Genomic DNA, 57,671 nt, shown 5'->3' with positions numbered 1-57,671 from the left:
GATGGCTCACTGAAAGCAAACATTACGCCTGATTTACTGCGTGCCTTGAATATTCGCGTGGATGCTTTCCCTGCTTTAGCCAACCATAAACCGGATGCCCCTCTTAACTCACTGGCGTCATATATTCCTGCCGCCGAAGCAAAGTTCGATTTTAACCGTATGCGTCTGGATTTGAGCATTCCTCAGGCTGCATTGAATCAGCAAGCTCACGGGTATGTTGACCCAAAAAGATGGGATGACGGAGTGTCGGTTTTGTTTTCCAATTATTCTTTTTCAGGCTCCCAGCGTCATAATAAAAATGGCAGTGATGACGCGAGCCAGTACCTTAATATGCAAAACGGTTTGAACCTGGGTCCATGGCGTTTACGTAATTACAGTACTTACAGCAGCGGGGACAATGAACAAAGCTGGGATGCCATATCTACCTACGCAGAACGTGATATTAAGAGCCTAAAATCCCAGTTTTTATTGGGGGAAAGCTCAACGTCTGGTGACTTATTTCCCAGCCTGCCATTTACAGGTGTTCAGTTAGCGTCTGATGACAACATGCTGCCCGACAGTCAACGCGGTTTTGCACCCACCATTCGAGGCATTGCCAATTCCAATGCTGAGGTCACTGTCCGTCAAGATGGTTACATTATCTATCAAAGTTACGTTGCGCCGGGTGCATTCGAGATCAATGACCTTTATCCCTCCTCTTTTAGCGGGGAGTTACAAGTCACTGTTAAAGAAGCAGATGGAACGGAACGCAGGTTTAATCAGCCTTTCTCCGCTGTACCCGTTATGCAACGCCCTGGAAGATTTAAATACAGCGGCACACTCGGAAGATATCGTTCGAATGAGAATGGAGATAAAGAACCTAACTTTGCCCAAGGCACAGCGATTTACGGTATCTCTAATGAAATAACTGCCTATGCCGGCACTCTGCTTTCCTCTGACTATGTATCAGGCCTTGCCGGAATAGGTTTTAGTCTGCTTAATTTAGGCTCAGTGTCTGTCGATATTACCCAGGCTCAGACCACACTGGACAACAATGAAAATAGTAGTGGTCAGTCTTATCGAGCCCAATATTCAAAAAATATCGAAACAACAAATACCAATTTCTCCGTTGCCAGTTACCGCTATTCGACGAGCGGATTCTACGATTTTGATGAAGCCAATCAATCGCTGGATGATGCAGTGCAAAATGGTCACAAACGCAGTAAATATCAACTCAGTGTCAACCAGTCACTTTGGGAGGGTGCCAGCTTTTACGCCTCAGCCTATCAGCAGGATTACTGGCGAGACACTAATAAAGAGAAAAATATCACGGTTGGAATGAGTTCAAGTTTTTATAGCATCAGCTATAACCTCTCGTATTCATATAGCCGGGTAAAAGATGAAGAAGATGACCAGCAGATTGCACTTAACATTCGTGTGCCCTTAAGTCGCTGGTTGCCACAAAGTTGGGCGACCTATAATGCTACCCATCAAAAGGGCGACAGTACTCGTCAGCAATTAGGTATGAGCGGCAGAGCTTTAGATGATTATCGCCTCAGCTATTCTGTTTTACAGAGCCATACCAATCAGGGCGGTACAGACAACACAAACCTGAACGCGACTTATCGTTCACCGTACGGCATTTTAAATACTGGGTATTATTATGATAATACTTCTCAACAAATAAGTTATGGGATCTCGGGTGGAATAGTTGGGCACAACCATGGCGTTACGCTTTCCCAACCATTAAGCGAGACTTTTGCTCTGATCGACACCAACGGTGCGAGTGGGGCCAGAGTTCAAAATATTCCTGGCCTGGAAACGGATTGGCGCGGTTATGCCGTTGTTCCCTATCTCACCGCATACTCAGAAAACCGGATCGATCTTGATACCACAACACTTCCCAAAGACGTCGATGTCACGAAATCTTCCGAAATGGTTATTCCCAATAAAGGGGCGATGGTAGTTGCACACTTCGATGCACGAATTGGTGTCCGTGTACTTATTAAGTTGCTCCGTTTAGATGGTGTGCCTGTACCTTTCGGGGCTGTCGCGGTGAATGAGGATCAAACGTTAGAGAATATCGTCGATGAAGGTGGGATCCTTTATTTATCCGGAGTTAAAACTAACGTACCTGTAGATTTTACGGTGAAATGGGGCATGGCTAAAAATCAGCAATGTAAAGCGACGGTGAATCTAAAACCTTCGCCTGTTTCAGTTCAGACCATTACTGCCTCATGTATTTAGGAAAAAAAATGAATAATAAATCTCATTTCAAAACACACATATTGGCAGTATTGGGCTTTACTCTGTCATGGATGTATCCCGCACATGTATTTGCCGGAGATGCCGTTATCTGCGAGCCCCTTAATGGTGGGGCAAATAGTTACGAAAATAACTTACTGCATGATTTACAAAGTGTTGAAAATAAAAAGACATTTACGTTCGAAGAAACGCTGAACGGGGGGCAACAAAGCTATCAGATAGCTTGTAACTGTACTGATAGTGATGCAGCAAGTTCAAGCGGAGTACAGATTATATACAGCTTAAGAACATCATTACCAGCCGGACACGCCATAAATTATTATAAAATAAATGATCATGTGGACCTCATGACTCAAATTTCTATTCCTAATAATAATTACATTACTGTCCCCACGACCAATGCAGTCATTGATAAAACACTGCATCGGGATAAAACTAACACAGGTGTATGCAGGCAACATAACACGCACGATACATTCACAACCGGATCTCAGGGAAAATTAAACTTCTACATTACTATGCCTTTTGTGGGTGAAATAAATATCCCACACACTGAAATTGCCCGCGTGTATGCGTCCGCTGCAACATCAGCTAACCCGAACCCTATTTTAGGTACGCCGGTGGCTATTCTGTATATTAGCGGTACACTGACGGTACCGCAAAGTTGCGAAATAAATGAAGGTGAAATTATTTCCGTCAATTTCGGCGCCATTCAGGCCAGTAAGTTCGTCACTAAAAATGGCCGACCAGATAATTATCGCCCGGTTAACTTTGACATCAGATATAACTGCACAAAGAACGGATTACCCGTGATACCCGTGGGCAATAAATTAACCATGATCCTTGAAGGTCAGGATGTTCAAGATCAGTATTATCTGGTTGCACGGCGTCGCCCTTCCGATAACAAAGCAGATATAGGCATTATGATCGAAAATACGGGGACATATATCCCTTTTACTATGGGCGTTCTTGCGATCAATCAGACCGGGCAGGGGAAACTGTCGCTCGAAGCCATTCCCATAAATCTGGTCGGCGGCGAACTCGACACTGGTCCCTTCCAGGCGACGGCCACGCTTAAAATCGATATCAGATAATGTTCAGGCAGCCATTGCGCTGCCCGAATTTCACCGCTAATTCACAATCTCAATACTCACCAACCGGCTGTCCGCGCGTCCGCGATCGTCTACCGCGCGGATGCGGTATTGCCCATTATTGATAGGCTGCCAGTTAATGGCGGATTTGCTTGCGGAGCTGCCGAGATAGATATCATCGACAAACCAGTAGACGGTTTTACTGTCCGCGTCAGTGACCGCGTTGAACGAAATCCGGTCGCGCCCCTGCTGGGATTGCCGCAAGGTATACGTCGTGTTTTTAAGCGGCGAGGTAATACGCGGCGGGTTACCACTGACGTCCACACCGTTATCTTTGCAGTGACTCACCGGCGGTTTGCGCTTAGGTAAACCGGCTTGTGCAAACACGTTAGCCAGGTCCGATGGCCAGAACTCAAACACTTCAGTACGGGTTTCGTCCTCATCAAAGGGCGGACACGCCACGTCACCAGTCAGTTTATCAAGACGCACCGGGCGATAGACGGTATCGACTTTAATCGGTGATTTACCGGGAATAAACCAGGTTTTGCCCTTTTGCTGGCACCAGGGTGTCGGTAAATCACCGCTGGCCAGGCAGATATCCACCCGTTTCAGGTGTTTAGGGAATGCACGCTTCGGCTCCTGCAATGCCGGATAGCCGGCGTTGATGCTGTCGATAATATTGAAGAACAGCGGCGCTGCGGCCTCTGCGCCGACAAACACGTTATTGCCTTTACTGTCGAAATTCCCCTCCCATACCACCAGCACGTAAGGACCGAAAATCCCGACGCTCCAGGCGTCACGAAATCCCCACGAGGTGCCGGTTTTCCAGTACACGGGCAGCGCGGAAGGCTGCTGGGCCAGCGTATCGCCAGGGCGGCGGTGCTGACGCAACATGTCCAGCGTCATAAAACTGGCTTCTTCACTCAGTAACCGTACCGGTGTGGCTGTTTGTGGATCGCTCTTTTGCATCCTCAGCGGTTGCAGCACGCCGCGGTTCGCCAGCAGGGCATACAATTTTGCCAGTTCCTGCATCGTCACCTCCCCGCCGCCCAGCACCAGCGACAGGCCATAGTGGTTTTCGCTGGACATATTGGCAACGCCGGAAAGACGCAAAAACTGATAAAACGACGGCTGGCGAAGCTGCGACGCAACATACACGGCAGGAATATTGCGGCTGAAGTTCAGCGCATCCGTGGCCGTCACTGGCCCGAGAAAGCGGCGGTCGAAGTTTTCCGGCGCATAAGCACCGAAGGCTGACGGCACATCTTTCAGGATTGTCATCGGATGCAACACGCCCTGCTCCATGCCCAGCGCGTAAATAAAGGGTTTGAGCGCCGATCCCGGCGAGCGTTTGGCGTTAGTGCCGTTCACTTGCCCCTGAATACTGCGGTTGTAGTAATCCGCCGATCCCATCAGCGCCCGTACCCCCATATCGCGGCTATCGACCAGCAGCACGGCGGCATTCTGAATACCGCGACTTTGGTTACGGGTGATAAACGCGTTTACCTGACGCTCAACCAGCCGCTGCAGGCCCGCGTCCAGCGTCGTGTCGATGCGGGTATTGGTCTGAATCAGTTGCCGGTTTTGCAGCCTGAGCTGTTCGATAAAATGTGGCGCGATGTAGGGCATCCGCTCCGGCTGGCGCAGCGCCAGCGGCAATCTGAACAGTGAAATCTGGCTGGAGTCTGTGACGTAATGTGCCTGCCAGCGCTCAAACAGCCGGTTGCGTGCCTGCGTCAGCGCCGCCCCCAGTACGCCGGTATTGGCATCAATACGAAAACTCGGTGATTGCGGTAAAACAGCCAGCGTCAGCGCTTCAGGTAATGTCAGATCTTTGGGGGCCTTATTGAAATAAATCAGACTGGCGGCGCCGATGCTCTCAATGTTGCGCCCGTAGGGCGCGTAGTTCAGATAGGCTTCGAGGATGTCGTGTTTGGAATAACTCAGCTCCAGCTGAACCGCACGTAAAACCTGCATGATTTTGCCGGACGGCGTGCGGGTATTGAGATGCCAGTGCATGCGCGCCAGTTGCATGGTGATGGTCGAGCCGCCCTGCATTTTGCCGCCCGCCACATAGCTGCGCCAGAACCCACGCAGCAGGCTGACCGGGTTGAAACCGGGGTTAACGTAAAACCAGCGGTCTTCGTGCAACAGCAAACCGTTAATGGCCAGCGGAGAAACCTGTCCAAGCGGCGTCCACAAACGATAGCGGTCATCATTGGCAAGCGTGATGCGCATCAGCGTGCCCTGGCGATCGTAATAGACGGTTGAGAAAGGTTGCCCCTGCGAAAGCGGCGGATGCGGCCACAGACGGCAGACCAGCACGATCAGCGCCAGTAAAAAGACGCCCATCAGAATATTTTGCAGCAGACGTTTTGCTGTGCGGATGAATGTGGGAATGGTGATCATCTTGCTACCTGGGAAAGGTTACGCCCCGCCGTGAATGGCGGGGCGTAGTCTTCAGACAGTGCCTGGCACCCTCTGTTATTTGTTGTCAGCAGCAGGCACAACCACCAGTTTTTTATCACTGACGGAGAGCGCCTGAACTTCGCGGTCGTACATCGCCTCACCATAGGCTGGCGGGATCACAAAGCTGCCGGTATTGGTGGCTTTGATCTGATACACAAACTCCTGTACGTCGGTGCTTGCGCTGCCGTAAATCACCACGCGATCTTCACGAATATCGCTGTAGTCCGGCGCCCACGTTGAACCCGATGCCGCCAGCGGTGACTGCCAGGAAGCCGACGCTTCCGCGTCGCTGTTCTCGTCGCTGCTGTCAGACTCCGGTTCCGGTGGCGTTTGCTGAACCACTTCGAAGCCGCCCGGCAGCAAATCGACAATCGCCAGATTGCTCTGCCCTTCTTCTGAATTGGCACGGACTTTCAGATGCACGTTGATTTTCTGCCCCAGCGTGACCTGCGTGACCGCATTGCCTTTTTCATCCGTGTAATCGCGGGTGATTTCCAGACCGCGCGAAATCGCTTTCTTCGGGGCAGCCAGATCGTAACCGGCCTGCGTCACCACATACCAGGCTGGCGCATCGTTACCGTTTTCCACACGTAATGCTTTCGCATCAGCAGTGAAATTCGCTTTCGCAAACAGCCCCTGAACGCTGGAAATCAGCTGCGGTTCAACATTATTTCTTTTGCTGATCTGCGTGATTTTCAGCGCATCAGGTGCCGTTGCCTGGGCTGCCACCTGTGAGGAATAGCTCTCCAGCGCCAGAATGCTCATCGCCGAGGAATAGGTGGTGTAACGTTCCTCTTTCAGCGATTTGACCATGTTTTCCAGCACCTGCGGCGGAATGGCTGAGACTTTTTCCGGGAAGTGACGGGTGATCAGATACAGCCGCGTTGCGTCCTGCACCAGTGGGTCAAAGTAACTCTGCGTCCACCAGGCTTTGTCATACGCCTTGCTCAGTTGCTTCCACGTCGGCTGCAACAGCGTATTGGCTTCATCATCCATCTTCAGCATGCGATAAGACGACGCCAGATACAGCGCGCTGAGATCGGTTTTCCAGGTGTCCGGATAACGCTGTTGCAGTGTGTCCTGCACCGAGGCCAGTGAACTGGTGGTGATTTCACCCTGACGCGTCAGCAGATACACCGCCCATGCGCGCAGACGTAAGTTGTACAAATCATCATTCTGATTCGCCGCCAATACACGCAATGCGCCGTTGGCTTCTTCCAGCATGCCGGCTGGCAGCGCCACGCCTGCGGCTTTGGCTTCCAGCAAATACTGCACCACATAAGGCGTGACGAACGGATCGGTTTCCGGCGACGAACGCCACAGACCTATCGCGCCGCTGTCGTTCTGACGTGAACGCAGGATTGCCAGCATGTCTTTCAATTTCTTACTGGTTTCAGCCTGACTCAGACTGCCTTTCATTTCCGGATGCAGCCCTTCGAGGATCATCGGAACCGAACGGCTGACAATCTGCTCCGAACAGTAGTACGGATAATCCGCCAGATACTGCGACAACCCGTTGGTCAGCACCAGTGGCGAGTTGGAAACTGCCGCTTTGCGCACCGAATATGCATCAAACATCTGACGCAGGTTATCGACGTTCTGGCTGCTGCCGCTCATACGTCCCATCACCGACTGCGTGCGGAACGGCATCGCAGGTCGCACCGACGTGCTGATGGTACGGCGGCTGGTTTTATCAGCATACGTAGCGTCAAACACCAGCGGCGCATCGCCCGGCAGGGCTTTGGCGCGCAGACGGAAGTTGATTACGCCTTCGCGTTTTTCGGCCAGCGACAGGTTCTGATCGGCTTTACCGACCACTTCCAGTTGTGGCGGCACGGTCAGGTGGATCGCCACCGGAATGCTTTTTCCGTTCAAACCTTCGAGGTTATTGCTGACCCCGACACTGACGTCAAACTCATCGCCCGGCGCCACCATCGACGGCACATTCGGCGTCATGATGAAGTTGTCGCGCACCGTTGCGGACGTTTGCGCTTTACCGATTTTGTCCGGCGTGACGGAAATTGCCATCACGCGGATTTTACCGTTGAAGTAATCCGGCACCTGGTAATCGAACTGCTTCTCGCCATTTACTTCGGTAATGCCAGACCAGTACGCCACCGGCTTATCGCGTTTACGTTTGAACGGATTGACGTTCAGATCCAGCCCTTCACCGGCGTCCCCGCCCGGCGCGGCGGCCAGCTGCATCAGCTTGCTGAACTCCGGCAGGATAAGGTCGAGGATTTGCGAGCTTTCCACGCCAAGCTCGCGTTTACGGAAGAAATACTCCAGCGGATCTTTCAGGCGATAACGCGCCACCTGCAAAATCCCCTCATCGACGGCAAACAGCGCAACCTGCTGCGGGCCGTCTGTCATCACGGTCATCGCCAGGTTTTCGCCCGGTTTAATCACTTCAGGCGCATCAACTTCGAGGTAGTTCTGCCGCGCTTTGGTACTGATTTTGAATGGCATTACGCCGTAGCTGAGCGGGCTCATGAAGATTTCGTCGGAATTCACATCGCGTACGAACTGCACGTTGATATAGCCGTTGCCTTCCATGCCCGCAGGGACGCGGATTTTCTGCACCGAACTGGTGGTATCGGTGTGGAACCACTGCCAGCTGTAGACTTTATCTTTCTCGATGGTGATAAGGCCACTGCCGGTATACGGCGCGTTAACCGACACCTCGATTTCCTCGCCCGGCAGATATTCGCCCTGATTCAGTTTCAGCTTCAGTTCGGCATTTCTGTCCAGCGAACGGCTGAGGTTGGCATTACCGGCGACGGTATAGCCAATGCGGTTCAGCACGTTGCCCTGTGCGTCTTCAACCACCAGCACGAAATCACCCGGTTTGTCCGTCGCCAGCGTCAGGTCATTGCCCTGCGCGGTGAGTGACAGCGGCTGTTCCGACAGCTGCACTTCCTTCATTTTGGACTGATATTTATAAACGCCGGAATCCTGTTTGGTCAGCACCGAAATGTATTTCTGTTCGATCAGTGCAACTTTCAGCGCAGGCAGCGCAATCTGTTTCAGCGTCGGATCAACCGCAATCACATTGAGATGACGCACCGCACTGCGGTTGATGTACCCCAGATCGCCGTCCGGTTTAACGCCGACCAGATAATCATACGGCGACACTAAAACCCGCGCGGTAGCGGAAACTGAACGCCCGCCACCGGCCACAAACGCCTCGGACAGCAACTGCAACTGGTAGGTCGCGTCAGCATAGGATTTCAGGTCCAGCGGAATGTTCGCCGCGCCTTTTTCATCGGTGGTGCGGTCTTCCAGTTCTGTTTCGAAGCCGTCGCTGTTCTGGCGGTTCTCATAGAAGGCATATTCCGGAAACTGATCAAAGCTCGGATACATCGGGCGCAGCGTCAGTTTCGACGTCACGCGGCGATCTTGTGCCGGTGTGCCAAACAAATTTTGCACGTCGATATTGGCCTGCAATTCCGACGGTTTCACCCAGCCCTGCTTGCGCTCAGGCGTCAGCTGGAGTTTTACCTTCAGCTGGTCCGGCTCGAACTCTTTCACATTGACGGAGGTATGCCCCAGCAGCGTAGAAGATTCATTGTCTTTGCCGATCAGATACAGATAGACGTTCCATTCGCCGGTAGGCGAATTATCATCAGTCGTGTAACTGAGTTCGTTAAAACCACTGGCACCGAGCGTCAGCGGTACAGTGCTCATCAGCTTATCGCGCGGATCGTGGATCTCAGCGCGAACCGGCACACCGGCCAGCCCGTTACTCCAGTCAGCGGCGCGGGTGATCAGGCCGATATTAAACGTATCGCCCGGACGATAAACACCGCGATCCGAGAACAGATAGCTGCTCAGCGTGCGCGGATCGTTCGGCGTGATTTCGCCATCAATGTCAAAACGCGAGAAGTCCAGGCCACGATCGTTATCGCGATCGGCAGGCAGGAAGGAGACATCGCCCTCTTTCTCTGCCAGGAACATCACCGGCTGGCGCTCGCTGGTATAAACGTCCAGCGCCGGGAAACGCACATGGCCGTCGGCACCGGTGGTTTGCGTCAGCAGCGTGACGCCATTTTTCGCAATCACCGAGACTTTCGCATTCGCCACCGGCGTACCGCTGTGAATTGACTGCACAAACACATCACGGGTTTTATCCTGCGAACGCTTGGCAATAATCCCCAGATCGGTCACAACGACAAAGCGGGAATCGCCCACAGAGGGTTCGTCACTGCTCTCTTCTTCCTGATAGACGTTGCCGTCATCATCTGCGGCCGGTTTTTCTTCTTTCTTCTTCGGATCCCATTCCGACAGCGTCAGCAGGAATACGCCACGGTGCGAGTTGGGATCGGTCGAAAGATAGCGTGAGAGATCAACGCCCTGATAATTCACCTCACCCGGTTTATCGTTATTTACCGCCGTCTGATACTTGAAGTGCTCAGTAAAATACTCGTCATTCAGGCGGTTAAATTCTGCGGAGGAATACTGACGGCTTTTGAAGGAAACGATGTGCTGCAACTGGCCTGGGATCACCCGTTTGATGTCCAGACGCATTCCCGGCACGTTACGCGCCGCAACGCTGATTTGCTTGTCACCGTTGACCGACAGCAGCGAGCCCTGCGACATAAATTGCAGAGACTTCGGATAATCCGGAACCTGCACGATACGGTAGAGTTTTTCCGGCATTTTGTAGCCGCCGGAGGAGGTCAGCACGTTATCAATTTCCACCAGCATTGAGCGGTGCGCAGGGGCATCAAAGCGGAAGCTGAACTGCGGCTGAAAATCACTTTCGGCGTCATTGAGCTGAATATTCAGCGGCGTGGACAGCGCCAGCACGTTATTTTCGATGCTTTGCACTTCCCAGCTGGCGTAGTCGTCCGGGCCGGTACCGGCTTCGGGTTCATTCGGATCGTGCTGCGGCAACAGCCAGACTTTCACCGCGCGGCGAATGTCTTTGTCTTTGACCGCATCGCTGAAACCGACAATCAGTGCACGCTGGCCTTTCGCCCCGTCAGCATCCACGACCTGCGCGCTGGCTTCATTTACCGTCAGGCTGTAAAGCGTCGGCACGGAAACCACACCATTTCTGGCTTGTGTCGTGGCGTTCGATGCCACCGAGGCTTTCACGCCCTCACCGATCGAGACGCGCACGGAGCCGCCGTGATCAAGCGATTTCAGCGGTTCGGAATGCACCCACGCATTGAGTTTTTTCTGGTCGTAGACCACGGAGTAATTGAGCTTCGACTCGGTTTTGGCTTTCCCTTCGGTCAGGCCAAGCGCGATTTGCTTTTCAAAGCTGGCCACATCCACCGGTGCATTAAATCTGACGTTGAAAATGGCACTGCGTTTTTGCGGATCCTGCGGGTCCTGGTAATACTCCGTTTCCCCAAGCTGATAATCAAACGCTGGCGCAGTGAATTCATAGCGCGTCACGGGCAGTTTGATTTGCGGGGCGAGTAACACGTCAGGCGTGAAATTCACTTCATATCGGGTGCCCATTGGCAGCGGTTTTTTCGGCGTGAATGCCAGCGTGTAGCCACTCAGCCATTTCCACTCGCCTTCCACGGCAGGTTTCAGGGAAATCCCTTTCTCGACCACTTTGCCAACATCGGTCAGCGGTGCAGCGGAGTTTTTGAAGTAAAACGACACCTGCTGCGGCGCCAGTTTCTGTGCGGCGTAGTTCACCGCTTCCGGGCCACTGACCCGCACGCTGGTTTCCTGATAGACCATCGGTGCCGGTTCAATCGGCTGCGGACGGTTTAACCACCAGTGCCAGCCATAAACGCCCGCGCCTGCCGCGCACAGCAACACCAGAATCGTCAGGCTGATGGCTTTCGGGTGTTTATCCACCCCGCCTTCCAGGCGTGCAAAACCACGCTTCAGCCCGCCGGATATTGCCGTCCACCAGACCGGCGCACGCCAGTCGATATTGCCGACAACAGGTTTAAAGACGCGCCCAAGCAGACCCAAAATGAAGGCCAGCGCGCGGAGAACACCTTTTATCAATGTAAAAGGCAGACGAAGTAAGAATTTGAGTAAATCCATTTGTAGCTGTACCCCTAATCCCTGTGACCCATAACCAGAAGTTATTTTTTATGAAACTATTATAAAATTCAGAATATTGCGTAAACGGTGAACAGAATATAAACCCACGCTATCGCGGCGAAGGATAATAATTATTCGACTAAAAAGCCATCACATAAAGCGTAGCAGTCCGGCAGATTTTTCGGCCAATTTCTGCACTGTCAGCGATGCAAATGTGTGAAACAATGGTCGCAGAAATTTTTGAAAAATTAACCGCGTGGAAGGCAACAGCCAGCATGAAGACCAAACTGATTACCCGCGAAGGCTACGACAAGCTCAAAACGGAGCTGGATTTCCTGTGGCGGGAAGAGCGTCCTGAGGTGACTAAAAAAGTCACCTGGGCCGCAAGCCTCGGCGATCGCAGCGAAAATGCTGATTACCAGTACAACAAAAAGCGCCTGCGCGAGATCGACCGCCGCATCCGCTATCTGACCAAATGCATGGAACAGCTGCGCATTGTCGATTACTCGCCGCAGCAGGACGGCAAAGTGTTCTTTGGCGCATGGGTAGAAGTGGAAAACGACGACGGCGACATCAAGCGTTTTCGCATCGTTGGCTATGACGAAATCTTTGGCCGCAAAGACTATATTTCTATCGACTCCCCGATGGCGCGTGCGCTGCTGAAAAAGGAAGTCGGTGACAGCCTGGTGGTCACCACACCGGTTGGCGATGCGACCTGGTACGTCAATGACATTGACTACGTGAAATGATCAGCTAACTCTCAAAACGCACAGCGCAATGGCCTGATGGCTGGCATTTTCAGCCTTCAAACCGTATAACTGTGCCCCTGCTTTTACGTCACTCACTAACGAAAAAACTGATACCAGACCTATGAATGATCAACTGAGCCGCATTATCGCAAGTGAATTGCAGGTTCGCCCGGAGCAGGTTGCTTCCGTGGTGCGTCTGCTGGATGAAGGTAATACCGTGCCGTTTATTGCGCGGTATCGTAAGGAAGTCACCGGTGGGTTGGATGATACCCAACTGCGTCAGTTGGACTCCCGTCTGGGCTATCTGCGTGAGCTGGAAGACCGTCGTCAGACCATCCTCAAATCCATCGAAGAACAGGGCAAGCTGAGCGACGATTTGGCGAAAGCCATCCGTACCACGCTGAGCAAAACCGAGCTGGAAGATCTCTACCTGCCGTTCAAACCCAAGCGCCGCACGCGCGGGCAAATCGCGATCGAAGCCGGTCTGGAACCGCTGGCAGAATTGCTGTGGAACGAGCCGCAAAACGAGCCGGATGCCGCCGCCGCCAAATTTATCGATGCCGATAAAGGCGTGGCCGACACCAAAGCGGCGCTCGATGGCGCGCGTTACATTCTGATGGAGCGCTTCGCCGAAGATGCGGGGCTGCTGGCGAAAGTCCGCGATTATTTGTGGAAAAACGCTCACCTGACCTCCCGCATGGTCGAAGGCAAAGAGCAGGAAGGCGCGAAATTCCGCGACTATTTCGATCACCACGAACCTATTTCTCAGGTACCTTCGCACCGCGCACTGGCGATGTTCCGTGGCCGTAACGAAGGTATCCTGCAACTGGCGCTGAATGCCGATCCGCAGCACGACGAGCCGCCGAAAGAGAGCTACGCGGAACAGCTGATCATCGATCACCTGGGTCTTCGCCTGAACAACGCGCCTGCCGACGTCTGGCGCCGTGCAGTGGTCAACTGGACCTGGCGCATCAAAGTGCTGCTGCACCTTGAAACTGAACTGATGGGCACCGTGCGTGAACGCGCCGAAGATGAAGCCATTAACGTCTTTGCCCGCAACATGCACGATTTGCTGATGGCGGCACCCGCCGGGATGCGCGCCACCATGGGCCTCGATCCGGGCTTGCGTACCGGTGTCAAAGTGGCCGTTGTGGATAACACCGGCAAACTGGTGGATATCGACACGGTTTATCCCCATACCGGACAGGCGGCCAAAGCCGCGCAGCAGGTTGCCGCGCTGTGCATCAAACATAATGTTGAGCTGGTGGCGATCGGTAACGGTACCGCGTCCCGCGAAACAGAACGTTTCTTCCTCGAGCTGCAAAAACAGTTCCCGGCGGTAAAAGCGCAGAAAGTGATTGTCAGTGAAGCCGGTGCGTCGGTGTATTCCGCCTCCGAACTGGCCGCGCTGGAATTCCCGGATCTGGACGTTTCCATTCGCGGCGCGGTGTCTATCGCCCGGCGCTTACAGGATCCACTTGCAGAACTGGTGAAAATCGACCCGAAATCTATCGGTGTCGGCCAGTATCAGCACGACGTCAGCCAGTCACAGCTGGCGAAAAAACTCGATACCGTGGTCGAAGACTGCGTGAACGCCGTGGGTGTGGATCTCAACACCGCGTCCGTACCGCTGCTGACCCGCGTGGCTGGCCTGACCCGCATGATGGCGCAGAATATTGTTAACTGGCGCGATGAAAACGGTCAGTTCCGTAACCGTGAACAACTGCTGAAAGTCAGCCGTCTGGGGCCGAAAGCCTTCGAACAGTGCGCGGGCTTCCTGCGTATCAATCACGGCGACAACCCGCTCGATGCCTCAACGGTTCACCCGGAAACCTATCCGGTGGTCGAACGTATTCTGGCCGCGACGCAGCTGGCACTGAAAGATCTGATGGGCGATTCCAATGCGCTGCGCGGTCTGAAAGCCAGCGAATTCACCGATGAGCAATTTGGTGTGCCGACCGTCACCGACATCATCAAAGAGCTGGAAAAACCGGGGCACGATCCGCGTCCTGAGTTCAAGACAGCGACCTTTGCCGATGGCGTGGAAACCATGAATGACCTGATGCCGGGCATGATCCTCGAAGGCTCCGTCACCAACGTCACCAACTTCGGCGCATTCGTGGACATCGGCGTTCATCAGGACGGTCTGGTGCACATTTCATCTCTGGCAAACAAATTCGTCGAAGATCCGCACACCGTGGTGAAAGCCGGCGATATCGTGAAAGTCAAAGTGATGGAAGTCGATCTGCAACGTAAGCGTATTGCGCTGACCATGCGTCTGGACGAGCAACCGGGCGAAGCACCGGCGCGCCGTTCATCGGCACCGGCTGCGGCCAGCCCGCGCGATGGGCAGAAACGTCCCGCACAAAACAAACCGGCAGGCCGCAATGCGGCACCGGCGGGCAATAACGCGATGGCCGATGCGCTGGCCGCCGCACTGGGCAAAAAACGCTAATTTTTTCGTTTTCTCCTGCCAACCGAAAGCCGCTGAATTTTAGCGGCTTTTTTTATGTACTTTATTTCGACACTTTTTAAAGTCTCTCCTATTGAATCAATCACTGCGGTAAATCAATAAATCGGCCTTTGCACAGGCATAGGATAGCGACGCGGTAGGGACATCCGTGAAGAGGCACGCCTCTTTTCTTTTTGTCTCTTCATGCGTACTAATTATGATAACTATTTTCGTTTGTACTACTTTGCGTATTCAGTACGCCGTCGGTTTCAGACTGACATTTTGCACCAGGGACAATTTCTGAGCAGTATTTCGCAACTAAGTGGGATCACCGGGCACGGAAGCGCGGCGTAGCATTTGTCACGCTGCCCCCAACATGCCTGAACGCTTCGCGAGGAACTATGCAACTTCAATCAAAACGTGCTTACAAAATCACCGGCTTTTCTCATGAGATCAGCCCGGCCTACCGCCAAAAACTGCTGTCGCTCGGCATGCTGCCAGGGTCATTCTTCAACATCATCCGCGTGGCACCGATGGGCGACCCGGTACAAATCGAAACCCGCCGCACCAGCCTGGTGGTTCGCAGAAAAGATCTCGATCTGCTCAAACTCGAAATGCTGGCCTGACTTTTTTGCGCAGGTCGCTCTGATCCCCTGCGCGTTTCTCCTTTCTCACACGTAGATCTGAACGTATGAAAGCACTGACCATTGGCCTGATTGGTAATCCCAATTCAGGTAAAACGACCCTTTTCAATCAGCTGACCGGTTCACGCCAACGCGTGGGCAACTGGGCTGGCGTGACCGTCGAGCGCAAAGAAGGCCAGTTCGCCACCGGAGAACACAAAGTCACGCTGGTGGATTTACCGGGCACCTACTCCCTGACCACCATTTCCGAGCAAACCTCGCTCGACGAACAAATTGCCTGCCACTACATTCTTAGCGGCGACGCCGATCTGATGATCAACGTGGTGGATGCCTCGAACCTTGAGCGCAATCTCTACCTGACGCTGCAACTGCTCGAACTCGGCATTCCCTGCATCGTCGCACTGAACATGCTCGACATCGCCAACATCCAGAACATCCATATTGATATCCCGGCGCTCTCCGCGCGTCTGGGTTGCCCGGTGATCGCGCTGGTATCAACACGCGCGTCAGGCATCAAAGAGCTGAAAGCGGCTATCGACCAGCTGCCGCCCGCCACCGCTATGGAGCGCGTGGTTTACCACCCCATTCTGCAACAGGAAGTGGACGCGCTTGCCAGCGATATGCCGGCAGAAATGGCGCTGCAACAGCGTCGCTGGCTGGCGCTGCAAATTCTCGAAGGCGATATTTACAGCCAGAGTCACGCGGGTAACGCGCAACAGCGGCTGCCAGAAGTGAAAGCCCGGCTCGCCGCGCAGCAACTGGATGACCCCGCGCTGCTGATCGCCGATGCGCGCTACCAGTGCATTGCCGCCCTGAGTGCCGACATCAGTAACTCGCATCTCACCGCGCCGAATAAACTGACGCAGGTGCTGGATCGCGTGATCCTCAACCGTTTCCTCGGCGTGCCGATTTTCCTGCTGGTGATGTACCTGATGTTCGTTCTGGCAATCAACATCGGCGGCGCACTGCAACCGATTTTCGATATCGGCTCAGCGGCGATTTTCATTCAGGGCATGCAGTGGATCGGATTTACCCTGCACTTCCCGCAGTGGCTGACCATTTTCCTGGCACAGGGGATTGGTGGCGGTATCAACACCGTGCTGCCGCTGGTGCCGCAAATCGGCATGATGTATCTGTTCCTCTCCTTCCTTGAAGACTCCGGTTATATGGCCCGCGCGGCCTTCGTGATGGACAGACTGATGCAGGCGCTCGGTCTTCCTGGCAAATCTTTCGTGCCGCTGATTGTCGGTTTCGGCTGTAACGTGCCGTCGATTATGGGTGCCCGTACGCTGGATGCGCCGCGTGAACGCCTTATCACCGTCATGATGGCGCCGTTTATGTCCTGCGGCGCGCGTCTGGCGATTTTCGCCGTGTTTTCCGCCGCATTCTTCGGCCAGGACGGCGCGTCGATTGTCTTCTCGCTGTATCTGCTGGGAATTGTGGTCGCCATCCTGACCGGTCTGCTGCTGAAATACACCATCATGCGCGGTGAAGCCTCGCCGTTTGTGATGGAGCTGCCGGTGTATCACGTTCCGCATCTGAAAAGTCTGCTGCTGCAAACCTGGCAGCGTCTGAAAGGTTTCGTGCTGCGCGCCGGTAAAGTGATTGTGATTGCGAGTATTTTCATCGGCGCGCTGAACAGCTTCTCTTTCAGCGGTAAGGCGGTGAATAACATCAATGACTCCGCGCTGGCATCGGTCAGTAAAGTGCTGACGCCGGTGCTCTCACCGATGGGCGTGCACCCTGACAACTGGCAGGCCACCGTCGGCCTGGTGACCGGTGCGATGGCGAAAGAAGTGGTAGTCGGTACGCTGAACACGCTCTACACCGCCGAACACATCACCAATGAAGAATTCGACGCCGCCAGTTTCAACCTGCCCGACGAACTGCGCGGTGCCGTAAACGAAACCTGGCAGGGCCTGAAAGACACCTTCAGCATCAGCGTGCTCTCCAACCCGATCGAAGCCAGTAAAGGCGACGGCGAGATGGGCGTCAGTTCAATGGGCGTGATGAGCAGCAAATTTGGCTCAGCGATTTCGGCCTACAGCTATCTGATCTTCGTGCTGCTGTACGTGCCTTGCGTATCGGTGATGGGCGCTATCGCCCGTGAAACCAGCCGCAGCTGGATGACGTTCTCCATCTTCTGGGGGCTGAACGTGGCTTATTCTCTGGCGACACTGTTCTATCAGGCGGCCACGTTCAGCAGCCATCCGACGCACAGTGCGACCATCATCCTTATCGTACTTATCTTTAACGCGCTGGTGCTCACCGCCCTGCGCAAAGCCCGCAGCCGCGTCAGCGTTCACCTGCAACCGCGTCATGCTGCGGCCTGCTGTGCACCGGCGACCGGCAGTGATTGCCATTAGGAGGCGCGATGGCCAGTCTGATTCAGGTACGTGACAGCCTCGCACTGGCTGGCCGGGCAGATGCCCGCCAGCTCAGCCGGCAACTCAACACACCGCAACCGCTGGTGCAGGCGATGCTGGAAAAGCTGGTCGCCATGCAAAAAGCCGAGGCGATAGACGCCGACGACAGCTGCCTTTCCGGCGGCTGTAAAAGCTGCGCCGAAGGCAAAAAGTGCCTGACGGTCAGCTACCGGTTAATCCCGCAGTAATTCGATTTTTTCCTAAATAGCCGCGTTGCGGCTATCATCACAGGTCGCAACGGCCGCCAACGTGCCGCAGGAGCCTGCATGATCGACAGTGAAATCACTTTTCGCAAACTCGAAATTTTCCTCGCCTATATGGAAAAACAGAACATCAGCCGCGCCGCCGAACAGCTCGGGCTGAGCAGCGTCAGCGTGCATCGCGCCCTGCATTCGCTCGAAGAGGGGTTACGCTGCCCGCTGTTTATCCATAAAGGCCGTAACCTGCTGCCGCTGCCCGCCGCTGAAGCATTGCTGGAACACGCCACGCAGGTCATCGAACAGATGGAACACGGCATTCAGGCCACGCAACGCGCCGCCGGATTTGGGGATAAACGTCTCAAACTGGGCACGCTGTATTCCCTGACATTGGAAACGATCCCCCGCCTGATCATGGGGCTGAAGCTGCGCCGTCCGGAGCTTGAGCTGGAACTGGTGATGGGTTCGAACAATGATTTACTGCACAAACTGGAAGACGGTCAGCTGGATGCCATCCTGATTTCGACCAGCGATTCCAACGTTGATGCCCAGCGCTACGATCAGCTGCCGTTGTTCCAGGATGATATTTTTCTCGCCGCCCCGGCCAGTGCAGAACTGGCAAGCGAAGGCACGGCGGATTTACGCGATTATAAGCAGGAAAAATTCGTCTCACTGGCGGAAGGGTTCGCCACTTATCACGGCTTTCAGGAAGCGTTTCAGGTTGCCGGATTCGAGCCGGACATCGTCACACGGGTGAATGATATTTTTTCGATGCTGAGTCTGGTGCAGGCGGGCGTCGGGTACACGCTCATTCCTGGCAGAATGAAAGGTGTGTATGAAAATACGGTGAAACTCCTGCCGCTGGCCGAAGCCTACCAGATGCGTCAGACCATCTCACTGGTCTTCCCGCACAGCCGCGAGCACGATCCGAACCTGCTCGCCCTCGCAGCCGAAAGCCGGATGTATGCGTTAGCGAGCAGAAAGCGCTGACAAACTGGTGAGTGTTGCCGGTTTAGCGATCGGCTTTCCCACGATTAAACCCTCAATAGAAATATCTTCATCCAGTGCATCCCAATGCAAACCATAAGCACTGGTTTCATAAGCCTGACGCTGCGCGGGTGTTGCATTCAGCAGGATCGGGAACTGCGTCAGCGATACCGCCAGGACTTGTCCATCTTCAAGAGTGACCCACATCGTACTATCATCGAACCGAACACTTTTAGGCGAAATATTCATTCCATGCTCCTTGAAAGACCGTCTGATAAATATTTGTTATCGTTATGATTTCCCTGACTTCTCTGGAAGAAAAACCTGTCTGACGACACATGGCAACGGGCGCCAGCCAAAGTTTGGCCTCTTTATGGCCGGATCTTACATGAATATGATGAGGTTCAGGTGGGTTTCCCTCATTGGAGTAAAAGAAAAAACGATAATTTTTTAAGCGCAGAATAACTGGCATGTTGGTGACTTCCCTGTGTTAACGGTTCGGTAAAAACAAAAAACCTTTCATTCAGGAAAGATTTTTATTCCGCAGTATCACCAACCTATCATGCCTTTAATCAGCGTTCGTTTTCCCGTAACCGCGTTGCGAGACGTCCCGCAACCTGCAGGCCGGACTGGCATAAAGAGAGCGCTTCGCCCTGCTCCATTGCGCGGCGGGTCAGGCCAGTCAGCACCGCGCCCGGTGGCATTTCAATTGCCAGCCGCACATCGCGCTGATACGCCGCCACCATGGCGTCACGCCAGTTCACAGTGCGCGCCATGTTCATCGCCAGATCGTCGGCGATTTTCTCCGGCTGCCAGTAAACGCGGCCAGTGGTGCCGCTGAGATAACCGCAGGTCGGGCGGGAAATCGAAATTTCTTTAAACGCTTCCACCAGCTTCGCCGCTGGCTCATCCAGCAACGCACAATGCGACGGCACACTGACCGCAAGCTGATGCGTTTTCTGCGCGCCCAGCCCTTTGGCAAGCTGCATCACCTGCACCATGGCGGCGTCGCTGCCCGCAATCACCAGTTGGTCTTCCGCGTTGATATTGGCAAGAAACACCGGCGACGTGGCGCTGTTTACCTGCGCCACCAGCCCCTCAACCTGCATCTGACGCAGACCGGTGATGGCCGAAAGGCCAAAGCCCTGCGGATAAGCCTGCTGCATCAGTTCACCGCGCAGCGCAACCAGCCGGACGGCTTCGGAGAAATCGAGTGCACCTGCCACCACGGCGGCGGGAAATGCACCAATCGACAGCCCGCTGCAAAAATCTGCCTCAATGCCTTCGGCCTGACATTGCTTCGCCCACACCACACCGGCAATCAGTAAACACAGTTGTACCGCGCGGGTAGAACGCAACGCATCGGCGGTATCGAGCAGCAGAACATCTTCGCCCAGCGCGAGGCTGGCTTGTGCGATCAGGGAATGGGTGAGCGGATTATCCGGCAGACGATGCAGCATGTGCGGCACCTGCGGCCCTTGTCCGGGAAAGGTAAATAGGATTTTCATCGTGCTCCTTGCTTCTTTTGGCCGGTATCATTCTGCTGGCGGTTGCCACGGGTCACGCACCAGCAACGGGCCGGACGCCGTTTTCAGCATGATGTCCCCGCCACGCAGCCATTCGCTGAGGGCAAATCCCCCTTGCGGCGTAGTGATCTGAACATCGGCGCGGCAGGGAAGCCGCTGAAGCTGGTCGTAAAAATCGGAAAAATGAGAAGCGTCCACCGGTGTGTCGCAGCGCACCAGTAAATCGAGATCGCTGTCGGCATGCATGACCGGGAGGTCACTGGCCAGCGCGTAAGCACAACTGCCGGTCACCCCCCACCGGAAAGGCAGTTGCAGATTGCACAACGTAATCAGCGCCTGCACCGGTTGTCGTGACACAAACGGCGAATGCAGTAACAGGTTGATGTCGCTGACCAGTGATTCCGGTGTAACTGCCCGCACCACCGCCGCCGGGTCAATCCAGGCAGCGGCACGCTGAATGCGGGTCAGCCCGCGAATACCCACCGGGATTGCGCCGTCAGCACGTTTATCGCGACGCACCACCAGCGGCAGCGCCGTGCGCCAGCCGGTGTTTACCCACGCGGGTAAAACGTCGTCGCTTTGCATCGCAGAACGGTCGCTGATCCAGACAAAATCATGGGCTCGCGGGTCACACATATTTCCCCCTTTCTGTTAGTGAAGTGCGGCTGTCAGTGAGATAAACAGCGGCAAGGTCACGATACATAATACGGAACTGATCAGCAGTGACGCTTCGGCATCCGGAGACTGCACCCCGAAACGGTTACCGAACACGATACCGAAGAAACCGGCAGACAATGCAATCATCAAAATAGCGGTGACCGCCACCTGACCGCTCAGGCCGAATGCCAGTACCAGACCCCAGGCGATGAACGGCTGGATCAGGTTTTTGGCGACACAAGACAACAGCACCGGCGCGTTAATTTTCAGTTTACGGGCTGACAGGATCACACCGGTCAGGAACAGCGCAGAGGCGGTGGCTGACAGACCCAGCGGCTTAATCGATGCCAGGAAAATTTCCGGCATTTTAATGCCAATCGCTGACAGGATCACGCCCAGAAGCGGTGCCCAGACGATCGGTTTTTTCACTGAACGCCACATCAGCACCGGCAGCAGTGCCAGAGAAGACCCCTGATTTTCACCACTCAGACGGGCTTTTTCACGTTCGAGAATCAGCAGACAGAACGGCGTCATCAGCACAGAACCGCAGGCGATAGATACCGCAACGGACAGTGAAGTCGACGGCGCATCGCCCATCACGCTGCTCAGAATAGGCAAACCGAGCGCTGCATAGTTAGGCAGTGCGACGGTCAGCGTCAGAACGGCAGCGTCCTGCGGAGACTTGTTGAAGACTTTGGTGCAAATAAAATAAATCGCCGCGTAGGTGATCCACATCGCCAGAACCAGCACCAGAATCAGCGGTGACTGCTCGACAATGCCTGACCACGGCGTTTGTACGGTCGCTGCAAACAGCGCAGCGGGTAAAGCGAAATCCATCACGAAAATATTCAGTAAAGAGACATTCTGGTTATCCACCATTTTCGCTTTCCCGGCGTAAAAACCGAGGATCATGATGACGAAAATAGGGGCAAGCGCGTGCAATATTACGTAAGTCATAGCGATATTCCTGAGACAAAAATGAATGCTCAGTCAGCGCCGGTGCGATGGTTTTTTTAGTATGACAGTCCAGTTGCAGACAACAGCAGGTCCCAGCCCGGACGGTATGTCTGGGCGGGAACCCGCAATGCGGCTGCGTCACGCTGTTTGCAGGTGCGTTACCGGTTAAGACTGAAAGTTATTAATGAATTACCATTCCTGGCGCATCTGCTGGCGAACGCGCTGCGAACTTGCGCGATTTTCTGCACCCAGACGGTTGCTGAGGCTAACGCCTTCTTTGCGTGCGTCCTGGATGTTTTGCCAGACCGTGTTTTCGACACGGGCGATATCGTCAGGGGTGGCATTGTCCGGGTCTGCGATGTCGAGTAATTGCGACAGCAGGCCCAGCGTGGCGTAGTTTTCGATGTCGTAAGCCATCGGTGGAATGGTGGCGGCCAGTTTTTCCAGCGCCTCCACGGAGCGTAAAGTGATACGTGCGGCGGATTCTTTCCCCATCGCATGGATCATCACGCCGTTGTTTTTAAAGGCGATCAGTTTGTTGGCCTGATAACCGTGCGCCAGAAACGCACCGGACATGGCTTTGCCGACAATCAGCCCGATGACAGGATGCCCGGCCAGTCGTGCTTTGGCGTAAGCGCCTGCGGCACCGGCCAGCGCCTGATGAATGCCGAACGCCTCTTCGCGGCGGCCATACGCCTGACTTGGCACATCGATCACCGCCACGATGGCGCGTTTGGTGCTGGCGTTAGCGTCAGCGTCAATCACGTCGTTGACCACTTTTGCCAGATTCCAGCCTTCGAGCAGGCCGACTTCGCCGCCCGCGGCACGCGGATACTGGTTATTTTTGTCCGGCACCACGGCGATGAAACGCACGGTCTGGTCATTCATTTTGCCGTCAGCCGCTTTCACCGAAGGGCAAAGACCGCTAACCGGTGTGGCGTCTTTGGTCAGTTGTGCGAACCAGTAATCACCCCGGCTGGCTGCGTTGCTATTGATAGTGCTCATGCGCGATCCTCCCGGTTAAACAGGGCTTCCGTCACATCACGGCTGGCCTGCTGCGCGGTGTCAAAACCGGTCAGTTTTGGCAGGTAATAATCATAATTATCAGAACGGTGTGTGGCCGGAACGCCTTTTTTAATGAAGTCCAGCACGGTTGATTTCACCTGTGCGAGGGAATCTTTCACCAGCGCATCCACAAAGCCGCTGTGATAACGCACTTCGCCACCGGTCATGCTCCAGATAAACGGACGGTCGCGGGAATCGTATTCATCGATACCGGCTTCCTGTTCGATAACCTGCGGGCCATTCAGACCCAGACGGGCTTCACGGGTGACAATCAGATAACTGCACAGCGCAGCGGCAATCGACATCCCGCCAAAGCAACCGACGGTACCGGCCACCACGCCAATCACCGGCGTGTAGCGGCGTAAATCAACGATAGCGGCATGAATATCCGCGATCGCCGCCAGCCCCAGATTGGCTTCCTGCAAACGCACACCGCCGGTTTCGAGCAGCAGAACCGCCTGCGTCGGGATGCCGTTGCGGTTATCTTCTGCGGCCATTTCCAGCGCAGCGGCCATTTTGGCCCCGGACACTTCGCCCATGCTGCCGCCCTGGAAGCTGCCTTCAATCGCCACAACCACGGCGGGCTGGCCGTTAATCTGGCCTTTGGCGACCACCATGCCGTCGTCGGCCTGCGGAACGATGCCCTGCGGTTCCAGCCACGGAGACATAATGCGTTCAAACGGGCCAAGCAGTTCACGGAAAGTCCCGGCGTCCAGCAGTTTGCGGGCGCGCTGACGGGCACTCAGCTCGATAAAGCTCTGATCAGCATCAGTTTGCATGTTCAGCCTCCTCAAAGACCTGTTCGATACGCAGACGGGCAACCCCTGGTGTGGCGCCAAAATCATTGATGTCGAGACGCCCGGCCGGTAATTCACGCAGGGTGCTCAGACGGTCAAAAAAGTTCTGCCATAAGGTATGGCTGCCGTCGACCGAGGTGGTGACGATAATGTTCAGCTCATTGACTGTTTTTGGTTCATACAGCGCTTCTAAATCGCCGGAACCTACCACGCCTGCTTCGGCGCGGCCTGCCAGCGGTTTTGCCGCCGGGTAATTAAATTCAAAACGTTCCATAACACCTCTTTGTACTGATGTTAGTTAATGCGTATCCGGTTCAGGCCACGCTGACGCGGTCAAGAAACAGCGTCGCGGCCAGTAAATCGGCGGCACCACCGGGTGATGTGTTGTCGGCCAGCATGCGGTGCTCGAGATGGCGTAATAACTGTTTGCCCGCCATCGTTCTCATCCCGCCGGCATCGAGCACGGCCTGCGCGCCCTGATGCATGGCGTGCAGCGCCGGTAATCCGCCGCGTGACAACACGCAGGTATCGGAAAGCCGGGCCATGACCGCCAGTAAGGCATCGACCTGTGCTTCGCTTTCGCTGGCACCGCGAGCCCGGCTGTGATGGAGCTGCGGCAGCGCACAATGGAGAATGTGCGGGAATGCACCCTGAGCCTCTTCACGCGCACCGGGCACCTGATAACGCTGCACGGCGTGCGCACCTTTACTGAATTTTTTCGGGCTGAATGCGTCGGGCAACGCCGCAATTTTCGCGGCGCGCTGCGCAATATGCAGCGGCTGGAGATCTTCCGGCTGCATGGCGATCGCGCTGACCAGCAGCCCCATCGCCCAGATAGCGCCCCGGTGCGTGTTCACGCCGCCGGTTTCCGCCATCATCAGCGCTTCTCCCGCACGGCCCAGACGGCCCACTTCCTGACGCAGGGCGATATCCGCCGGGCGTTGCCAGCTGTGTAAAGCCAGCAAATAGAACGTGGACGTCAGACTGCGCGCCGAGCGCACCATCAGATCAAGGGTTAAATCCTGATGTGCGCCGGAACTCCGGCTGTCTACCAGCCCTGGTTTCGGGCTAAGCCGCGCTTCGTCGATCAGCGCCTGCGTCGCCGTTTCTGCCAGCCTTTCGGCCAGCTCTTGTGCTGTGAGTACAGCGCCAATCGTTAAAGTCTGCGGCATCATGATTACCAGCTACGGAATTTAGCGGGCGGGTTGTACAAACCGCCGGACCAGTCAACCAGATCGCTCACGCTGCCAGCCGCCAGTAATGAACGGGTGGCGTCGGTGCGGCGGATGCCCATGTCTTCCGGGAAGACCACCAGTTCCTGACGGCGCAGGTCAGCGACGCGTTTAGCATCAACGCCCAGACCGATGTCAGTGATCCCGGCCACGGCGGCGACCATCGCACGGCGTTCTTCCAGAGAACGGGCGCGATAGAGGTACGCGATGCCTTCTTCAGTCAGCACGTGCGTCACGTCGTCGCCGTAAATCATCACCGGCGCCAGCGGCATACCGGATTCTTTACCCACATCGACCGCTTCGAGTTTCTCAACAAACGTCGGTTTGCCGCCGGCCTGGAAGGTTTCCACCATCTGTACGACCAGTTTTTTACCGCGTGCCATGGGATCCGGCTCTTCAATCATATCCAGCCAGGCGGGCGTGGCGTGACGACGGCCATGCGGGTCATGCCCCATGTTTGGCGCGCCACCGAAACCGGCCAGACGTCCACGGGTCACGGTTGAGGAGTTAGCCAGGCCATCAACCTGCAAGGTGGAACCGATGAACATGTCTACCGCGTACTGACCTGCCATCTGGCAGAACGCGCGGTTAGAACGCATGGAGCCGTCGGAACCGGTGAAGAACACGTCCGGACGGGCGCGGATATACTCTTCCATCCCCAGCTCGCCACCGAAACAGTGAACGGTATCCACCCAGCCGCTTTCAATGGCAGGGATCAGCGTCGGATGCGGGTTCAGCGTCCAGTGTTTACAGATTTTGCCGCGCAGGCCGAGCTGTTCACCGTAGGTCGGCAGCAGCAGTTCGATGGCGGCGGTGTTAAAACCGATACCGTGGTTCAGCGACTGCACATTGTGTTTGGCGTAGATGCCTTTGATCGCCATCATCGCCATCAGCACGTGAACCGGTTTAATCAGGCGCGGATCGCGGGTGAACAGCGGTTCGATGAAGAACGGCTTGTCAGCGACAACCACGAAATCAATCCAGTCGCCCGGAATATCCACGCGTGGCAGATCGCAATCCTCTTCAACCAGTTCGTTCACCTGGGCAATCACGATACCGTTTTTAAAGGCGGCGGCTTCGACCAGCGCTGGCGTATCTTCCGTACTCGCGCCGGTGTAGAGATTCCCTTTACGGTCAGCCTTGAAGGCGGCGATAAGCGCGATGTTCGGCACCAGATCGACATACAGGCGGGAATAGAGCTCGATATAGGTGTGAATCGAACCGATTTCCATCTGACCGTCTTCCAGCAGTTGCGCGATGCGCAGGCTTTGCGGGCCGGAGAAAGCGAAATCGAGTTTGCGGGCGATGCCGCGTTCAAAGAGATCCAGATGTTCGGCGCGGCTGACGCTTGGCATGATCATATGTAAATCATGCAGTTTTTCAGGGTTCACCTTCGCCAGCGAGCGGGAAAGGAAATCAGCTTGTTTCTGGTTATTCCCTTCCATCACTACGCGGTCGCCGGAGGCAATCAGTGCTTCGAGGATAGGAATAATTTTATCGGTGGGTAACACTTTACCCTCTGCCACGGCACGGACACTGTTGAGACGCCGTTGTTTTTCATTGCGGCGGGTGTCCCACGCTTTCGTGGTCTGCGGATGTTGCGGCATGCCAAACCTCCCTGGGTTGCGCTTGCTGAAACCTTCCCGGCGTGACGAAAGAGCAGAACGGAGGGAAGTTCAGTCAAGTGGCGGTTGCATCACATTTGACCTGTTTAGGTAACGGGTTAAGTGTAGGAATCGGGGGCATTTCCATCAATAAAGTGCTCTGACACTTCGTTACTCTCAGAGTAATGATTAAAAATATCGTTGATAAATCAGGGGAATGAGGAATTCAGAAAGGGGGATGGCGCACAAATATCAGGAAATAAAAAGGGATGCACAGTGGCATCCCCGGAATCTAGTACAGAACGGACGGATTATTTGAAGACTTCAGCCGTTGCGGTGATTTTCTTTTTCTCTTGTGCCGCGATCACGACATAATATTTGCCGCCTTTCTCATCAGCCAGTTTGGACAGCTCTTCTTTAGCATCCATTGGCGCGGTGTATTCGTTGCTGGTGGTGACCACGCCCAGGCTGGTGTAACCCTTATCCTTTGCGTCTTCTTTGCTGATCATCTCAGCTGCCATTGCATTGATTGAGAATAACCCGGTCAACATTGCCGCAACGATAATTTTATTAGATTTCATGACATTACCTCTAAATTAGATGAATATTTTTCAAAGAAAGCAGTCAGGATATAAACGGCAGGTGCGAATGCGCTGGCATGACCTTCATGGTTAAACACCAGTAAACTCCCCAGAGACGCAAACAGGCAGGCGTAACAACTTACGCTTGCCACTCACTCCGTCATTATCGGCTTAAGTATTGGTCACCTTTGGAAATTATCCAGAAATTTGAAAAATATTTTTACATCCTCTTTCATTTTGTCATCAGGAAGTCTTCAACGAGTGAACAAAAAACCTCGGGATGAGAGACAAAAGGGGCATGCGCCGCTTTATTAATGATTTCGGAGCGGGACTCAGGCCACAGCGCATCCAGCAGCGGCACCACTTTGCGCGGAACCAGACCGTCGAGCGCGCCATAAATTCGCAGCACAGGCGCGGTCAGAGCGGCCATCGGCTGGCGTAAATCGACGTTGCGTAAGATCTCCAGCCCGCCGTTCAGCACGTCGACCGAAGGCATGGGCTGGCCCAGCACAATGGATTTCAGCAGACGCGCATCCTGCCGGGCGCTGTCGCTGCCCAGGGTTTGCAACGCCAGAAAACGCTCGACCGTGCGCTGAAAATCTTCACTCAGCTGATGCTGAAAACCCTGCAACACGTCAGGGCGGATGCCCGGCCACGCCTCATGCGCTGAAAAGCACGGTGACGACGCCACGGTGATCAGTTTTTCCACCCGCGCGGGCGCGCTCAGCGCAATCTGGCTGGCGACCAGCCCGCCCATTGACCAGCCGAGCCACGACGCTTTTTCCGGCGCGACCTCCAGAACCGTTTCCGCCATCGCGTCCAGCGTCATTGCCCCGAAACCCTCACTGCGGCCATAGCCCGGCAGGTCGATCAGATGCAGACAAAAATGCGGCGCAAGTCGCTCTGCGGTGTAACGCCACACTTCGGCGTTCAGCCCCCATCCGTGAAGCAGCACAAGATGGCGATCTCCTTCGCCGATTGTTTCCCGGTAAAGCGTGTTCATAGCGTATTGTCCGTGTCTGTCTGATTGGCAAAAGGAACCCGCCACTATGCTAACAATTGCCAGCCGCTGTTGGCTATGCCAGTGTCCGCTGCATCTGGCGGTACAGGGAATATGCAGCCTGTGTCTGAAAACGTTGCCCGCCGCCCCGCCCTGCTGCCCGCGCTGCGGATTGCCCTCCTCCGGCGGACATATCGATTGCGGGCGCTGCCTGCTTAAACCGCCGCCGTGGGATGCGATGATCTTCGCCTGTCCGTACGAGATGCCGGTCAGCGGGCTGGTGCTGCGGCTGAAATTCTCCAGACAGCCTGAGCTGGATACCGCGCTCGCACGCCTGCTTTTATTGCGCTGGCAGGCGCGCTGGCGTGAAAACCGGCTGCCGCGACCGGATGTGATGCTCAGCGTACCGCTGCATCAGAAGCGTTATTTCGCACGCGGGTATAATCAAAGTGAACTGCTCGCCCGCCCGCTGGCGCGCTGGCTGCACTGCGATTATCACCCCGCAGCACTCAGCCGCGACCGGCGCACGCCCCCGCAGCAAAGCCTGACTGAGCTGGAAAGGAAGTGGAATCTGCGCAAGGCATTTAGCTGCCATGAAAACCTGAAAAATAAGCACGTGATGCTGATCGACGACGTGGTCACCACCGGCAGCACGGTGAAAGAAATCGGTAAAATCCTGCGTAAACAGGGAGTTGCCTCGCTGCAAATTGGCTGCATTTGCCGCACGCTGTAAGTTTAAGCACAGGCTGCTAACACACTGGTCACACGAGGGATGACGGGTAAATGCAAAGGGCGTATTATAACCAACTGGAATAGTCAACTATTGAGCTAATGTTATGATCCTTGTTACCGATGCTGCCCAAGAGCACTTTGCCAAACTGCTGGCAAACCAGGAAGAAGGCACCCAAATCCGCGTATTCGTGATCAATCCGGGTACGCCAACCGCAGAGTGCGGTGTCTCCTATTGCCCACCCGACGCGGTTGAAGCGACGGATACCGAACTGAAGTTCGAGAAGCTGTCTGCTTTCATCGATGAATTAAGCGCGCCTTATCTGCAGGACGCGGTGATCGACTTCGTTACCGACCAGCTTGGTTCCCAGCTGACGCTGAAAGCGCCGAACGCGAAAATGCGTAAAGTGTCTGATGATGCGCCGCTGATGGAACGTGTTGAATACCAGCTGCAGTCACAGATCAACCCGCAGTTAGCCAGCCACGGCGGCCGTGTTTCCCTGATGGAAATCACCGACGACGGCATCGCTATCCTGCAATTCGGCGGCGGCTGTAACGGCTGTTCAATGATTGATGTCACCCTGAAAGACGGCATCGAGAAAGAACTGCTGCAAAACTTCCCTGAGCTGAAAGGCGTTCGCGATCTGACCGAACACCAGCGCGGCGAGCACTCGTTCTACTGATCCTCCGTTGATCAGCCAGAATGCAAAAAGCACCCTTCCGTTGGGTGCTTTTTTTATGCCTGCCTGCGCTGGTTCACCTCACGGAGCAGCGCATCAATCTCCTCATCGGCAAACATCTCCTCCAGCGTTCGCGTCAGTTTGCGGCGCCAGTTGGGATATTCAGCGTTGGTACCCGGCACATTGACCGGCGTCGCCATATCCAGCCAGTCCTCCGGTTGCAGGCCGAGTAACGCGCTGGCGCTGCCTGCCAGATACCCCTGTAGCCCGTGATTCAGTACCGGGCTCATCGGCATATGTTCAGCCTTGCGGGGTGTGGTTTTCGGTACGCAATGCTCAAGATGCAGCGCATTGAGCAACCCCTGCTTACTGTGTTCACGCTCCCCGCGCAGCTTCTCCAAAACCTGCGGATCCGGGTAAACCCCGAGAGACGCCCCCAGCGTTAAATCGCCACCTTCCCAGTAGCCGCGCAACGTCGGTAAATCGTGCGTGGTGACCGTTGCCATCGCCTGCGAAACATAGTCTTCCGGTGGCCGGTAGACGAAGTGTTTATCGTGCTCGAAATACAGCACTTTGTAGGAATAGACGCCGCTGTCGCGCAGGCTGGTGACAATCTCTTTCGGCACGGTACCGAGGTCTTCACCAATCACCATGCACTTGTGCCGCTGGCTTTCCAGCGCCAGCACGCCGAGCAAATCTTCCAGCGGATAACGAACATACGCGCCATTTCCCGCCTCCTGATCTGCCGGTATCCACCACAAACGCAGCAATCCCATGACGTGATCGATACGCAGTGCGCCGCATTCCGCCATATTCGCGCGCAGTAAATCAATAAACGGCTGATAGGCGCGGGCTTTCATTTCATGCGGATCAATGGGCGGCAGGCCCCAGTTCTGCCCCTGCGGCCCGAGAATGTCCGGCGGCGCGCCGATGGTGGCATTCAGACAATACAGCGCCGGATCCGACCAGGTTTCTGCCCCGCCTTCTGCCACGCCGACCGCTAAATCACGGTACAAGCCGATGGGCATATTCAGCTCAACGCTGCGCTGATAACAATCTGAAAACTGCGCATGCGCCAGCCACTGCTGCCACATATAAAATTCAATTTCGCTGGCGTAACGCTCACTGAATTCGGTCACGTCGGCGCCTCTGGCATCGCGATAGGCATCGGGCCACACCGGCCAGCCCCACTGGCCTAAATCCAGATCGCGCAGATGCACATGCAGCGCGTCGAACAGCGCCTGTTGCCGCAAACTGTCACCACCCGCGTCGACGAAACGGCGGAAATCCTGCTTACGCGGGCTGTTTTCCGGCAGTTCGCAAAACAGCGGCCAGGCCAGTGTCAGCGCCGCTGATTTCAGCGCCATCACCCGTGGATAATCGACAAACTCCGTGCTGCGCGCCTGCAATAACGCGTCGTGCGTGTCGAGGGCATGCCACCAGCATTGTGCCTCGCTGCTGGCGGTGAATTCTTCCACCGCATTGACGTCAATGTACGTCAGGTTCAGCCAGCGGCGGGACGACGGGCTGTACGGGCTGGCGCTCAGCGGATTGGCAGGGTACAGCGCATGGATCGGGTTCAGCCCGACAAACGCCCCACCGCGTTTTCCGACTTCTTCGACCATCTTTTTCAGATCGCCAAAATCGCCCACGCCCCAGTTATTTTCCGAGCGCAGTGTATAAAGCTGAACCGTCGCGCCCCACAGTTTTTCCCCGGCCAGCAGGGCCTCAGGCTCATAACAGCGAGCGGGGGCTACGATGATCCGGCAGTGCCAGACGTTGTCGTTTTGCGATAACGTCAGCTGGTGATAGCCGGCGGGCAGCGCCGCACCTAAGTTCAGCGCATTGCCCGGCGCAAGATCGCCCTGCGACTGCGCACCATTTTCCTGCGTCAGCTGCCAGCGAAATGCGCCGCTGCCTTCCGGCGTCAGCAGTATTTTTTGGCCCTGGGTAAAGACTTTCACCGGCGGCACCGGCGTCACGTCCTCTTCATCCGCCGGATCCCGTCCCATCGCCGCCAGCAAGGCGGCGCGGGTATCATCGGACACCGTTTCCACGTCATCCGTCATATTAATAAAACTGTCCAAAATCCCGGCCCGGCGCGCGGCCTCAACGAGTTGCTTATCCTCCATGTCGGCTCCTAACGTTTGGCCTGCCAGATACGCTGCTGGTAATCGCGAATGGAACGGTCGGCGCTGAACATCCCGACGCGCGCCGTATTGAGCAGCGCACGGCGCGTCCATTCGTCGGCGTTACGGTAAAGCGCGTCCACCTGTTTTTGCGCCTCGCAGTATTCGGCGAAATCCGCCAGCACCAGATACGGATCACCGCCATCGAGCAGGCTGTTCAGCATCAGATCGAACGCTTTTTTATCGCCATTGGCATAAAAGCCGCTGGCCAGTTCGTCGAGAATGGCTTTGAGGTGTTTGTCTTTTTTCACCAGCGCTTTCGGCTTGTAGCCTTTTTTCAGCTGCGCTTTCACTTCGTCGACCGTCAGGCCAAAGATAAAGATGTTGTCCTCGCCGACCTGTTCGGCAATTTCGACGTTTGCGCCGTCGAGCGTTCCGACGGTCAGCGCGCCATTGAGCGCCAGTTTCATGTTGCCGGTGCCCGAGGCTTCCTTACCCGCCGTTGAAATCTGCTCGGAGACGTCCGCAGCCGGGATCATCAGTTCCGCCACTGACACGCAGTAATCGGGAATGAACACCACTTTGATACGATCCGCGACGATCGGATCATTGTTGATCTTCTCCGCCACCTGATTGATCGCATAGATAATATTTTTGGCGAGGTAATAACCGGGGGCGGCTTTGGCACCGAACAGGAACACGCGCGGCACAATGTCGAGTTTCGGGTTGTCACGGATCTGGCGGTACAGCGAAAGAATGTGCAGCAGGTTGAGGTGCTGACGTTTGTACTCGTGCAGGCGTTTGATCTGCACATCGAAAATCGCGTCCGGATTGAGCCTGATGCCCATGCGCTGCCAGACGTATTCCGCCAGCCGCACTTTGTTGTCATGCTTGATGTTGCGGTACTGCTTACAGAATTTTTTGTCTTTGATGCCGTCTTCCAGCCCTTTCAGCGCATCGAGATCCGTGACCCAGCTGTCAGTTTTCAGGCGGTCATCAATCAGCGCAGACAGCGCCGGATTACACTGTTTCAGCCAGCGACGCGGCGTGATGCCGTTGGTGACGTTGTGGAATTTTTCCGGCCAAAGCTGGTGATATTCCGGGAACAAATCTTTCACCACCAGATCCGAGTGCAGCGCCGCAACACCGTTAACCGCAAAACCGGCGACCACGCACAGGTTCGCCATACGCACCTGTTTATCGTGATGCACCGCCAGCTTCGCCCACACCGCTTCATCGCCCGGCCACTCTTTGCTGACCAGTTTCTTAAAGTTGGCGTTAATTTGCTTAATGATCTGGAAATGGCGCGGCAACAGGCTGCGCACCAGACTTTCGTCCCAGGTTTCCAGCGCTTCCGGCATCAGGGTATGGTTGGTGTAGGCAAACGTGCGGCTGGTGATGTGCCACGCGTCACTCCAGCTCAGCTGATGCTCGTCGAGCAATACGCGCAGCATTTCAGGAATGGCGATGGTCGGGTGCGTATCGTTGAGCTGGATAACTTCATAATCCGGCAGCTCGCTGATTTTTCGGCCAAGGAAATGATGACGCCGCAGGATATCGGCCACCGAGCAGGCACACTGGAAATACTGCTGCATCAGGCGCAGACGTTTACCGGCCTGATGATTGTCGTTCGGGTAGAGCACTTTGGTGAGTTTCGCCGCATCAACGCCCTGCTGTTCCGCTTTCAGAAACTCGCCGTCATTAAATTTTTCGAGATCAAACGGATGCGGATGCGTGGCTTCCCATAAACGCAGCGGCTGCGTGATGCCGTTGCGATACCCCATCACCGGCAGATCCCAGGCTTCGCCACGCAGCGTAAACTCCGGCTCCCAGCGCGGAACACCCTGCTCATCTTTCACGATTTTCCCGCCGATCCCGACGCTGACCGCCAGCGAACTGTTGTGGCGGAACCACGGGTATTCGCTGCGGTGCCAGTCATCCGGCGACTCTTTCTGTTTGCCATCCACAAAGCGCTGGCGGAACAAACCGTACTGATAGTTCAGGCCGTAGCCGATCCCCGGCTGCCCGACCGAGGCCATCGCATCGAGATAACAGGCTGCCAGACGCCCGAGGCCGCCGTTGCCGAGCGCCGGGTCGATTTCTTCTTCCAGCAGGTCGGTCAGATTGATATCGAAAGATTCCAGTGCCCCGGCAATTTTCTCGTACCAGCCGAGGTTAATCAGATTGTTGCCGGTCAGCCGCCCGACCAGAAACTCCATCGAAATGTAGTTAACGTGGCGGGTGATTTTTTTGCTTTTGCTAGTGACGGTATCGCTTTGCGGCGGTAACTGTTCGGCGACGGCAGCACTGACCGCATGCCACCACTGATGCCGGGTCATATCCGTGGCACAAGTGAGTCCGAACGCTTGCCACTGGCGGGTGAGCGCCGCCAAAAAAACATCCTGCTTGAACGTGATCTTCGACATAAGGGCAGTCTCTTTTCTGTCTGAGGGACGGAATACTTCCGTGAGAAAAAGCCTGGTTGCGCTAAAAAATGTGATCTGGGCATCTTTATGTATAAACCCTATGCCGGAAAAAAGCTCACTGCGGGGATGAGGAAAAATGCATGAAATCATGTCGAAGGGATAATGTCGGGTTAGCCGGAGATATCTTTAAGCCCCATCCAACCCCCACCTTCGAAGGGGGGGCCGGGGGGGCATTTTAAGGGCATCTCCGTGCCATTATTTCTGTCCGTAATAGGCATCCGGCCCGTGTTTGCGGCTGAAATGTTTTTGCAGCAAATAGTCGTCCATCGGGGTTTGGTTACGCCGGATTGAACCGGTGATCCACGCCATTTTCGCGACTTCTTCCAGCACCACGGCGTTGTGTACCGCCTGTTCCGGCGTGGTGCCCCAGCAGAACGGGCCGTGCTGGGCGACCAGAATGCCCGGCATGTGCAGCGGGTCGATGCCGCTCAGCGCTGCGGCGATCACTTTGCCGGTTTCCAGTTCATATTCGCCGCCCACTTCCTGACGCGATAAAGGCCGGGTGCACGGCACCGCACCGGCGAAATAATCCGCGTGCGTGGTGCCCAGCGGCGGGATGGCCACGCCGGCCTGCGCCCATGAGGTCGCGTAGGTGGAATGGGTATGCACGATGCCGCCAAGCTGCGGAAAACGGGCGTAAAGTTCGAGATGCGTGGCGGTGTCGGAGGAAGGGGTGTAATGCCCTTCCACGACGTCGCCTTGCAGATTCAGCACCACCATATCGCTGGCCTGCATGCTTTCGTATTCCACGCCGCTCGGCTTGATGACCACCAGCCCGCGCTCGCGGTCAATCCCGCTGACGTTTCCCCACGTAAAGGTCACCAGACCGTAAGCGGGCAGCGCCATGTTGGCTTCAAATACGCGTTGTTTCAGAGCATCCGTCATACGGTTTCCTCCATGTTCAGCCCGGCTTTCTGCATTTTATCCACCACCCAGGCGCGGGCGTTGCGCACTTCCTGCATCGGATCGGCGGCCGTTTCGCTCCACATTTCGATCAGGTACGGCCCGCGATAACCGCTTTTTTGCAGCGTGGCAAAGCAGCGCTCGAACTCCACCACCCCGCTGCCGAAGGGCACGTTTTTGAATACGCCGGGCTGCGTGTCTTTAATATGCACGGCGACGATGTGCCCCGCGCCGCTCGCCAGTTCCATCTGCACGTCGTTATCCCACGCCGACAAATTGCCGATATCCGGGTAAAGCTGGAACCACGGGTTATTCAGGTAATGCGTGTAGCCCAAGGCTTTGCTGATGGAATTCATCAGCGGGTAGTCCATGATTTCCATCGCCAGCGTCACCTGCGCGCGGCTGGCCATTTCGACCGACTCCTGCAAGCCGTCGCGGAAACGTTCGCGGGTATGGTCGTTGGCCTGCTGGTAATAAACGTCATAACCGGCGAGCTGGATCACGCGGATGCCCAGATCCTGCGCCAGCACGATGGCTTTGCGCATGATGTCCAGCCCCTGATTACGGGTTTCATCATCTTCTGCGCCGAGCGGAAACCGCCGGTGCGCGCTCAGGCACATCGACGGAATGCGGATGCCGGTGCGCGAAATCGCATCGACCACCAGCAGGCGTTGCTCGCGTGACCAGTCAAGCCGCGCCAGCCGGTGATCGGTTTCATCTACCGACATTTCAACGAAATCGAAGCCCAGCTCTTTCGCCAGCGTCAGGCGCATCAGCCAGTCTTCGCCCGCAGGCAGGGCTTTTTCATAGATACCGAGTGGAACGGCTTTATGCATCATGCGAGATTCCTTAGCCCCAGAGCTGGCTGATGGATTTTTTGAACTGACGCGCCGCGTCAACCGGATCTTTGGCATCGCGGATACTGCGACCGGCGATGAAAACGTGGACCGGAATGTCTTTAAACAGCGGCAAATCCTCCAGCGCCAGCCCGCCGGTAATGGTCACTTTAAAGCCCATATCCGACAGGCGTTGGATGGCGGTGATATCGGCATCACTCCACGCCACACCGGCGGCCTGAGCATCGCGGCTGCGGTGATAAACCACCTGCTGAATACCGGCGTCATGCCATTCCTGCGCCTGTTCCCACGTCCAGTAACCGGTCAGTTCAATCTGCACGTCGCCGTTAAATTCCTTCGCCACTTCCAGCGCGCCTTTGGTGGTGTTGATGTCGGCGCAGCAAATCACCGTCACCCAGTCGGCGTTGGCTTCAAAGCACATGCGCGAGAGGATTTTTCCGGCATCGGCGATTTTGGCATCGGCCAGCACGATTTTTTCCGGATACAGCGCTTTCAAATCACGCACCGCCCGCACGCCTTCAGCGACGCATAAAATGGTGCCGACTTCGATGATGTCGACTTCGCTGGCGATCAGGCGCGTGGTTTTGTAGGCGTCGTCCATCGACTGGTTATCCAGCGCCACCTGCAACATCGGTAATGAATGAGACATATTGAATTCCTTCTCTGCTAACGAATTAGTGAACCGCCGCGGCGGAAGTCTGGTCGATCAAATCCAGCACCTGCTGCGCGGTGGTACAGGCGCGCAGGCGGTCAAAATTGGCCTCGTCATCAAACAGGTTCACCACCTGCATGATGCCGATTTCCTGATGGGCGTTGGCATCCACCGCCGCCATCGTGATGAGGATATCCACCGGATCGTTATCCTCGTGGTTGAACACCCGCGGCGTTTTCAGGGTCACCAGCGCAAAACCGGTTTTCAGGACGCCTTCTTCCGGGCGGCCATGCGGCATCGCCAGCCCCGGCGCTATCACGAAATACGGCCCGAACTGTTTCACGCCATCCAAAATTGCCTGGTAATAACGCGGCTCGACCACACCGGCGTCCACCAGCATATCGACGCCGATTTTCACCGCTTCCTGCCAGGTTTCTGCTTCTGCGTTGAGACGAATCGAGTTGTTTTCAGCCAGCGAATCTCGCAGTTTCATACAGCGCTCCTTACTTTTTCAGCGACGACGGAAAGTGCGCGTTGATCACTTCCATCACTTTCGGGCCGAAATCTGCCGCCGACAGCATGTTGCGCACGCCGACCACGTATTTGTTGCCGCTGACGGTGATTTCATCCGCCACGTGCGTGGAGGCGACAATAATGTCGGCGCCGCCCAGCTCTGATTTGTATTCCCCCACCGCGCAACTGTTCATGGTGTGATCCACGCCTTCCTGCGTCAGGAACTGGCCGATTTTCATCTTCATGATCATCGAACTGCCTTGCCCGCAACCGCATACCGCCAGAATTCGTACTGTCATGGGAACCTCGTTGATTAATGTGAAGTGGATTGATTAAGCGTTTGTTTTTCCGCATCTTCTTCTGCGCGCAATGTGCGACCGGCGAAGAACATGTACAGCAGTGCGATGACCGCGATGATGCCCATAAAGGCCATCCCTATGCTGAAGAAGCCCTGCATCATTGGCGGTGCCAGAATCGACCAGTCAGCCATGCCCATCCAGGCGCTCAGGCCGGTGAGTTTGATGGCCCAGACGCAGCCGAAGATTTCGATCATCCCCATCACCAGACAGATTTTCAGCGCCGCTCGCCAGCCGCCGAAGTGGTTGGCAAACACGCCGATGGTGGCGTTGGAGAAGAACATCGGGATGAAACCGGGGATGATCATGATGGATGAACCGAGGCCAAACAGAATGGCGACGGCAATCAGCTGGCCGATGGTGCCCCACATAAAGCCCCAGACCACGGCGTTCGGCGCAAAGCTGTAGATTGCCGCGCAGTCGATCGCCAGTACGGCACCGGGAATTAAACGTTGGGAGATGCCGTTAAAGGCTTCGGTCAGTTCAGCGACGAACATGCGCACGCCCTGAATAATGATGAAGATCGCCACCGCAAACATCAGACCGGTTTGCAGGATGTAAATCGTCCAGTGGGTTTTACCGGCCATTTGCTGCAGGGTGTCGAGGCCGAAGGAGCACAGAATAATGCCGAAGAACACGGTCATCACGATGGCGGTTGAGACGATATTGTCGTGGAAGATATTCAGCCAGCCCGGCAGTTTCAGGTCTTCCACGCTCTCTTCTTTTTTACCGAGATAGGGCGCGATTTTACAGGCGATCCACGAGGCGAACTGCTGCTGATGCCCGATGGAGAAACCGCTGTTTTCCGTCACGGACTGCGTCGGTTTGTACATCATGTTCGACGTAATGCCCCAGTACAGTGACACCAGGATCGCCGTCGACCAGATGGTGGTCCACATCGGATAGCCCATGATGAAGAAGAACACCGCAATCAGCCCCGCCTGCTGGAACATGATATGGCCGGTGAGCATGATGGTGCGAATGCCGGTAATACGGCGGAAAACCACCATCAGGATATTCAGCCCGAGGGCGATCAGCACCGCGTAACCGACCCAGCTGTAAGCCTCGCCCATGCGCTCGACCGTCGCCATCATCGAGGCGTAGGTGTCAGAGATCGCGCCGTTAATGTGGTAAACCTCTGAAAGTTTTGCCACCACCGGTTTAAAGGTGCCGGTCAGAATACCGGACCCCGCCTGCAACAACATAAAGCCGATAATGGTTTTAATGGTGCCTTTGATGATCACCGTCGCGCTCTTCCTGAGCAGGATGTAACCCAGCATGGTCACAATACCCAGCAGCAACGGCGCGTTGGTCATTACCTGATTAAAAAATACGGTGAAGATGGTGTAGAGGAATTCCATAAGACTCTCCGTCTGACCTTGTTTGATCTTCCCGGCGCTGCACAACGCGCGGCGAAGTGAGGGACAGACGCACTCTAATGCTCACATCGAATCAGATAAAGATTCACAATGATTATTTGTGAGCAGTCTCGCAAGATATCGTCATCAGGGTAAATAGCCACCTGGCTAAAAAACCTCATATTAATGAATAATTTCAATACCATAATGACGTATTATCTTATTAAATAATGCGAATCCGGCTGAATACTCCTTCTCATACGTTTTTATTCATGCTCAAAAAACCCGCCTTAAAATCATTGTCATGACACTTTTTCGGTGATAACTTCCTCACCAATAAATCATGATTAATCATTAAATGATTTATTATGACGTATTATTTCACACCCAACTCAGATGAGGGAATACCATGAGCAAAGTAGAAACGATCAGCCGCGAGTCCTGGATCCTCAGTACGTTCCCGGAATGGGGCACCTGGTTAAATGAAGAAATTGAGCAGGAAAAGGTCGCGCCGGGCACCTTTGCCATGTGGTGGCTGGGCTGTACGGGGATCTGGCTGAAATCTGAGGGCGGCGCGAATATCTGTATCGATTTATGGTGCGGCGTCGGCAAGCAAAATCACAGCAGCCCGTTGATGAAAACCGGCCACCAGATGCAACGCATGGCCGGTGTGAAGAAGCTCCAGCCGAATCTGCGCACCACGCCGTTTGTGCTCGATCCCTTTGCGATCCGCGAGATCGACGCCGTACTCTCCACCCACGATCATAACGATCATATCGATGTGAACGTCGCCGCCGCCGTGATGCAAAACTGCGCTGCCGACGTCCCCTTTATCGGCCCGCAAACCTGCGTGGATTTGTGGATGAGCTGGGGTGTTCCGGCTGAACGCTGCATCGTGATGACGCCGGGCAAAGTGGTCAGGATCAAAGATGTGGAAATTCACGCGCTGGATTCCTTCGACCGCACGGTGCTGATCACCCTGCCCGCCGGTCAGAAAGCCGCAGGCGTGCTGCCGGACATGATGGATCAGCGTGCGGTGAATTATCTGTTCAAAACGCCGGGCGGAAACCTGTATCACAGCGGCGATTCACACTATTCCAACTACTACGCCAAACACGGCAACGAGTATCAGATTGACGTGGCGCTCGGCTCTTACGGCGAAAACCCGCGCGGCGTGACCGACAAAATGACCAGCGTGGATATGCTGCGCATGGCGGAATCCCTGAACACCAAAGTGGTCATTCCGTTCCATCACGATATCTGGTCGAATTTCCAGGCCGATCCGCAGGAAATCCGTGTGCTGTGGGAGATGAAAAAAGATCGCCTGAAATACGGCTTCAAGCCGTTTATCTGGCAGGTGGGTGGCAAATTTACCTACCCGAACGACAAAGACAATTTCGAATATCACTACCCGCGTGGATTCGACGACTGTTTCACCACAGAAACTGATTTGCCCTTTAAATCTTTCCTTTAAAATTATTTACTTAAAAGAGTCATGCATTCACGGCGGGGAAAGTATTCCCCGCTGGTTTTATCAGCAAATGATGATTGAATGCATTAAATGCTCGTTTATAATCACGCGGTAATCACCTATTTACCTGCGGAGCCACCATGACTGAGCCACAACGACACAACGCTATTCTCGATCTCCTGCAACGTCAGGGGCAGATTTCCGTCGCAGATGTGATTGATCAATTTGATATTTCACCGGCGACAGCGCGTCGTGACATCACCAAGCTCAACGAACTGGGGAAATTGCGTAAAGTGCGCAACGGCGCTGAAGCCGTTAATCAGCCACGCCAGAACTGGACACCGCTGAACATCCATCAGACCCACAACCTCAACGAAAAAATGCGCATCGCCAAAGCGGCAGCCGAACTGTGCCAGCCGGGTGAAAGCGTGGTGATTAACTGTGGCTCGACGGCGTTTCTGCTGGGCCGTGAAATGTGCGGAAAAGACATTCAGGTCATCACCAACTATCTGCCGCTGGCCAATTATCTGATTGAGCAGGAGCACGAGAGCGTGGTGATCATGGGCGGGCAGTACAATAAAAGTCAGTCGATTACGCTGGCACCCCAAGACGGCGATGCCAGCCTGTATGCCGGACACTGGATGTTCACCAGCGGCGCGGGGCTGACCACTGACGGCCTGTACAAAACCGATATGCTGACCGCGATGGCCGAGCAGAAGATGCTGAATTACGTCGGGAATTTAGCGGTGCTGGTCGACAGCAGCAAAATCGGCCAGCGCGCGGGTATGCTGTTCAGCCGCACCGAGCAAATCGATGTGCTCATTACAGGCAAAGAAGCGAACGGCGACATCATCGGGCAGTTACGCCAGAAAGGTGTGAAAGTGATCCTGGTTTAACGCTTACCCCTTCTCTTTGTCTGGTCTTCGTCGTGCAATTATTGGGTAGAATGACGACATCACCTTTTATGAGGCACGACCAGAATGGAACAATTTGAAGCAATCAGCGTAGAACTTGCGCATTCCCGCCTGACCTCCGGCGAAGCCGTGATGGTCGATATCCGTGACCCTCAGACGTTCGGCGCGGGTCACGCACCCGGCGCGTTCCATCTGAGCAACGACAGTATGCGTGCATTCATGGAACAGGCCGATGCCAAAAAACCGGTGCTGGTGATGTGCTATCACGGCATCAGCAGTCGCGGAGCAGCACAGTTCCTGATTGGTCAGGGTTTCGAATCGGTCTACAGCGTTGACGGCGGCTTTGAAGCCTGGTCGAAAACCTTTCCGCACGATATCGAAGCCTGATTTTCTCCCCGTTACCCCCTTGTTCTTTTCCGGCGCAGACTATGCTGTTTATAACCAGCTTGATCAGTTTGCGCCGAAAATGTTCTTAAGTTGAAAAAGCTACCTTTCCTCAGTCTTGATATAATTTCCGCCTACTATCGACAGGATTTCAAGATGAAAAATCTGAACACTTCACGTTCTTTAGGGATGCGCACCCTCGCCGTTCATGGCGGCCAGCAGCCTGATGCCCAGACCGGCGCCGTCGCGACGCCTATCACGGCCTCTTCTGCATTTTCGTATCCTGATTTCGACAGCGGTGCTCGCCGTTTCAGCGGTGAAGAGCCGGGCTATATGTACAGCCGTTTCGCCAATCCGACGGTCAGCGTTTTCGAACAAAAACTGGCGGCGCTGGAAGGCGCGGAAACCGCTGTGGCCTGCGCAAGTGGCATGGCGGCCATCAGCGCCACGCTGTTTGCCCTGCTGGTTCCCGGCGATGAAATCATTCATATCGGCACGCTGTATGGCGGCACCGAAGGCGTGGTGCGTAACCTGCTGCCGCGTTATGGCATCAAACCGGTTCACGTCACCGATGTGAGCGGGCTGGAAGCGGCATTCACGGCAAACACTAAAGTGGTGCTGGTGGAAACCCCTGCCAATCCGGGGCTGGATATCGCCGATCTGGCCGAAATCGCCCGCCTGTCCAAAGCCGCAGGCGCGGTGAGTGTGGCGGACAACACCTTTGCCACGCCGTACCTGACGCGTCCGCTGGAATTGGGCATTGATATCGTTCTGCACTCCGCCACCAAATACATCAGCGGTCACGGCGATGCGACCGGCGGCGTGGTGGCCGGTTCTGCGGCGTTAATCACCCCAATCCGCACCCTGAGCCTGAAACAGTTCGGCGGTTGCCTCAGCCCGTTCGAAGCCAGTTTGCTGATCCGGGGTTTGAAAACGCTGCCGCTGCGCGTGGAAGCCAGTTCCCTCAGCGCGCAGGCGGTGGCGGAGTTCCTCGACGGCCACAGCGCGGTCGACACGGTGTTCTATCCGGGGCTGAAACAGCATCCGGGGCACGCCACGGCATCGAAACAAATGAAACTGTTTGGCGGGATCATGGCGATTGAGCTGAAAGGCGGGCTGAACGCCGCACGCACTTTCCTCGATAAGCTGAGCATCATCACGCAGGCGGTGTCGCTCGGCGATACTGACTCGCTGGCCTGCCATCCGGCGTCCACCACCCACAGCGCCGTCGCGCCGGAGATCCGCCGTCAGAGCGGGATCACCGACGGGCTGGTGCGTATCAGCATCGGTATCGAAGACACCGAAGACCTGATCGCCGATCTGGCGCAGGCGCTGGAAGGGTTGTAAGCAAACGGGTAATGAATATGCCGGTTTCTGTCATTATTATGGCGAAAATCGGCATTTATCGTCAGAATATTAGCGTTTTGGCTTCCATCAATCAGGGTTGTTATTTCTGTCTGTTTCATCAGATCTCGATCTATCTCACACCCGCGTTATTTTATTGTTCACCGCTGGCCACACAGCATTCCTAAATTCCCCTCGTTTACCCGTCTGACGTTATAATCGACTTCCCTCACGCTGGCAGATAAGGTATTGCCCTAAAATGACGGCAACAAATCAAACAATTAGGGAAACCGCTTAACGCTATGGTGCGCATTCTTAACCTGAACAACCCCCGCCTCGCTCAGGCGTTTGTCGATTACATGGCAACGCAGGGTTTTACGCTCACGACGAAACACGAAAGTCAGGAAGTGCAGATCTGGCTGGAAGATGAATCCCGTCTGGAAGAAGCAGAAAAACAGGTCGCGCTGTTTGTGCGCGATCCGCTGCATCCGCGTTATCAGGAGGCCAGCTGGAAAACCGGCAAAACGCAGCCACATTTAAAAATGTCGCACGCGCCTTTCCTGAAAAGCCTGCGCAGCCGCGCCGGGCCGCTGACCATCGGCATGATTGTCCTGAGTCTTGCGGTGTTTATCCTGCAACAAATGGTGGGCGATCAACTGGTGATGAGCTGGCTGGCCTGGCCTGACAGTTCCCGCATGTTCCAGGTCTGGCGCTGGTTCACGCCCGCGCTGATGAATTTCTCGTTTATCGCCTTACTGATTAATCTGGCCTGGTGGTGGTATCTTGCCAGCCAGATTGAAATGCATCTGGGCAGCGGCAAGCTGTTTACCGTGACGCTGATTTCCGCACTGATCAGCGGCTGGGGTCAGTCGATGGTGAGCGGTATCTGGTTTGGCGGTCTGTCCGGCGTGGTTTATGCGCTGATGGGCTATGCGTGGCTGACCGGCCAGTTAAAACCGGAAAGTCGTTTGTACGTTCCCGGCGGATTGCTGGTCATTTCGCTGATTTTCATGTTCATTGGTTACGCAACCGGCGGTGCTGCTGTGGCGAATGCCGCACACGCATTTGGTCTGGGTCTTGGCCTGGTGATGGCATTTGTTGATACGCGCACACCGCGCAAAAAAAGCAAGTAGGGGATTCGGGTGAAACAAACACAACGCCATGATGCGATTATCGATCTCGTCCGTCAGCAGGGTTACGTCAGCACGGAAGAGCTGGTGGAGCACTTCGCCGTCAGCCCGCAAACTATCCGTCGTGATCTGAACGATTTGGCCGAACAGAACAAAATTCATCGCCATCACGGCGGCGCAGCCTTGCCGTCGAGTTCGGTGAATGCGGCCTATAACGACCGTAAAGTGATGTGGTCGGAAGCGAAAGCGCGCATCGCCGAACGCGTTGCCAGCCAGATCCCCGACGGTTCAACGCTGTTTATCGATATCGGTACCACGCCGGAAGCCGTGGCGCACGCGTTGCTCAACCATAAAGATCTGCGCATCGTCACCAACAACCTCAACGTGGCAACGCTGCTGAGCGCCAAAGACGATTTCCGCCTGTTCCTCGCCGGGGGTGAAGTTCGCGCCCGCGACGGCGGCATCATGGGTGAAGCCACGCTCGATTTCATCTCTCAGTTCCGCCTCGATTACGGCATTCTCGGCATCAGCGGCATCGATATGGACGGCTCGCTGCTTGAATTCGATTATCACGAAGCGCGAACCAAACGCGCGATTATCGAAAACTCCCGCTGCGTGATGCTGGTGACAGACCATTCCAAATTTGGCCGTAACGCCATGGTAAACCTCGGAAAAATGGATTTAATCCACTATCTGTTTACCGATAAACTGCCGCCGGACAGCGTGAAACAGATCATCGACAAGTACGACGTTCAGCTCGAACTCTGCTGATTTCCCTGCTTTTTCTGGAGCGCCGCGCAGGCGCTCCCGCTTTTCCCTTCTCCTCCCTGCCCTTTCAAAACGAACAATTGCGAAACATTCCACGCTTTGCCGCGTTCGGTTTCGTTCCCTTCTTGCCGTTTTGCTCGAAACCGACACAAAAATGTTACCTTCATCACGCATAATTGTTTTTATTTGGTTAACGCTTGGCTTGTTTGACGATTCTCGATTACAATCGTGAGCGAAAACGAACATAAAAGAGCTATTGCGAACATCTGGAGGAAGATGACGTGGAAACCAAAGACTTGATCGTAATTGGTGGCGGTATTAATGGTACCGGCATCGCAGTAGATGCAGCTGGCCGCGGGCTGTCTGTTCTGCTGCTTGAAGCGCAAGACTTGGCCTGCGCGACCTCTTCGGCCAGTTCTAAACTGATCCACGGTGGCCTGCGCTATCTGGAACATTACGAATTCCGTCTGGTCAGCGAAGCGCTGGCTGAACGTGAAGTGCTGTTGAAAATGGCACCGCATATTGCCTTCCCGATGCGTTTCCGTTTACCGCATCAGCCGCATTTGCGCCCGGCCTGGATGATCCGCGCCGGTCTGTTCCTGTACGACCATCTGGGCAAGCGCACCAGCCTGCCGGCCAGCAAAGGCCTGAAGTTTGGCAGCGAATCGGTGCTGAAACCCGAACTGACCAAAGGTTTTGAATACTCAGACTGCTGGGTCGATGACGCGCGTTTAGTGGTCGTCAACGCTCAGGAAGTGGAAGAGCGCGGCGGCGAAGTCCGTACCCGCACCCGCGTGACCCGTGCATGGCGTGAAGACGGTTTGTGGATGGTCGAAGCCGAAGATATCGACACCGGCAAAACCTTCACCTGGCGCGCCAAAGGCCTGGTGAACGCCACCGGCCCGTGGGTCAAACATTTCTTCGACGACGGTCTGAAACTGAAATCGCCGTACGGCATTCGTCTGATCAAAGGCAGCCACATTGTGGTGCCGCGTGCGCACAATCAGCCGCAGGCCTACATTCTGCAAAACGAAGATCACCGCATTGTGTTTGTGATCCCGTGGCTGGATGAGTTCTCGATCATCGGCACCACCGACGTGGAATACCACGGCGATCCGAAAGACGTGAAAATCGATGATAAAGAAGTGGGTTATCTGCTGAAAGTGTACAACGACCACTTTAAGAAACAGCTGACCACCGAAGACATCGTCTGGACTTATTCCGGCGTGCGTCCGCTGTGTGATGACGAATCGGATTCACCGCAGGCAGTGACCCGTGATTACACCCTCGACGTTCACGATCAGGACGGCAAAGCGCCGTTGCTTTCCGTGTTCGGCGGCAAGCTGACCACCTACCGTAAACTGGCAGAACATGCGCTGGAAAAACTCGGCAAATACTACCCGAAAGCAGGCCCGGCATGGACCAAAACGGCGGTACTGCCCGGCGGGAAGCTGAACGGCGATCGTGATACTTACAGCGCCAATCTGCGCAGCCGCTTCAAATGGTTGCCGGAAACCCTGGCTCGCCGTTATGCCCGCACTTACGGCAGCCAGACGGAGTTGTTCCTGTCTGACGCCACCAGCATTGAATCGCTGGGTGAAGATTTTGGTCACGGGTTCTATGAAGCAGAGTTGCGCTATCTGGTGGAAAAAGAGTGGGTGAGCGAACTGGATGATGCGATCTGGCGTCGTACTAAGCTCGGCATGTGGCTGGATAAATCCCAGCAACAGCGCGTCGCCGAGTGGCTGCAAACCTACAAACAGCAGAAAAGACATTTGTCACTGGCGTCATAAACGCGCCTGCAAATAAACACTGCTCAATCCCCGGCCACTTCGCCGGGGATTTTTTTATCTGCGCGCAGGGCTCAGATACTGCCGCCCGCTGAAATTGTAAAGCCGACATCCACCATGCGCGGGACGACGTTCTCACCGCGTAACCTCGCCAGCAGACGTTCGGCGGAGATCTGCCCCATTCTCTCACGCGGTGTCAGCACACTTGCCAGCGGCGGTTCCATCGCCTGTCCCATGTTGTGACCATGGAAACCGGCGATCGCCATTTGTGACGGGATTTTCAGCCCCTGACGCTGGCATTCGAAGAATGCGCCTGCCGCAAGGTCATCGTTGGTACAGAAAATACTGTCGATTTGCGGCCAGTCTTTTTGCGCCTGACGCAATAATTCCGCCCCCGCGCTGTAACTTGATGACCGGCTGGTCATCACGCTGTAAGGCTCCAGCCCGGATTCACGCATCGCCTGCTCGTAACCCTGCTGCTTGATAAGGGTACGTTCGTCCTGACGTGCGCCGAAATACACCACATGGCGGTGGCCCCGCGCGATGATTTGCTGGGTCATTTGCCGCGCCGCTTCAAAGTTGTTGAATCCGACCGCCAGATCGACGCAGGGTGAGACGCAATCCATCATTTCCACCACCGGAATACCGGCGACTTCAATCATTTTCAACGTACGTGCGGTGTGATGACGCTCCGATAAAATCAGCCCGTCGATATTGTAAGAAAGCAGCGAGGTCAGACGCTGTTCTTCGCGCTCCTGACTGTAGCCGTAGTGCGCCAGCATGGTCTGATAACCGTGAATATCCGTGACGCTTTCGATGCCGCGCAGCACTTCGGCGAACACCTGATTGGTCAGTGACGGCAGCAGCACGCCGATGGCGCGGCTTTTGGCATTCGACAGAATGTCCGGAGCGCGGTTGGGGATGTAACCCAGTTCATCGAGAGCGGCCGAAATCTTTTCCTGCAACGCGCCGGAAACCTGTTCGGGGTTGCGTAAGTAACGGCTGACCGTCATTTTGGTCACGCCCACTTTATCGGCCACATCCTGGAGTACGGGTCTTTTTTTCTTCATAGTCGTCAAAGGGATGTGCCGCTGAAAGGGGTTAAGGGATCAGGGAGTTATGGTAGCAAACATTCGCGCAGGCGGATATCCGTTGCTGCGCGACATGCGATGCGGGTCAGGCAGGCAAACAAAGCTGCCCGCGAACCGGCTCGCCGGTGTTCGCTGAAAACTGTCCGGTAAGCAACGCCATCGCTCTTTGCGCCAGCGTTTCCAATGGATAAGCGATAGCCGGCACCGCCGAAGCGCCCGGCGGCAGCGTGCTGTCGAGGCTGAACACCATCACGGCCTGCGGCACCGCGCGGCCCAGCTGGGTAAGCTGACGTAACGCGTCCTGCGCGGTGGCATCGTCTGGCACCAGCAGCGCATTGAACGGGACATTCTGCGCCAGCAGCTGCGTGAGCGCGTGTTCTCCGCTGTGGACCAGCCGCCGGTCATAAGGCAGTAAGAATTTTTCCAGCGCCAGATGGTAGCCCTGAAGCACCTGCCCCGCCGCCTCGCTGTTTTCAAAGTTAATCAGTGCAATCTGTCGGCGCCCCTGCTGCAACACATACTGGCAGGCGGTTTCGGTAGCAAAGCTGCGGTCAAAATGAATGCTGCGCCCGGAATCCGCGTCCAGGCAATCAATGGTGATGACGTTGTCCGGCAGCGCAGGCAGGGCGAAGCGCGCGCCAATCACAATCATCGCATCGCAAAGCCCGCGACCGATTTCATCCACGGAATGGGCAAGGCTGGCGGCATCGGTGGCGAATCTCAACAGTAAATACTTTTGATTGAGCCTCAGCTCTTTTTCCAGCGCGTGCAGATAGCCGGTGCTCTGATTGATATTTTCTGCCGCGCAAATCACGCCGATGCAGCCGGTAGACTGCGTGGAGAGCGACTGCGCAATCATGCTGGGTTTGTATTGCAGTGTTTCCACCGCCTGCATCACGGCCAGGCGGCTTTCTTCTTTTACACCGCGGCTGCCACTCAGGACACGGGAAACCGTCGCTTTCGAGACGTTTGCCAGCCGCGAAACGTCGTTAATGTTTGCCATGTCTTTCCTTGCGTCACCGCGTTAAGGGTTAGTCGAAACCGTGATGTTTGGCGACCTGCGCGAACCATTCGCCACTCTTTTTCACTGTCCGTTTTTGCGTGTCGAGATCCAGTTGCACAAAGCCATAACGGTTTTTGTACGCATTCATCCACGACCAGCAATCAATAAACGTCCACATATGGTAGCCGAGACAGCCGCTGCCTTCCTGCAACGCCCGGTGCAGCCATTTCAGATGCCCGCTGACAAACTCGATGCGGTAATCGTCGTCAATCCGGCCCTCTTTTTCGAAGCGCAGTTCGTGCTCCACGCCCATGCCGTTTTCGGAAATGAAACAGCGCGGATTGCCGTAATTTTCGCGCAGATTGGTCAGAATATCGTAAATGCCCTGTTCGTAAATTTCCCAGCCACGGTGCGGGTTCATCTTACGCCCCGGCATGACGTAGTTGTCAAAGAACCATTCCGGCATAAACGGACTTTCCGGATTCACCATACTGTCGCGGCACTGAATGCGGCGCGGCTGGTAATAGTTGATGCCGAGTAAATCCACCACGCCCTGCTGCAACAGCTCTTTGTCTCCCTGCTGACAAGCCGGGAGCTGATCGTGTTTTTTCAGCAACTCCACCAGTTCCTGCGGATATTCGCCGCGCAGTGCCGGGTCGAGGAAGCTGCGGTTGAACATCAGATCCGCAATGTTCGCGGCTTTCAGGTCAGCCGGGTTTTGCGAGCGCGGATAAGACGGCGTCAGGTTGAGAATGATGCCGATTTCACCGCCGAGATTGCGGGCGCGGTAAGCTTTCACCGCCCGCGAATGCGCCAGCATGGTGTGATAGGCAACGGTGGCCGCACGTTTGAAATCCACCACGTTCGGATAGTGGAAATCATACAGGTAGCCGCCTTCGACTGGCACCACCGGCTCATTGAAGGTAAACCAGTGTTTCACGCGATCGCCGAATAACTCAAAACAGGTATCGGCATAAGTTTCATACGCCTGCACCACGTCGCGGTTTTCCCAGCCGCCGATTTCCTGCATCGCCATGGGCATGTCGAAGTGGAAAAGGTTGATGAACGGCTGCACGCCCTGCGCCAGCATTTCGTCAATCACCTGATTGTAGAACGCCACCGCTTCCGGGTTGACGGCGCCACGCCCGTTGGGGATCAGTCGCGCCCAGGAAATAGAGGTTCGGAAAGTATTGTGGTTCAGCTGTTTCAGCAGCGCGATATCCTCGCGCCAGTTTTTATAAAACGTCGATGTGTCCTGCGGGCCGACGTCGCCGTGAAAACGTGTCGGTTGCTGCGAATACCAGTGATCCCAGACCGTGGCGCTTTTACCGTGACTGAGGGTTTCCCCCTCCGTTTGCGGCGCTGAGCTGGCACTGCCCCACCAGAATTCTTTTGGAAATTGATATTTCATCGTCATCCTCGCTGTCCGTTAGCTTTTAGCTGTTTGCTGGCACGGCGTTACCCGCCGTTTGTGTCGTAGCCTTTTCCGCTTCCTGTTTCAGCAACGTACGTTCGTAAGCTTTCAGGAACGGGTAATACATTACTGCCGATAACACCATACAGAAAAGACACATAATTACCGGGCTGAACGCCCAATTTGCGGCCCATGACGCACCAATTGGCGCCGGTGTCGTCCAGGGTGTGAGCGACACCACTTGCGCCACCCAGCCGAGTTTTGTGGCGGTATAGGCGAAGATGGCGTTGAGCATCGGGACCAGTGTGAACGGCAGGAAAAACACCGGATTCATGATAATCGGCGTACCGAAGAGAATCGGTTCGTTGATGTTAAAGAAACTCGGCACCACACCCATTTTGCCGATGGTACGCAGGTGCACCGCCTTGCTGCACAGCAGCAGGATCGCCAGCGGCAGGGTCGAACCGACGCCGCCAATCAGCAAATAGTGATCCCAGAATCCTTGCAGATAGATATGCGGCAGTGGCGCACCGGCCTGTAATGCCGTCTGGTTCAGCGCCAGATTGGTCATCCAGAACGGATTCATGATGCCGGTAACAATCAGCGCACCATGAATACCCGCAAACCACAGCACCTGGCAGATAAACACCGAAATCAAAATCGCCGGCAGGGAATCGGAGGCAGAAACCAGCGGCGCCAGCAGGTGCATGATCGCTTCGGGAATAATCATCCCGGTGGTGGACTGAATAAACAGGTTCAGCGGATGCAGCGTGGCGACAATCACAATCACCGGGATCAGAATTTCAAAAGAACGCGCCACGCCGGTGGGCACTTCTTTCGGCAGGCGGATGGTGATGTTGCGGCGTTTGAGCAGCGCATACACTTCAGCGGCATAAATCGCCGTCAGGATCGCGGTGAATATGCCTTCGCCGGAGAAATATTGGGTGGAAATTTGTTTGTCATGATAGGGCGCGGCGACCAGCAGAAAGGCCATAAACGCCAGCAAACCGGTCATGATCGGGTCAAGTTTATAGTGTTTGCCAAGGCTGGCACCGATACCGACCGAGATGAAAAAGGTCATCACGCCCATGCTCAGATACCACGGCAGCATCAGCTGTTCGCGGTATTTCAGCGACAGATCCAGCCAGCCGCGGGCAAAACCGTTGGTGGTGTCGGGGGAAAAAGGCGGGAAGATAAACACCAGCATAAATGAGCCGATGATCATAAACGGCAGCGCGGCGATAAAGCCGTCGCGGATCGCAATCACATGCCGCTGCTGGCCGACGCTACCGGCCAGCGGCGTGATGTGCTTTTCGATCACGTTCACCATCGCCTGATAAAGGCCACTCATACGCGGCTTCCTTCCTGGGCGATCAGGCCGTAAGCGAAGTCCAGCACGTTGTCGCCGCGCTGCATGCCGTAATCCATCATATTGATGGTTTCGACCGGAATATTAAATTCTGCTGCCTTTGCCGATAAATCGGCCTGCATGTAGCGCACCTGCGGCCCGAGCAGCACCACCTGATAGTCACGGAATTTTTCGTCAAACTCGCTGGCACCAAACGCCTCGATCTGCACCTCTTCGCCCCGCGCGGCTGCGGCCTCTTTCATTTTGCGAACTAACAAACTGGTCGACATCCCCGCCGAACAACAAAGCATGATTCTTTTCATTTTGCTTCACTCCCAGATAATTAATGTTCTGCCCGTTTTCTCTTGCCGAAGGTATTTGAGTCTCTTTGGAAACCGGTTTCCATGACTGAAAGGATGGAATGAGAGCATGCTCATAAAATCGGGACAGCGTCGTATCAGGCTGTGAAAAGCGTCACGAAGTTGAATAAATTCTCAGCATCTTTTTAGAGAAAGGACTATGCCGCCGCGTTGCGCAAAACGCGTTGAGTTAAGAAACTCACCGGTAATCATTGCTTTTTTGCCCGGCTAAAATTCCTCACACCGGGCTGTGATGCCCGTGGTGCCTGACATTTTTATCTCTGATGCAGTGTGATTAGCCTTGCGTAAAAAACAGACTATATTGAGCCGCCTTATCCGATGACATCAGGGCAGACAGGCAGGCGAACTCATGACGACTTCAGGCAAAACCCTCACTTTTACCGCCTTTACGCTGCTGTTTATTCTGGGCAGAACGGTCAGTTTTGCGCTGCATGAAAGTTGTGTACAGGCAGCTGACCCGCAACCGGCGCAAAATGCCTATGTCACAGCGCCTTACCTCAACCGGGAATATGGCTTTAAAACGGTGGGAACCTACCTTGAACGGCAGAGTAATGCGTCGAAAAATCGCGAAAACGGCACCTGGGGTTTACTCGGCGGCAGCCATAACGCGGATGTCACGGATACCCGCTATCGCGCGTCGAATATCTGGTTTGCGCAAATCGGCAGAGATCTGTTTCAGGAAGAAAAACCGGACGGGGAGCACCGCCGCGCCGGGGTGATCGTCACACTGGGCAATCAGACCACCGATACCAAAGACAGCGCGCTGAGGCTTATCGGGCAGGCGCTCAGTACCGGCAATATTTCGACGGCATCGGCGGGCATTGGCGGGTATTACAGCGCGGTGACATCAGAAGGCGGCTACCTGAATGTCGTTAACCAGAACACCTTTTATCGCGAGGACTTATCGGAAAAACGCAACGCCGCGCAGAAAGGTTATGGCTCGACGCTCTCCGTCGAGATCGGCAAGCCTTACCGTGTGGCAGACAACTGGAGGCTTGAGCCGCAGGCGCAGTTTGTCGCTCAGCATCTGCATCTGGATTCGTTCAACACGCTCAGCCAACGCATTCAGCCTATCGATCAGAACAGCGGCCAGGTGCGCGGCGGCTTGCGGATTTTCCGTCAGACAGAACGCAACACCGCTTCCCTGACGCCCTATTTTCACATTGATCTGGTGGGCAACGTCGGAGATAAATCGGCAGTGACCATCAATACGGTTGAAATCGAGCCACCGACGACGGAACGCTGGGTGCAGGACGGCGTGGGCCTGACCGCGACGCTGTCAAAACGCGTGGCATTTTTCAGTGACATCACCCATTACCGAAATTTAAGCCTGCCGGGGATGGGATATCAGGGGCAGTTGGGCATTAACGTCAGCTTCCGATAACAGACGTAAAAAAGGCGACCGGAGTCGCCTTCAGGGGTGTTACCTGCCTGTTCAGACCGGTGGCAGATCAAACAGCAGAATTTCACTGTCTTCATCGGCATGAACGGACAGCGCCGTTTCATCCCAGATCGCCAGCGCATCGCTTGGCCCGGCTTTCTGACCGTTGATGGAGACGGTGCCTTTCACCACCTGGATCCACACACGACGTTCTGCCTGAATCTGATAGACAGACTGTTCGTCTTTTTTCAGTGCCCAGCGGGACAATTCCATGTCCTGGAAGACTTTCAGTGAACCATCACGTGCATCCGGAGAAAGCACCAGCTGGCGGCCTTGTGGCGCGTCGAACATACGTTGTTCATAACGCGGTTCCAGACCTTTTTTATCCGGAATGATCCAGATCTGATACAGATGCAATTTGCGGTCTTTGTTGCCGTTGTACTCAGAGTGCGTCACGCCGGTACCGGCACTCATGATCTGGAATTCACCCGCCTGAATCTGCTCTTTGTTGCCCATGCTGTCCTGATGTTCCACGGTGCCTTCGAGCACGTAAGTCAGGATTTCCATGTCTTTATGCGGATGTTTGCCAAACCCTTGCCCTTCGTCGATAAAGTCTTCATTGATGACCCGCAGTGCGGAGAATCCCATGAAGTTTGCATCGTAATAATCGGCGAAAGAGAAAGTGTGCCAGCTTTCCAGCCAGCCGTGACTTGCGTGCCCGCGTTCTTGTGCTTTGCGTAAGTAGATCATGTTCAACTCTCCTCAATGTTTTCTCTAGTCTAGTCAACGGCTGAGAATAAGAAAGCGTAAAAACTTCACCCCTCTGTTCAAAAAATATGAACAAACGCAGATGACTAAATTCAAAGGAATTGCAGGAGATAAAGGCGGGTTTTGGGAGAGAGAGGGAAAAAGATTTTATCTAAAGAGTGTGAGTGGCAGGCAAGCGAATCCCGGCGAGTTTACCTGATTCATTGATCCGGGTGAGCGAACGCGGCCATCGCCTCTGCCGCTCAAAACAGGGCAAAAAAAAAGCCAGCACCCGGCTGGCTAAATAATACTGGAAGCAATGTGAGCAATGTCGTGCATTCATGGGGACCCGTTTGACCTTGGTGTGAGGCCATCCCCGGAACGCATGGCAATAATAATCATTATCATTCGCACTTGTAAAGCATTTTTTTTCACCACATGACACATTGACACTTTTATTATTCCTGATAAATCTAGAGGATATTCAAACAGTAACCACACTAAAAGGAGTGTCGCTATGAGCGAAATCGTTATACGCCATGCTGAATCAACGGACGCGCAAGCGCTTGGGCAACTTTACGCGCAGGTGCCGGTGTACAGCGACACTCTGCAACTTCCTTATCCACCCGCCGCCCTCTGGGAAGGCCGCCTGGCGAATTCTTCTCCTCACCGTTTCGCGCTGGTGGCCTGCATTGACGGCAAACTGGTCGGGAATCTGACGCTGATCGTAGAAGAGCCCTGGCGACGCCGCCACGTCGCCACGTTCGGCATTGGTGTGGATGTCAGTTTTCAGGGAAGAGGAGTGGGCAGCAAACTGCTCGCGGCCGCTCTTGAGCTGTGTGATAAGTGGCTGCAGGTGAAACGCGTGGAACTGACGGTCTATGCTGACAATGACGCCGCCATCGCCTTGTACAAAAAGTTTGGTTTCATGCTCGAAGGCCGCAGCCCTTGCTATGCGATGCGTGACGGTGAGCTGGTGGATACGCTGCACATGGGCCGCCTGCACGGCGTGTAATGTGTTGAAAAAGTGTCAGAGGTCGGCGCGGGTGTTCTGCGGTGAAGGACGTAACAACAGCCGCAGCACCAGCGCCATCGCCACCAGAACCAGCAGCGCTGAGCCAGGATAAATCGCCCCGATCCCCGCCTGCGCCATCAGTATTCCCGCCAGGGGGCCGGTGACACCCAGTGATAAATCCAGAAATGCCGAATAGGTTGCCAGCGCGCTGCCCTGATTTTCCTGCGGCAATTTTTTAACCGCCACCACACCCAGCGCCGGAAAGACCAGCGAGAAACCCGCGCCGGTAAGAAATGCGCCGCCCATCGCTACCCCTGCCGTTGGGGCGAAAAATACCAAAATCAGCCCGATGATTTCTACGGCGAAACACACCAGTGAAACACGCAGGCCGCCAAAACGGTTGATGCAGTTGGGGAAAAGCAGCCGCATTCCCACGAACGCCGCGCTGAAAAACGTCAAAGAGAATGCCGCGCCAGACCAGCCTTTGGCATCGTAAAACAGCGTAATGAACGTTGCGATCACGCCAAAGCCGGTGGACGCCAGCCCGAGCGCCAGCCCGTACGGCAACACTTTGCCAAGCACCTGCCTGAACGGAAGTTGTGTCGCGGCTTTCCCCGCCACCGGCGCTTTACGCCACGCCGCCAGCAACGCCGTGAGCGCCACCAGAATAATGCAGCCGGAAAGCAGGGTCAGGCCGCCAAGGCTGAAAATCCACACGCCGAGCGGCGCGCCAATCGCCATAGCGCCATACGTCACCACCCCGCTCCACGAAATGACTTTGCCGATATGCAGCGAACCCACCACGCCAATGCCCCACAGCGTCGAACCGGTGCCCGCGAAACTTTGCCCGGCACCAAGCAATAAACGTCCGATGCACAGCAGCGCCAGACTGGCCGCCGGTGAGGCATCCAGCCACAGCGCCAGCAGGTAAAACACCCCGCTCAGCAGGCAGCCGGTCAGGCCGATCATCACCACTTTTTTGGGTCCGACTTTATCGGCATAACGCCCGGCATGCGGGCGGCTGAGCAGCGTCGCAAAATATTGCAGGCTGATCACCAGGCCCGCCCAAAACGCGCTGTAACCGAGATGCTCATGTACATACCCTGGCAGGATCGCCAGCGGCAGACCGATGGTCAGATAATTAGCGAAGTTGAACACCAGAATCGAAAGAATGCGCAGCGTGGTCTTTGAAGCAGCAGCCGGAGATAGATCGGGCGAAGCGGGAGCGGGCATGGAAATCAGCGTCTCACGAAAGATGGGTTGGGCATTTTAGTCGCCATGCAGGAGTGTTGACTCTATGGGTATTTGGCTGTTTTCGCAACAAATTGAACCGGTGTTTTATTCAGCCTTCCTCTTACTGCCATCAAAACGTCACATCGCTGTCATGTGCGCTGATTATGGTCGGGAGACTTCAACCGGAGGACATCCTATGTTCAGCATGGATACCCTGTTTCAGGATCTCGACCCGCAGCACAAAACCCCTTCCTGGCAACGCCGTCTGTTAAAAACCCTTTTCCGCGAAAAAGAATTCCACCGTTTTGCCGACAAGTATCAGCACCTGAAAGGGATTGATATGGCCGAGCAGGTGCTTGAGCATTTCAATATTCGCTGTGAACTGACAGAGCGTGACCGGGAGCAGATCCCGAGTTACGGGCCGGTGGTGGTGGTGGCGAATCATCCGATTGGCACGCTCGACGGCCTCGCGCTGTTGCACGCAGTGGCGTCGGTGCGCCCGGATGTCAAAGTGGTGGCAAATCAGCTGTTATCGCTGGTGTCTTCGCTCGGCAGCCTGATGATCCCGGTGGACAATATGGGCAACCGTACACGCCGCAATCAGGTCACACAAATGCAGGAGCATTTGCAAAATCAGGGCGTGCTGATTGTCTTCCCGGCAGGCGAAGTGTCGCGGATGAGCTCGAAAGGCGTGCGCGACGGCAAATGGCACACCGGATTTATCCGCCTCGCGGCCAAAGCCCGTGCGCCGGTGGTGCCGGTGCATATCAGCGGCAGCAACAGTGCGCTGTTTTATCTCACGTCGATGATTTACCGCCCGCTGAGTACCCTGCTGCTGGTGCATGAAATGTTTGGACAGCGCGGCAACAGCCTGACGCTAAAAATCGGCGCGCGCATTC

General features: G+C 55.2%; 49 protein-coding genes (2 of these 49 cut by a window edge). 20 read left to right on the top strand and 29 right to left on the bottom strand.

Annotation, left to right across the window (positions count from 1 at the left end; all coding sequences use genetic code 11):
- Both ED901_RS22365 and ED901_RS22360 read left to right on the top strand, forming a co-directional pair.
- Nucleotides 1–2,226, top strand: partial view of a fimbria/pilus outer membrane usher protein gene (locus tag ED901_RS22365; protein ID WP_122097292.1) — the 3' portion only. It extends 300 nt beyond the left edge of the window; the window shows 2,226 of its 2,526 coding nt (coding positions 301–2,526); the start codon falls outside the window, past its left edge; the stop codon is at nt 2,224–2,226.
- An 8-nt stretch (nt 2,227–2,234) separates the two neighbouring features.
- Nucleotides 2,235–3,338 (top strand): fimbrial protein, encoded by a 1,104-nt coding sequence (locus ED901_RS22360; protein ID WP_240993997.1) that lies wholly within the window; start codon nt 2,235–2,237, stop codon nt 3,336–3,338.
- A gap of 36 nt (nt 3,339–3,374) precedes the next feature.
- On the opposite strand, the gene pbpC is transcribed toward ED901_RS22360, so the two are convergent.
- A complete protein-coding gene (gene pbpC, locus ED901_RS22355) occupies nt 3,375–5,744 on the bottom strand; it encodes a penicillin-binding protein 1C (RefSeq protein ID WP_122097291.1) in 2,370 nt (789 codons plus the stop codon).
- A gap of 75 nt (nt 5,745–5,819) precedes the next feature.
- Nucleotides 5,820–11,822, bottom strand: coding sequence for an MG2 domain-containing protein (locus ED901_RS22350; RefSeq protein ID WP_122097290.1), 6,003 nt, complete (start codon nt 11,820–11,822; stop codon nt 5,820–5,822).
- Between the two features lie 275 nt (nt 11,823–12,097).
- Between ED901_RS22350 and greB the strand changes: the two genes are divergently transcribed.
- The 6 genes from greB to ED901_RS22320 all read left to right on the top strand — a co-directional run bounded on the left by greB (nt 12,098) and on the right by ED901_RS22320 (nt 19,280).
- Nucleotides 12,098–12,571 carry a transcription elongation factor GreB gene (gene greB / locus ED901_RS22345; RefSeq protein ID WP_056775408.1) on the top strand — a complete coding sequence of 158 codons (474 nt, stop codon included), beginning with the start codon at nt 12,098–12,100 and terminating at the stop codon, nt 12,569–12,571.
- A 121-nt stretch (nt 12,572–12,692) separates the two neighbouring features.
- Complete coding sequence (locus ED901_RS22340) at nt 12,693–15,026, top strand: Tex family protein (RefSeq protein ID WP_056775412.1); 2,334 nt, start codon at nt 12,693–12,695, stop codon at nt 15,024–15,026.
- Nucleotides 15,027–15,424: 398 nt separating this feature from the next.
- A complete protein-coding gene (gene feoA / locus ED901_RS22335; protein WP_056775414.1) occupies nt 15,425–15,649 on the top strand; it encodes a ferrous iron transporter A in 225 nt (74 codons plus the stop codon).
- A gap of 65 nt (nt 15,650–15,714) precedes the next feature.
- On the top strand, nt 15,715–18,033 hold the full coding sequence (feoB, locus tag ED901_RS22330; protein ID WP_122097289.1) for a Fe(2+) transporter permease subunit FeoB: 2,319 nt from the start codon (nt 15,715–15,717) through the stop codon (nt 18,031–18,033).
- Between the two features lie 8 nt (nt 18,034–18,041).
- Complete coding sequence (locus ED901_RS22325; RefSeq protein WP_122097288.1) at nt 18,042–18,281, top strand: FeoC-like transcriptional regulator; 240 nt, start codon at nt 18,042–18,044, stop codon at nt 18,279–18,281.
- Nucleotides 18,282–18,359: 78 nt separating this feature from the next.
- Nucleotides 18,360–19,280: a LysR family transcriptional regulator gene (locus ED901_RS22320; protein WP_122097287.1), complete on the top strand. Its 921-nt coding sequence runs from the start codon at nt 18,360–18,362 to the stop codon at nt 19,278–19,280.
- Here the strand turns inward: ED901_RS22320 and ED901_RS22315 are convergent.
- From ED901_RS22315 to bioH, 12 genes are all read right to left on the bottom strand, one after another.
- The gene (locus tag ED901_RS22315; RefSeq protein ID WP_122097286.1) at nt 19,260–19,526 is read right to left on the bottom strand and encodes a DUF2442 domain-containing protein; all 267 of its coding nucleotides are present in this window, start codon (nt 19,524–19,526) and stop codon (nt 19,260–19,262) included. The two genes, ED901_RS22320 and ED901_RS22315, sit on opposite strands and share 21 nt — an antisense overlap.
- Entirely contained in the window at nt 19,510–19,749 is a 240-nt protein-coding gene (locus tag ED901_RS22310) for a DUF4160 domain-containing protein (protein WP_072158096.1), read from the bottom strand. The genes ED901_RS22315 and ED901_RS22310 overlap by 17 nt, the downstream gene beginning before the upstream one ends.
- Nucleotides 19,750–19,849: 100 nt before the next feature.
- A complete protein-coding gene (gene mdcH / locus ED901_RS22305; RefSeq protein WP_122097285.1) occupies nt 19,850–20,785 on the bottom strand; it encodes a malonate decarboxylase subunit epsilon in 936 nt (311 codons plus the stop codon).
- Nucleotides 20,786–20,812: 27 nt separating this feature from the next.
- A complete protein-coding gene (locus tag ED901_RS22300) occupies nt 20,813–21,439 on the bottom strand; it encodes a malonate decarboxylase holo-ACP synthase (protein ID WP_122097284.1) in 627 nt (208 codons plus the stop codon).
- Between the two features lie 15 nt (nt 21,440–21,454).
- Nucleotides 21,455–22,417: an AEC family transporter gene (locus ED901_RS22295; protein ID WP_056775431.1), complete on the bottom strand. Its 963-nt coding sequence runs from the start codon at nt 22,415–22,417 to the stop codon at nt 21,455–21,457.
- A 189-nt stretch (nt 22,418–22,606) separates the two neighbouring features.
- Nucleotides 22,607–23,422: a biotin-independent malonate decarboxylase subunit gamma gene (gene mdcE / locus ED901_RS22290; protein WP_122097283.1), complete on the bottom strand. Its 816-nt coding sequence runs from the start codon at nt 23,420–23,422 to the stop codon at nt 22,607–22,609.
- The gene (locus ED901_RS22285; protein ID WP_122097282.1) at nt 23,419–24,261 is read right to left on the bottom strand and encodes a biotin-independent malonate decarboxylase subunit beta; all 843 of its coding nucleotides are present in this window, start codon (nt 24,259–24,261) and stop codon (nt 23,419–23,421) included. Before ED901_RS22285 ends, mdcE begins: the two co-directional genes overlap by 4 nt.
- On the bottom strand, nt 24,251–24,553 hold the full coding sequence (locus ED901_RS22280) for a malonate decarboxylase subunit delta (protein WP_122097281.1): 303 nt from the start codon (nt 24,551–24,553) through the stop codon (nt 24,251–24,253). The genes ED901_RS22285 and ED901_RS22280 overlap by 11 nt, the downstream gene beginning before the upstream one ends.
- Nucleotides 24,554–24,593: 40 nt before the next feature.
- On the bottom strand, nt 24,594–25,451 hold the full coding sequence (locus ED901_RS22275; protein ID WP_056777135.1) for a triphosphoribosyl-dephospho-CoA synthase: 858 nt from the start codon (nt 25,449–25,451) through the stop codon (nt 24,594–24,596).
- 5 nt (nt 25,452–25,456) lie between these two features.
- Complete coding sequence (mdcA, locus tag ED901_RS22270; RefSeq protein WP_122097280.1) at nt 25,457–27,118, bottom strand: malonate decarboxylase subunit alpha; 1,662 nt, start codon at nt 27,116–27,118, stop codon at nt 25,457–25,459.
- Nucleotides 27,119–27,426: 308 nt separating this feature from the next.
- A complete protein-coding gene (locus ED901_RS22265) occupies nt 27,427–27,696 on the bottom strand; it encodes a YdgH/BhsA/McbA-like domain containing protein (protein WP_056775443.1) in 270 nt (89 codons plus the stop codon).
- A gap of 232 nt (nt 27,697–27,928) precedes the next feature.
- The gene (gene bioH, locus ED901_RS22260) at nt 27,929–28,699 is read right to left on the bottom strand and encodes a pimeloyl-ACP methyl ester esterase BioH (protein WP_122097279.1); all 771 of its coding nucleotides are present in this window, start codon (nt 28,697–28,699) and stop codon (nt 27,929–27,931) included.
- 46 nt (nt 28,700–28,745) lie between these two features.
- Between bioH and gntX the strand changes: the two genes are divergently transcribed.
- Complete coding sequence (gene gntX / locus ED901_RS22255; RefSeq protein ID WP_122097278.1) at nt 28,746–29,429, top strand: DNA utilization protein GntX; 684 nt, start codon at nt 28,746–28,748, stop codon at nt 29,427–29,429.
- Between the two features lie 103 nt (nt 29,430–29,532).
- Nucleotides 29,533–30,108 (top strand): Fe-S biogenesis protein NfuA, encoded by a 576-nt coding sequence (gene nfuA, locus ED901_RS22250; protein WP_056775453.1) that lies wholly within the window; start codon nt 29,533–29,535, stop codon nt 30,106–30,108.
- Between the two features lie 53 nt (nt 30,109–30,161).
- On the opposite strand, the gene malQ is transcribed toward nfuA, so the two are convergent.
- From malQ to ulaA, 8 genes are all read right to left on the bottom strand, one after another.
- Entirely contained in the window at nt 30,162–32,237 is a 2,076-nt protein-coding gene (malQ, locus tag ED901_RS22245; protein WP_122097277.1) for a 4-alpha-glucanotransferase, read from the bottom strand.
- Between the two features lie 8 nt (nt 32,238–32,245).
- The gene (gene malP / locus ED901_RS22240) at nt 32,246–34,660 is read right to left on the bottom strand and encodes a maltodextrin phosphorylase (protein WP_122097276.1); all 2,415 of its coding nucleotides are present in this window, start codon (nt 34,658–34,660) and stop codon (nt 32,246–32,248) included.
- 255 nt (nt 34,661–34,915) lie between these two features.
- Nucleotides 34,916–35,605 (bottom strand): L-ribulose-5-phosphate 4-epimerase, encoded by a 690-nt coding sequence (locus ED901_RS22235; RefSeq protein WP_122097275.1) that lies wholly within the window; start codon nt 35,603–35,605, stop codon nt 34,916–34,918.
- On the bottom strand, nt 35,602–36,462 hold the full coding sequence (locus ED901_RS22230; RefSeq protein ID WP_122097274.1) for an L-ribulose-5-phosphate 3-epimerase: 861 nt from the start codon (nt 36,460–36,462) through the stop codon (nt 35,602–35,604). The genes ED901_RS22235 and ED901_RS22230 overlap by 4 nt, the downstream gene beginning before the upstream one ends.
- A 10-nt stretch (nt 36,463–36,472) precedes the next feature.
- Nucleotides 36,473–37,129: a 3-keto-L-gulonate-6-phosphate decarboxylase UlaD gene (locus tag ED901_RS22225; RefSeq protein WP_056775476.1), complete on the bottom strand. Its 657-nt coding sequence runs from the start codon at nt 37,127–37,129 to the stop codon at nt 36,473–36,475.
- A 25-nt stretch (nt 37,130–37,154) separates the two neighbouring features.
- Nucleotides 37,155–37,625, bottom strand: a complete 471-nt coding sequence (gene ulaC / locus ED901_RS22220; RefSeq protein WP_056775480.1) for a PTS ascorbate transporter subunit IIA — start codon at nt 37,623–37,625, stop codon at nt 37,155–37,157.
- 10 nt (nt 37,626–37,635) lie between these two features.
- The gene (gene ulaB / locus ED901_RS22215) at nt 37,636–37,944 is read right to left on the bottom strand and encodes a PTS ascorbate transporter subunit IIB (RefSeq protein ID WP_122097273.1); all 309 of its coding nucleotides are present in this window, start codon (nt 37,942–37,944) and stop codon (nt 37,636–37,638) included.
- 14 nt (nt 37,945–37,958) lie between these two features.
- Nucleotides 37,959–39,362 carry a PTS ascorbate transporter subunit IIC gene (ulaA, locus tag ED901_RS22210; RefSeq protein WP_122097272.1) on the bottom strand — a complete coding sequence of 468 codons (1,404 nt, stop codon included), beginning with the start codon at nt 39,360–39,362 and terminating at the stop codon, nt 37,959–37,961.
- A 406-nt stretch (nt 39,363–39,768) separates the two neighbouring features.
- On the opposite strand from ulaA, the gene ulaG reads away from it, so the two are divergent.
- From ulaG to glpD, 7 genes are all read left to right on the top strand, one after another.
- Nucleotides 39,769–40,833, top strand: a complete 1,065-nt coding sequence (gene ulaG / locus ED901_RS22205; RefSeq protein ID WP_122097271.1) for an L-ascorbate 6-phosphate lactonase — start codon at nt 39,769–39,771, stop codon at nt 40,831–40,833.
- Between the two features lie 137 nt (nt 40,834–40,970).
- Nucleotides 40,971–41,726 carry an HTH-type transcriptional regulator UlaR gene (gene ulaR / locus ED901_RS22200; protein ID WP_056775492.1) on the top strand — a complete coding sequence of 252 codons (756 nt, stop codon included), beginning with the start codon at nt 40,971–40,973 and terminating at the stop codon, nt 41,724–41,726.
- 84 nt (nt 41,727–41,810) lie between these two features.
- Nucleotides 41,811–42,131 (top strand): thiosulfate sulfurtransferase GlpE, encoded by a 321-nt coding sequence (gene glpE / locus ED901_RS22195; protein ID WP_122097270.1) that lies wholly within the window; start codon nt 41,811–41,813, stop codon nt 42,129–42,131.
- Between the two features lie 153 nt (nt 42,132–42,284).
- On the top strand, nt 42,285–43,475 hold the full coding sequence (locus tag ED901_RS22190) for a PLP-dependent aspartate aminotransferase family protein (RefSeq protein WP_122097269.1): 1,191 nt from the start codon (nt 42,285–42,287) through the stop codon (nt 43,473–43,475).
- A gap of 299 nt (nt 43,476–43,774) precedes the next feature.
- Nucleotides 43,775–44,605 carry a rhomboid family intramembrane serine protease GlpG gene (glpG, locus tag ED901_RS22185; protein WP_056775501.1) on the top strand — a complete coding sequence of 277 codons (831 nt, stop codon included), beginning with the start codon at nt 43,775–43,777 and terminating at the stop codon, nt 44,603–44,605.
- Between the two features lie 9 nt (nt 44,606–44,614).
- Nucleotides 44,615–45,373: a DeoR/GlpR family transcriptional regulator gene (locus ED901_RS22180; RefSeq protein WP_056775505.1), complete on the top strand. Its 759-nt coding sequence runs from the start codon at nt 44,615–44,617 to the stop codon at nt 45,371–45,373.
- Nucleotides 45,374–45,651: 278 nt separating this feature from the next.
- Complete coding sequence (glpD, locus tag ED901_RS22175) at nt 45,652–47,163, top strand: glycerol-3-phosphate dehydrogenase (RefSeq protein ID WP_122097268.1); 1,512 nt, start codon at nt 45,652–45,654, stop codon at nt 47,161–47,163.
- A 71-nt stretch (nt 47,164–47,234) separates the two neighbouring features.
- Here glpD and gntR read toward each other — a convergent pair whose 3' ends face one another.
- From gntR to ED901_RS22150, 5 genes are all read right to left on the bottom strand, one after another.
- Nucleotides 47,235–48,230 (bottom strand): gluconate operon transcriptional repressor GntR, encoded by a 996-nt coding sequence (gene gntR / locus ED901_RS22170; RefSeq protein WP_056775509.1) that lies wholly within the window; start codon nt 48,228–48,230, stop codon nt 47,235–47,237.
- A 106-nt stretch (nt 48,231–48,336) separates the two neighbouring features.
- The gene (locus tag ED901_RS22165) at nt 48,337–49,254 is read right to left on the bottom strand and encodes a LacI family DNA-binding transcriptional regulator (RefSeq protein ID WP_056775512.1); all 918 of its coding nucleotides are present in this window, start codon (nt 49,252–49,254) and stop codon (nt 48,337–48,339) included.
- 28 nt (nt 49,255–49,282) lie between these two features.
- A complete protein-coding gene (locus ED901_RS22160) occupies nt 49,283–50,665 on the bottom strand; it encodes a glycoside hydrolase family 1 protein (RefSeq protein WP_122097267.1) in 1,383 nt (460 codons plus the stop codon).
- A gap of 25 nt (nt 50,666–50,690) precedes the next feature.
- Nucleotides 50,691–52,019 carry a PTS sugar transporter subunit IIC gene (locus ED901_RS22155; protein WP_122097266.1) on the bottom strand — a complete coding sequence of 443 codons (1,329 nt, stop codon included), beginning with the start codon at nt 52,017–52,019 and terminating at the stop codon, nt 50,691–50,693.
- Nucleotides 52,016–52,339, bottom strand: a complete 324-nt coding sequence (locus tag ED901_RS22150; RefSeq protein ID WP_056775519.1) for a PTS sugar transporter subunit IIB — start codon at nt 52,337–52,339, stop codon at nt 52,016–52,018. The genes ED901_RS22155 and ED901_RS22150 overlap by 4 nt, the downstream gene beginning before the upstream one ends.
- A 406-nt stretch (nt 52,340–52,745) precedes the next feature.
- On the opposite strand from ED901_RS22150, the gene ED901_RS22145 reads away from it, so the two are divergent.
- Entirely contained in the window at nt 52,746–53,780 is a 1,035-nt protein-coding gene (locus tag ED901_RS22145) for an autotransporter outer membrane beta-barrel domain-containing protein (protein WP_122097265.1), read from the top strand.
- A gap of 51 nt (nt 53,781–53,831) precedes the next feature.
- Here the strand turns inward: ED901_RS22145 and ED901_RS22140 are convergent, their stop codons facing one another.
- Complete coding sequence (locus ED901_RS22140) at nt 53,832–54,527, bottom strand: pirin family protein (RefSeq protein WP_056775524.1); 696 nt, start codon at nt 54,525–54,527, stop codon at nt 53,832–53,834.
- Nucleotides 54,528–55,041: 514 nt separating this feature from the next.
- On the opposite strand from ED901_RS22140, the gene ED901_RS22135 reads away from it, so the two are divergent.
- Nucleotides 55,042–55,539 (top strand): GNAT family N-acetyltransferase, encoded by a 498-nt coding sequence (locus ED901_RS22135; RefSeq protein ID WP_122097264.1) that lies wholly within the window; start codon nt 55,042–55,044, stop codon nt 55,537–55,539.
- 15 nt (nt 55,540–55,554) lie between these two features.
- On the opposite strand, the gene ED901_RS22130 is transcribed toward ED901_RS22135, so the two are convergent.
- Nucleotides 55,555–56,772, bottom strand: coding sequence for an MFS transporter (locus ED901_RS22130; protein ID WP_122097263.1), 1,218 nt, complete (start codon nt 56,770–56,772; stop codon nt 55,555–55,557).
- Between the two features lie 196 nt (nt 56,773–56,968).
- Here ED901_RS22130 and ED901_RS22125 point away from each other — a divergent pair, with 196 nt between their 5' ends.
- A protein-coding gene (locus ED901_RS22125) for a lysophospholipid acyltransferase family protein (protein ID WP_122097582.1) crosses the window boundary here: on the top strand, nt 56,969–57,671 show its start. 1,016 nt of this gene lie beyond the right edge of the window; only the first 703 of its 1,719 coding nucleotides appear in the window; the start codon lies at nt 56,969–56,971; its stop codon lies beyond the right edge, outside the window.

Source organism: Rahnella sp. Larv3_ips (genome assembly GCF_003697865.1).
Lineage (GTDB): Bacteria > Pseudomonadota > Gammaproteobacteria > Enterobacterales > Enterobacteriaceae > Rahnella > Rahnella rivi.
The sequence above is the reverse complement of the archived record's forward strand: the minus strand, read 5'-3'. Positions and strand labels throughout refer to the sequence as shown.

Excerpts from the sequence above, each read along its gene's own strand:
- ED901_RS22280 (WP_122097281.1), bottom strand. The coding sequence starts at position 24,553 with ATGGAACGTTTTGAATTTAATTACCCGGCGGCAAAACCGCTGGCAGGC.
- malQ (WP_122097277.1), bottom strand. The coding sequence starts at position 32,237 with ATGGAGGATAAGCAACTCGTTGAGGCCGCGCGCCGGGCCGGGATTTTG.
- ulaA (WP_122097272.1), bottom strand. The coding sequence starts at position 39,362 with ATGGAATTCCTCTACACCATCTTCACCGTATTTTTTAATCAGGTAATG.
- ulaB (WP_122097273.1), bottom strand. The coding sequence starts at position 37,944 with ATGACAGTACGAATTCTGGCGGTATGCGGTTGCGGGCAAGGCAGTTCG.
- ED901_RS22160 (WP_122097267.1), bottom strand. The coding sequence starts at position 50,665 with ATGAAATATCAATTTCCAAAAGAATTCTGGTGGGGCAGTGCCAGCTCA.
- glpG (WP_056775501.1), top strand. The coding sequence starts at position 43,775 with ATGGTGCGCATTCTTAACCTGAACAACCCCCGCCTCGCTCAGGCGTTT.
- malP (WP_122097276.1), bottom strand. The coding sequence starts at position 34,660 with ATGTCGAAGATCACGTTCAAGCAGGATGTTTTTTTGGCGGCGCTCACC.
- ED901_RS22310 (WP_072158096.1), bottom strand. The coding sequence starts at position 19,749 with ATGCCAGTTATTCTGCGCTTAAAAAATTATCGTTTTTTCTTTTACTCC.
- gntR (WP_056775509.1), bottom strand. The coding sequence starts at position 48,230 with ATGAAGAAAAAAAGACCCGTACTCCAGGATGTGGCCGATAAAGTGGGC.
- ED901_RS22150 (WP_056775519.1), bottom strand. The coding sequence starts at position 52,339 with ATGAAAAGAATCATGCTTTGTTGTTCGGCGGGGATGTCGACCAGTTTG.
- feoB (WP_122097289.1), top strand. The coding sequence starts at position 15,715 with ATGAAAGCACTGACCATTGGCCTGATTGGTAATCCCAATTCAGGTAAA.
- feoA (WP_056775414.1), top strand. The coding sequence starts at position 15,425 with ATGCAACTTCAATCAAAACGTGCTTACAAAATCACCGGCTTTTCTCAT.
- ED901_RS22155 (WP_122097266.1), bottom strand. The coding sequence starts at position 52,019 with ATGAGTGGCCTTTATCAGGCGATGGTGAACGTGATCGAAAAGCACATC.
- ED901_RS22130 (WP_122097263.1), bottom strand. The coding sequence starts at position 56,772 with ATGCCCGCTCCCGCTTCGCCCGATCTATCTCCGGCTGCTGCTTCAAAG.
- glpE (WP_122097270.1), top strand. The coding sequence starts at position 41,811 with ATGGAACAATTTGAAGCAATCAGCGTAGAACTTGCGCATTCCCGCCTG.
- ED901_RS22140 (WP_056775524.1), bottom strand. The coding sequence starts at position 54,527 with ATGATCTACTTACGCAAAGCACAAGAACGCGGGCACGCAAGTCACGGC.
- ulaC (WP_056775480.1), bottom strand. The coding sequence starts at position 37,625 with ATGAAACTGCGAGATTCGCTGGCTGAAAACAACTCGATTCGTCTCAAC.
- ED901_RS22295 (WP_056775431.1), bottom strand. The coding sequence starts at position 22,417 with ATGACTTACGTAATATTGCACGCGCTTGCCCCTATTTTCGTCATCATG.
- pbpC (WP_122097291.1), bottom strand. The coding sequence starts at position 5,744 with ATGATCACCATTCCCACATTCATCCGCACAGCAAAACGTCTGCTGCAA.
- ulaR (WP_056775492.1), top strand. The coding sequence starts at position 40,971 with ATGACTGAGCCACAACGACACAACGCTATTCTCGATCTCCTGCAACGT.
- nfuA (WP_056775453.1), top strand. The coding sequence starts at position 29,533 with ATGATCCTTGTTACCGATGCTGCCCAAGAGCACTTTGCCAAACTGCTG.
- ED901_RS22230 (WP_122097274.1), bottom strand. The coding sequence starts at position 36,462 with ATGATGCATAAAGCCGTTCCACTCGGTATCTATGAAAAAGCCCTGCCT.
- ulaG (WP_122097271.1), top strand. The coding sequence starts at position 39,769 with ATGAGCAAAGTAGAAACGATCAGCCGCGAGTCCTGGATCCTCAGTACG.
- ED901_RS22300 (WP_122097284.1), bottom strand. The coding sequence starts at position 21,439 with ATGTGTGACCCGCGAGCCCATGATTTTGTCTGGATCAGCGACCGTTCT.
- ED901_RS22325 (WP_122097288.1), top strand. The coding sequence starts at position 18,042 with ATGGCCAGTCTGATTCAGGTACGTGACAGCCTCGCACTGGCTGGCCGG.
- ED901_RS22265 (WP_056775443.1), bottom strand. The coding sequence starts at position 27,696 with ATGAAATCTAATAAAATTATCGTTGCGGCAATGTTGACCGGGTTATTC.
- mdcH (WP_122097285.1), bottom strand. The coding sequence starts at position 20,785 with ATGAAAATCCTATTTACCTTTCCCGGACAAGGGCCGCAGGTGCCGCAC.
- ED901_RS22225 (WP_056775476.1), bottom strand. The coding sequence starts at position 37,129 with ATGTCTCATTCATTACCGATGTTGCAGGTGGCGCTGGATAACCAGTCG.
- mdcE (WP_122097283.1), bottom strand. The coding sequence starts at position 23,422 with ATGAGCACTATCAATAGCAACGCAGCCAGCCGGGGTGATTACTGGTTC.
- ED901_RS22235 (WP_122097275.1), bottom strand. The coding sequence starts at position 35,605 with ATGACGGATGCTCTGAAACAACGCGTATTTGAAGCCAACATGGCGCTG.
- ED901_RS22320 (WP_122097287.1), top strand. The coding sequence starts at position 18,360 with ATGATCGACAGTGAAATCACTTTTCGCAAACTCGAAATTTTCCTCGCC.
- ED901_RS22350 (WP_122097290.1), bottom strand. The coding sequence starts at position 11,822 with ATGGATTTACTCAAATTCTTACTTCGTCTGCCTTTTACATTGATAAAA.
- bioH (WP_122097279.1), bottom strand. The coding sequence starts at position 28,699 with ATGAACACGCTTTACCGGGAAACAATCGGCGAAGGAGATCGCCATCTT.
- ED901_RS22190 (WP_122097269.1), top strand. The coding sequence starts at position 42,285 with ATGAAAAATCTGAACACTTCACGTTCTTTAGGGATGCGCACCCTCGCC.
- mdcA (WP_122097280.1), bottom strand. The coding sequence starts at position 27,118 with ATGCCGCAACATCCGCAGACCACGAAAGCGTGGGACACCCGCCGCAAT.
- ED901_RS22165 (WP_056775512.1), bottom strand. The coding sequence starts at position 49,254 with ATGGCAAACATTAACGACGTTTCGCGGCTGGCAAACGTCTCGAAAGCG.
- ED901_RS22145 (WP_122097265.1), top strand. The coding sequence starts at position 52,746 with ATGACGACTTCAGGCAAAACCCTCACTTTTACCGCCTTTACGCTGCTG.
- ED901_RS22285 (WP_122097282.1), bottom strand. The coding sequence starts at position 24,261 with ATGCAAACTGATGCTGATCAGAGCTTTATCGAGCTGAGTGCCCGTCAG.
- gntX (WP_122097278.1), top strand. The coding sequence starts at position 28,746 with ATGCTAACAATTGCCAGCCGCTGTTGGCTATGCCAGTGTCCGCTGCAT.
- ED901_RS22135 (WP_122097264.1), top strand. The coding sequence starts at position 55,042 with ATGAGCGAAATCGTTATACGCCATGCTGAATCAACGGACGCGCAAGCG.
- ED901_RS22315 (WP_122097286.1), bottom strand. The coding sequence starts at position 19,526 with ATGAATATTTCGCCTAAAAGTGTTCGGTTCGATGATAGTACGATGTGG.
- ED901_RS22340 (WP_056775412.1), top strand. The coding sequence starts at position 12,693 with ATGAATGATCAACTGAGCCGCATTATCGCAAGTGAATTGCAGGTTCGC.
- ED901_RS22275 (WP_056777135.1), bottom strand. The coding sequence starts at position 25,451 with ATGCCGCAGACTTTAACGATTGGCGCTGTACTCACAGCACAAGAGCTG.
- greB (WP_056775408.1), top strand. The coding sequence starts at position 12,098 with ATGAAGACCAAACTGATTACCCGCGAAGGCTACGACAAGCTCAAAACG.
- ED901_RS22360 (WP_240993997.1), top strand. The coding sequence starts at position 2,235 with ATGAATAATAAATCTCATTTCAAAACACACATATTGGCAGTATTGGGC.